Annotated in this window: 49 protein-coding genes (1 of these 49 only partly in view); 28 read left to right on the top strand and 21 right to left on the bottom strand. The window is 72.4% G+C overall.

Annotated features, from left to right (window positions below; genetic code table 11):
* From ACFHWT_RS02350 to ACFHWT_RS02340, 3 genes are all read right to left on the bottom strand, one after another.
* A protein-coding gene (locus ACFHWT_RS02350) for a hypothetical protein (RefSeq protein WP_416592939.1) crosses the window boundary here: on the bottom strand, positions 1 to 1,017 show its 5' portion. 597 nt of this gene lie to the left of the window's left edge; 1,017 of the gene's 1,614 nt are visible here — the first part of the coding sequence; its start codon is at positions 1,015 to 1,017; its stop codon lies off the left edge, out of view.
* A 69-nt stretch (positions 1,018 to 1,086) separates the two neighbouring features.
* A complete protein-coding gene (locus ACFHWT_RS02345) occupies positions 1,087 to 2,028 on the bottom strand; it encodes an LLM class F420-dependent oxidoreductase (protein ID WP_416592938.1) in 942 nt (313 codons plus the stop codon).
* 2 nt (positions 2,029 to 2,030) lie between these two features.
* Entirely contained in the window at positions 2,031 to 2,816 is a 786-nt protein-coding gene (locus ACFHWT_RS02340; protein ID WP_416592937.1) for an ABC transporter ATP-binding protein, read from the bottom strand.
* A gap of 303 nt (positions 2,817 to 3,119) precedes the next feature.
* Between ACFHWT_RS02340 and ACFHWT_RS02335 the strand changes: the two genes are divergently transcribed.
* Both ACFHWT_RS02335 and ACFHWT_RS02330 read left to right on the top strand, forming a co-directional pair.
* Positions 3,120 to 4,154 (top strand): ABC transporter substrate-binding protein, encoded by a 1,035-nt coding sequence (locus ACFHWT_RS02335; protein ID WP_416592936.1) that lies wholly within the window; start codon positions 3,120 to 3,122, stop codon positions 4,152 to 4,154.
* Positions 4,155 to 4,237: 83 nt separating this feature from the next.
* Complete coding sequence (locus tag ACFHWT_RS02330; protein WP_416592935.1) at positions 4,238 to 5,077, top strand: ABC transporter permease; 840 nt, start codon at positions 4,238 to 4,240, stop codon at positions 5,075 to 5,077.
* Between the two features lie 88 nt (positions 5,078 to 5,165).
* Here the strand turns inward: ACFHWT_RS02330 and ACFHWT_RS02325 are convergent, their stop codons facing one another.
* Positions 5,166 to 6,365 (bottom strand): ABC transporter substrate-binding protein, encoded by a 1,200-nt coding sequence (locus tag ACFHWT_RS02325; RefSeq protein ID WP_416592934.1) that lies wholly within the window; start codon positions 6,363 to 6,365, stop codon positions 5,166 to 5,168.
* A 465-nt stretch (positions 6,366 to 6,830) separates the two neighbouring features.
* Between ACFHWT_RS02325 and ACFHWT_RS02320 the strand changes: the two genes are divergently transcribed.
* The 4 genes from ACFHWT_RS02320 to ACFHWT_RS02305 all read left to right on the top strand — a co-directional run bounded on the left by ACFHWT_RS02320 (position 6,831) and on the right by ACFHWT_RS02305 (position 11,569).
* Positions 6,831 to 10,103 carry a nitrate- and nitrite sensing domain-containing protein gene (locus ACFHWT_RS02320; RefSeq protein WP_416592933.1) on the top strand — a complete coding sequence of 1,091 codons (3,273 nt, stop codon included), beginning with the start codon at positions 6,831 to 6,833 and terminating at the stop codon, positions 10,101 to 10,103.
* Positions 10,100 to 10,513 (top strand): roadblock/LC7 domain-containing protein, encoded by a 414-nt coding sequence (locus ACFHWT_RS02315; protein WP_123606103.1) that lies wholly within the window; start codon positions 10,100 to 10,102, stop codon positions 10,511 to 10,513. The genes ACFHWT_RS02320 and ACFHWT_RS02315 overlap by 4 nt, the downstream gene beginning before the upstream one ends.
* Positions 10,514 to 10,593: 80 nt before the next feature.
* Positions 10,594 to 10,965: a DUF742 domain-containing protein gene (locus ACFHWT_RS02310; protein ID WP_123606102.1), complete on the top strand. Its 372-nt coding sequence runs from the start codon at positions 10,594 to 10,596 to the stop codon at positions 10,963 to 10,965.
* A complete protein-coding gene (locus tag ACFHWT_RS02305; protein WP_416592932.1) occupies positions 10,946 to 11,569 on the top strand; it encodes a GTP-binding protein in 624 nt (207 codons plus the stop codon). The genes ACFHWT_RS02310 and ACFHWT_RS02305 overlap by 20 nt, the downstream gene beginning before the upstream one ends.
* Positions 11,570 to 11,662: 93 nt before the next feature.
* Here ACFHWT_RS02305 and ACFHWT_RS02300 read toward each other — a convergent pair whose 3' ends face one another.
* The 5 genes from ACFHWT_RS02300 to ACFHWT_RS02280 are packed head-to-tail and all read right to left on the bottom strand — an operon-like array spanning position 11,663 to position 19,320.
* Positions 11,663 to 12,751: a uroporphyrinogen-III synthase gene (locus ACFHWT_RS02300; RefSeq protein ID WP_416592931.1), complete on the bottom strand. Its 1,089-nt coding sequence runs from the start codon at positions 12,749 to 12,751 to the stop codon at positions 11,663 to 11,665.
* Positions 12,751 to 13,113: a nitrite reductase small subunit NirD gene (gene nirD / locus ACFHWT_RS02295; RefSeq protein WP_416592930.1), complete on the bottom strand. Its 363-nt coding sequence runs from the start codon at positions 13,111 to 13,113 to the stop codon at positions 12,751 to 12,753. Before nirD ends, ACFHWT_RS02300 begins: the two co-directional genes overlap by 1 nt.
* A complete protein-coding gene (gene nirB, locus ACFHWT_RS02290; protein WP_416592929.1) occupies positions 13,110 to 15,689 on the bottom strand; it encodes a nitrite reductase large subunit NirB in 2,580 nt (859 codons plus the stop codon). Before nirB ends, nirD begins: the two co-directional genes overlap by 4 nt.
* Positions 15,686 to 17,176, bottom strand: coding sequence for an FAD-dependent oxidoreductase (locus ACFHWT_RS02285; RefSeq protein WP_416592928.1), 1,491 nt, complete (start codon positions 17,174 to 17,176; stop codon positions 15,686 to 15,688). Before ACFHWT_RS02285 ends, nirB begins: the two co-directional genes overlap by 4 nt.
* Complete coding sequence (locus ACFHWT_RS02280; protein WP_416592927.1) at positions 17,173 to 19,320, bottom strand: molybdopterin oxidoreductase family protein; 2,148 nt, start codon at positions 19,318 to 19,320, stop codon at positions 17,173 to 17,175. Before ACFHWT_RS02280 ends, ACFHWT_RS02285 begins: the two co-directional genes overlap by 4 nt.
* 421 nt (positions 19,321 to 19,741) lie before the next feature.
* On the opposite strand from ACFHWT_RS02280, the gene rplM reads away from it, so the two are divergent.
* From rplM to glmM, 3 genes are all read left to right on the top strand, one after another.
* On the top strand, positions 19,742 to 20,185 hold the full coding sequence (gene rplM / locus ACFHWT_RS02275) for a 50S ribosomal protein L13 (RefSeq protein WP_123606095.1): 444 nt from the start codon (positions 19,742 to 19,744) through the stop codon (positions 20,183 to 20,185).
* A gap of 20 nt (positions 20,186 to 20,205) precedes the next feature.
* Positions 20,206 to 20,688: a 30S ribosomal protein S9 gene (rpsI, locus tag ACFHWT_RS02270; RefSeq protein ID WP_416592926.1), complete on the top strand. Its 483-nt coding sequence runs from the start codon at positions 20,206 to 20,208 to the stop codon at positions 20,686 to 20,688.
* A 209-nt stretch (positions 20,689 to 20,897) separates the two neighbouring features.
* Positions 20,898 to 22,262 carry a phosphoglucosamine mutase gene (gene glmM / locus ACFHWT_RS02265; protein ID WP_416593144.1) on the top strand — a complete coding sequence of 455 codons (1,365 nt, stop codon included), beginning with the start codon at positions 20,898 to 20,900 and terminating at the stop codon, positions 22,260 to 22,262.
* Positions 22,263 to 22,316: 54 nt separating this feature from the next.
* On the opposite strand, the gene ACFHWT_RS02260 is transcribed toward glmM, so the two are convergent.
* Positions 22,317 to 23,525, bottom strand: coding sequence for a pyridoxal phosphate-dependent aminotransferase (locus ACFHWT_RS02260; protein ID WP_416592925.1), 1,209 nt, complete (start codon positions 23,523 to 23,525; stop codon positions 22,317 to 22,319).
* Between the two features lie 150 nt (positions 23,526 to 23,675).
* Here ACFHWT_RS02260 and glmS point away from each other — a divergent pair, with 150 nt between their 5' ends.
* On the top strand, positions 23,676 to 25,616 hold the full coding sequence (glmS, locus tag ACFHWT_RS02255) for a glutamine--fructose-6-phosphate transaminase (isomerizing) (protein WP_416592924.1): 1,941 nt from the start codon (positions 23,676 to 23,678) through the stop codon (positions 25,614 to 25,616).
* Here glmS and ACFHWT_RS02250 read toward each other — a convergent pair.
* Positions 25,603 to 27,207, bottom strand: coding sequence for an alpha/beta hydrolase (locus tag ACFHWT_RS02250; RefSeq protein ID WP_416592923.1), 1,605 nt, complete (start codon positions 27,205 to 27,207; stop codon positions 25,603 to 25,605). The genes glmS and ACFHWT_RS02250 overlap by 14 nt on opposite strands.
* Positions 27,204 to 27,539, bottom strand: coding sequence for a hypothetical protein (locus tag ACFHWT_RS02245; protein WP_416592922.1), 336 nt, complete (start codon positions 27,537 to 27,539; stop codon positions 27,204 to 27,206). Before ACFHWT_RS02245 ends, ACFHWT_RS02250 begins: the two co-directional genes overlap by 4 nt.
* A gap of 170 nt (positions 27,540 to 27,709) precedes the next feature.
* Between ACFHWT_RS02245 and ACFHWT_RS02240 the strand changes: the two genes are divergently transcribed.
* The 5 genes from ACFHWT_RS02240 to ung all read left to right on the top strand — a co-directional run bounded on the left by ACFHWT_RS02240 (position 27,710) and on the right by ung (position 32,872).
* A complete protein-coding gene (locus ACFHWT_RS02240) occupies positions 27,710 to 29,266 on the top strand; it encodes an NAD(P)H-hydrate dehydratase (RefSeq protein ID WP_416593143.1) in 1,557 nt (518 codons plus the stop codon).
* 101 nt (positions 29,267 to 29,367) lie between these two features.
* The gene (gene alr / locus ACFHWT_RS02235; protein ID WP_416592921.1) at positions 29,368 to 30,486 is read left to right on the top strand and encodes an alanine racemase; all 1,119 of its coding nucleotides are present in this window, start codon (positions 29,368 to 29,370) and stop codon (positions 30,484 to 30,486) included.
* Entirely contained in the window at positions 30,483 to 31,571 is a 1,089-nt protein-coding gene (locus tag ACFHWT_RS02230) for an alpha/beta fold hydrolase (RefSeq protein WP_416592920.1), read from the top strand. The genes alr and ACFHWT_RS02230 overlap by 4 nt, the downstream gene beginning before the upstream one ends.
* Positions 31,568 to 32,074, top strand: coding sequence for a tRNA (adenosine(37)-N6)-threonylcarbamoyltransferase complex ATPase subunit type 1 TsaE (tsaE, locus tag ACFHWT_RS02225; protein ID WP_416592919.1), 507 nt, complete (start codon positions 31,568 to 31,570; stop codon positions 32,072 to 32,074). The genes ACFHWT_RS02230 and tsaE overlap by 4 nt, the downstream gene beginning before the upstream one ends.
* A gap of 93 nt (positions 32,075 to 32,167) precedes the next feature.
* Entirely contained in the window at positions 32,168 to 32,872 is a 705-nt protein-coding gene (gene ung / locus ACFHWT_RS02220; protein ID WP_416592918.1) for a uracil-DNA glycosylase, read from the top strand.
* Between the two features lie 4 nt (positions 32,873 to 32,876).
* On the opposite strand, the gene ACFHWT_RS02215 is transcribed toward ung, so the two are convergent.
* Entirely contained in the window at positions 32,877 to 33,599 is a 723-nt protein-coding gene (locus ACFHWT_RS02215) for a helix-turn-helix domain-containing protein (RefSeq protein WP_416592917.1), read from the bottom strand.
* A 296-nt stretch (positions 33,600 to 33,895) separates the two neighbouring features.
* Here ACFHWT_RS02215 and tsaB point away from each other — a divergent pair, with 296 nt between their 5' ends.
* The 6 genes from tsaB (at position 33,896) to ACFHWT_RS02185 (ending at position 39,982) form a co-directional block, all read left to right on the top strand.
* Complete coding sequence (gene tsaB / locus ACFHWT_RS02210) at positions 33,896 to 34,609, top strand: tRNA (adenosine(37)-N6)-threonylcarbamoyltransferase complex dimerization subunit type 1 TsaB (RefSeq protein WP_416592916.1); 714 nt, start codon at positions 33,896 to 33,898, stop codon at positions 34,607 to 34,609.
* A 17-nt stretch (positions 34,610 to 34,626) separates the two neighbouring features.
* The gene (rimI, locus tag ACFHWT_RS02205) at positions 34,627 to 35,079 is read left to right on the top strand and encodes a ribosomal protein S18-alanine N-acetyltransferase (protein WP_416593142.1); all 453 of its coding nucleotides are present in this window, start codon (positions 34,627 to 34,629) and stop codon (positions 35,077 to 35,079) included.
* On the top strand, positions 35,072 to 36,118 hold the full coding sequence (gene tsaD, locus ACFHWT_RS02200; RefSeq protein WP_282233568.1) for a tRNA (adenosine(37)-N6)-threonylcarbamoyltransferase complex transferase subunit TsaD: 1,047 nt from the start codon (positions 35,072 to 35,074) through the stop codon (positions 36,116 to 36,118). Before rimI ends, tsaD begins: the two co-directional genes overlap by 8 nt.
* 11 nt (positions 36,119 to 36,129) lie before the next feature.
* Positions 36,130 to 36,384 (top strand): hypothetical protein, encoded by a 255-nt coding sequence (locus ACFHWT_RS02195; protein WP_281555725.1) that lies wholly within the window; start codon positions 36,130 to 36,132, stop codon positions 36,382 to 36,384.
* Between the two features lie 77 nt (positions 36,385 to 36,461).
* On the top strand, positions 36,462 to 38,207 hold the full coding sequence (locus ACFHWT_RS02190) for an ABC transporter ATP-binding protein (RefSeq protein ID WP_416592915.1): 1,746 nt from the start codon (positions 36,462 to 36,464) through the stop codon (positions 38,205 to 38,207).
* Positions 38,204 to 39,982 carry an ABC transporter ATP-binding protein gene (locus ACFHWT_RS02185; RefSeq protein ID WP_416592914.1) on the top strand — a complete coding sequence of 593 codons (1,779 nt, stop codon included), beginning with the start codon at positions 38,204 to 38,206 and terminating at the stop codon, positions 39,980 to 39,982. Before ACFHWT_RS02190 ends, ACFHWT_RS02185 begins: the two co-directional genes overlap by 4 nt.
* A 6-nt stretch (positions 39,983 to 39,988) precedes the next feature.
* Here the strand turns inward: ACFHWT_RS02185 and ACFHWT_RS02180 are convergent, their stop codons facing one another.
* From ACFHWT_RS02180 to ACFHWT_RS02155, 6 genes are all read right to left on the bottom strand, one after another.
* The gene (locus ACFHWT_RS02180) at positions 39,989 to 41,179 is read right to left on the bottom strand and encodes an ROK family transcriptional regulator (RefSeq protein ID WP_282233571.1); all 1,191 of its coding nucleotides are present in this window, start codon (positions 41,177 to 41,179) and stop codon (positions 39,989 to 39,991) included.
* A gap of 22 nt (positions 41,180 to 41,201) precedes the next feature.
* Positions 41,202 to 42,455 (bottom strand): sugar ABC transporter permease, encoded by a 1,254-nt coding sequence (locus ACFHWT_RS02175; RefSeq protein WP_416592913.1) that lies wholly within the window; start codon positions 42,453 to 42,455, stop codon positions 41,202 to 41,204.
* Positions 42,452 to 43,258: an ATP-binding cassette domain-containing protein gene (locus ACFHWT_RS02170; RefSeq protein ID WP_282233573.1), complete on the bottom strand. Its 807-nt coding sequence runs from the start codon at positions 43,256 to 43,258 to the stop codon at positions 42,452 to 42,454. The genes ACFHWT_RS02175 and ACFHWT_RS02170 overlap by 4 nt, the downstream gene beginning before the upstream one ends.
* Before the next feature lie 122 nt (positions 43,259 to 43,380).
* Complete coding sequence (locus ACFHWT_RS02165) at positions 43,381 to 44,478, bottom strand: sugar ABC transporter substrate-binding protein (RefSeq protein WP_416592912.1); 1,098 nt, start codon at positions 44,476 to 44,478, stop codon at positions 43,381 to 43,383.
* A gap of 278 nt (positions 44,479 to 44,756) precedes the next feature.
* Complete coding sequence (ybaK, locus tag ACFHWT_RS02160; RefSeq protein ID WP_416592911.1) at positions 44,757 to 45,236, bottom strand: Cys-tRNA(Pro) deacylase; 480 nt, start codon at positions 45,234 to 45,236, stop codon at positions 44,757 to 44,759.
* Positions 45,237 to 45,281: 45 nt separating this feature from the next.
* Positions 45,282 to 46,517 carry a THUMP-like domain-containing protein gene (locus ACFHWT_RS02155; RefSeq protein WP_416592910.1) on the bottom strand — a complete coding sequence of 412 codons (1,236 nt, stop codon included), beginning with the start codon at positions 46,515 to 46,517 and terminating at the stop codon, positions 45,282 to 45,284.
* A gap of 210 nt (positions 46,518 to 46,727) precedes the next feature.
* On the opposite strand from ACFHWT_RS02155, the gene groES reads away from it, so the two are divergent.
* From groES to ACFHWT_RS02140, 3 genes are all read left to right on the top strand, one after another.
* Positions 46,728 to 47,042, top strand: coding sequence for a co-chaperone GroES (groES, locus tag ACFHWT_RS02150; RefSeq protein ID WP_123606067.1), 315 nt, complete (start codon positions 46,728 to 46,730; stop codon positions 47,040 to 47,042).
* Positions 47,043 to 47,158: 116 nt separating this feature from the next.
* The gene (gene groL / locus ACFHWT_RS02145) at positions 47,159 to 48,802 is read left to right on the top strand and encodes a chaperonin GroEL (RefSeq protein WP_416592909.1); all 1,644 of its coding nucleotides are present in this window, start codon (positions 47,159 to 47,161) and stop codon (positions 48,800 to 48,802) included.
* 259 nt (positions 48,803 to 49,061) lie between these two features.
* Positions 49,062 to 50,627, top strand: a complete 1,566-nt coding sequence (locus tag ACFHWT_RS02140) for a molybdopterin-dependent oxidoreductase (protein WP_416593141.1) — start codon at positions 49,062 to 49,064, stop codon at positions 50,625 to 50,627.
* Between the two features lie 77 nt (positions 50,628 to 50,704).
* Here ACFHWT_RS02140 and ACFHWT_RS02135 read toward each other — a convergent pair whose 3' ends face one another.
* Complete coding sequence (locus ACFHWT_RS02135) at positions 50,705 to 51,133, bottom strand: WhiB family transcriptional regulator (RefSeq protein ID WP_416592908.1); 429 nt, start codon at positions 51,131 to 51,133, stop codon at positions 50,705 to 50,707.
* Positions 51,134 to 51,413: 280 nt separating this feature from the next.
* Here ACFHWT_RS02135 and ACFHWT_RS02130 point away from each other — a divergent pair, with 280 nt between their 5' ends.
* Positions 51,414 to 52,439: a response regulator transcription factor gene (locus ACFHWT_RS02130; RefSeq protein ID WP_416592907.1), complete on the top strand. Its 1,026-nt coding sequence runs from the start codon at positions 51,414 to 51,416 to the stop codon at positions 52,437 to 52,439.
* Between the two features lie 31 nt (positions 52,440 to 52,470).
* Here the strand turns inward: ACFHWT_RS02130 and ACFHWT_RS02125 are convergent, their stop codons facing one another.
* On the bottom strand, positions 52,471 to 52,902 hold the full coding sequence (locus ACFHWT_RS02125) for a DUF5319 domain-containing protein (protein WP_416592906.1): 432 nt from the start codon (positions 52,900 to 52,902) through the stop codon (positions 52,471 to 52,473).
* Between the two features lie 231 nt (positions 52,903 to 53,133).
* Here ACFHWT_RS02125 and guaB point away from each other — a divergent pair, with 231 nt between their 5' ends.
* The 3 genes from guaB to ACFHWT_RS02110 all read left to right on the top strand — a co-directional run bounded on the left by guaB (position 53,134) and on the right by ACFHWT_RS02110 (position 57,392).
* The gene (gene guaB, locus ACFHWT_RS02120) at positions 53,134 to 54,723 is read left to right on the top strand and encodes an IMP dehydrogenase (RefSeq protein WP_416592905.1); all 1,590 of its coding nucleotides are present in this window, start codon (positions 53,134 to 53,136) and stop codon (positions 54,721 to 54,723) included.
* A gap of 72 nt (positions 54,724 to 54,795) precedes the next feature.
* A complete protein-coding gene (locus ACFHWT_RS02115; RefSeq protein ID WP_416592904.1) occupies positions 54,796 to 55,914 on the top strand; it encodes a GuaB3 family IMP dehydrogenase-related protein in 1,119 nt (372 codons plus the stop codon).
* 95 nt (positions 55,915 to 56,009) lie between these two features.
* The gene (locus tag ACFHWT_RS02110) at positions 56,010 to 57,392 is read left to right on the top strand and encodes a M1 family metallopeptidase (protein WP_416593140.1); all 1,383 of its coding nucleotides are present in this window, start codon (positions 56,010 to 56,012) and stop codon (positions 57,390 to 57,392) included.
* Positions 57,393 to 57,462: the final 70 nt, after the last annotated feature.

The following is a 57,462-nucleotide window of genomic DNA, read 5'->3' as shown; positions in this document are numbered from 1 at the left end:
CGAATCGGCGGACATCTTTTCAGATAGGGCAATTTCCGCTACCGATTCGCGGCTCTCGGACGAGCCATTGGTGGGTCCGGCGGTCGCTCCGACAGCGGGCGCGGGCGTTCCGCTTGCGGGCGCGGGCGTTCCGCTTGCGGTGCCGGCCCGTCGGCCGGGTCGGCGCACCGCAGCCACAGCGATCGAACCGACGGCTCCGGCGGCTACCGCCAGCAGCGCCGCCCAGTAGGGGTCGTCCTGATACGGCCCAGCGCGGCCGGCCCCGGCGACCAGGTACGCGGCGTCGAGGACCGCCGGTCCGACCATTCCGGACACCGCCGTGGCCACCGTCGGCGCCGCCCGCCACCGGGTCAGCCCGCTCACCGCCGCACCGAGCACCAGCGCCACCGCCGGCAACAGCACGAACAGTTGCCAACCGGGGTCACCCGTGTCGAGCACGACCGGTTCGAGTACCCCGGGTCGGATCTCGGCGACGGCGTCACCCGCCCACAGATCCGGGGTAGTCGACCCGACCGCCAGCAGCCAGAGCCCGCCGTTGAACACCAGCACATTCCAGCGCATCGCCGGATGGGCAAGCGCGGCCAGCGCCGCCGGCAGACCCACCACCGCCCCGATCCCGCCGATCAGGACGGTGACCGTCACCGGATCGTCGATCCCGGTCGACGCCTGCGCCGGCAGCACCGACAACCCGACCACGGCGAGCGCCGCACCGATCGCGGCGACCAGCGCCAGGACGAACCGGCGGACGGCCGTACGGACCGCCGACACCCGCCGGTGCCGGGCCGGACGCTGCTCGGCGACCCGTTGCGCCACGCACGCGCCGACGACGGCAGCGACGATCGCGAACCAGGCGAGCCAGGTCAGCTGGGTCGGCCAGAAGTCTGCGGTCGGCCCCACGAAGTCGCGGCGTAGGCGTACCAGTTGGAGACCGTAACCGGCACCGAGCTGGACGGCACCGGCGAACGCCGCCACACCGAATGCCGTGGTGATCGCTCTGAGCCAGGTCCGCAAGGCCATGCCGGGAGGTTACGGCCGGCCGCCCGCACTGTCGACCTGGACCGGGGCGACCGCCGCCGGTCCGGTGGGTCAGCCCAGCTGGGGCAGCACCTCGGCGGCGACCAGCTCCAGGTGGTCCAGGTCGGCGAGGTCGATGAATCGCAGGTGTACCCGGCTGGTGCCGATCGCCGCGAACTCCCCGATCCGGTCCACCAGTTGGGCCGGCGAACCGATCACCGGGTCCTCCGGCGGCAGGGCGCTCTTCTCGTGCAGCGGCGCGGCGCGCCGCTGCGCCTCGGCGTCGGTACGCCCGATCGCGATGACGATCCCGGCCGACATGGTCAGCGGCGGTCGGTCCTGCTCAGTGCGCCCGGTCCGGTGACAGGCCTCGGTCACCCGTTCGTAGGCCGCTGCGGTCTCGGCGACCGACTTGAACGGCATGTTGAACTCGTCGGCGAACTGGGCTGCCAGCTCCGGGGTCCGCTTCGGCCCCCGTCCGCCGATGATGATCGGCGGGCCGGCCGGCTGCGCCGGCTTCGGCAGCGCCGGAGCGTCGACCAGCTGGTAGTGGTCGCCGTGGAAGCTGAACTTGTCACCGACCGGGGTACGCCACAGCCCGGTGATCACCTCAAGCTGCTCTGCCAACCGGTCGAAGCGTTCCCCGACGGACGGGAACGGCAGCCCGTAGGCGGTGTGCTCCCGGGCGTACCAGCCGGCCCCGATGCCGAGGTCGACCCGGCCGCCGCTCATCTGGTCGACCTGGGCGATCATCACGGCGAGCGGCCCGGGCAGCCGGAAGGTCGCCGAGGTGACCAGTGTGCCGAGCCGGATCCGGGAGGTCTCCCGGGCCAGCGCGGCCAGGGTCAGCCAGGCGTCGGTCGGCCCCGGCAGCGCCAGATCCTCACCCATCGACTGGTAGTGGTCGGCCCGCAGGTAACCCTCGAACCCGGACTCCTCAGCGAGCCGGGCCAGCCGGAGCTGGTCGTCGTAGCTGGCGCCGCGGTGCGGCTCGGTAAACACGCTGACCCGCATGGTCAGTACCCTCCGATCCCGGCTGTCGCCGGTGCGTCGCGTTCCATCAGCACCTCGTGCAGTTCCGCACTGCACCGGGCGACGTCCTCGGTGTGCGCGTTGCGCCCCAGGCTGCGGGGGCGGGGAATGTCGATCGGCACGACCTTGCGGATCCGCCCTGGTCGAGGGCTCAGCACCACGACCCGGTCGGCGAGCAGGACGGCTTCGTCGATCGAGTGGGTGACGAAGACGATGGTCGCCGCGCGTTCCATGTGGATCCGTTGCAGTTCGACGGAGAGTTCCTCGCGGGTCAGCGCGTCGAGCGCCGAGAACGGCTCGTCCATCAGTAGCACCTGTGGTTCGGCCAGCAAGGATCGGCACAGCGACACCCGCTGCTGCATGCCGCCGGACAGCTCGTGCGGCAGCCGCTTGTCGAAACCGGCCAGCCCCACCATCTCCAGCAGTTCCATGGCTTTCGCCCGGTGCTGTCTGCGACGCAGCCCGAAAATCTCCGCCGGCAGCAGGACATTGTCCAGCACTGATCGCCAGGGCAGCAGGGCCGGACGTTGGAAGAGCATGGCGATGTCCCGGCGTGGTTTGACCACCTGCTCGCCACCGACGGTGACCTCGCCGGCCGTCGTCGGGAGCAGCCCGGCGATGAGCCTGAGCAGGGTGGACTTGCCGCAGCCGGATCGACCGACGACCGCGACGAACTCACCGGCGGTCACCGAGAGGTCGATGCCGCGCAGTGCCTCCACTGTGCCGGAGCGACCGGCGAACGTCCGTCCGACTCCGCTGAGCTGGATCATGGGGCCGGCAGCTCCCTCGTCCTGGGTCGATCAACAAGCGGGGACAGAGTATCCGGATCGTGCCGGCCACGCACCACCCGCGCGGTAAACACTTTTGATTGCGATCCAGGGTCCGCGATGCCCGGCTGTCGCATTGGTCAGGTTTCCCTCGTACTCTGTTGCCCGCGAAGTTTCCCAACGCGACCGCGGCACCGGTCCGGCCCCCACCGACCGGCTGCCGCGCCGGACCAACTACCCCCTCCGGTCGCCTCGACGACCTGCGGGTTCGTCGAGGGGCCGTCGGGTTGGAAAGGACACACGTTCATGACAAGGCTCACCCGTACGATCGCCGCCACGGCCCTCGCGGCGGCGCTCGCGGTCACTGCCGGCTGCAGCGCGGACGACGGTGACGAGGCGAATGCCGGTGGCACCGAGGAATTGAAGGAAGTGACGTACCTCACTTCCTTCGGAAACTTCGGTCGGGACTCCTACGCCTGGGTCGCCAAGGACAAGGGCTTCTTCGAGGAGGCCGGTTTCGACGTCGAGGTCAAGGCAGGTGCCGGCACCGGCGACAACATCAAGACCGTCGTCGGTGGACAGGCCCACTTCACGCCGATCGACCTGACCGGCGGACTGCTGCAGTACGGCAACGGCGAGGCAAAGGACTTCGTCGTGGTCGCCGGCATCCAGCAGCGGACCATGGCCGCGATCATCGCGCTGGACGGCAGCGGCATCACCACCCCCAAGGACCTGGAGGGCAAGACGCTCGCCGACGCCCCCGGCTCGGTGGTGCGCAACCTGTTCCCGACATACGCCTCGCTGGCCGGCATCGACGAGAGCAAGGTCGAGTGGGTCAACGGCGCTCCGCAGACCCTGATGGGCACCCTGGCCTCCGGGTCGGTGGACGGTATCGGGCAGTTCGTGGTCGGTAAGCCCACCGTTGAGACCGTCGCGCAGGGCAAGACCGCCGTGGTGCTGCCGTACAGCGACATCATGACCGACCTGTACGGCAACGTGCTGATCACCTCGACGGCGATCGCCGAGGAGGACCCGGAGATGGTGAAGCGCTTCAGCGCGGCACTGCTCAAGGGCCTGGAGTACAGCATCACCAACCCGGAGGAGGCCGGCGAGATCCTGGCCAAGAACGTGGAGGAGGCCAACCCGGCCGCCGCCGCCGCCGAACTGGAGCTGATGGCCGCCTTCGTGAAGTCGACCAGCTCCGGTGTGCCGGTCGGTGCACTGGACAGCCAGCGGATCGCCCGCAGCATCGCGATCCTGCAGGGCGCCGGGGCGATCCCGCCGGGCCTGGAGCCGGAGCAGGTCGTCAACTTCGACCTGGCCCCGAACGCCGAATCCTGACCGACCCGGATGCGGGCGGGTGGGTCACTGTCCGGTGACCCACCCGCCCGCACCCGGCGGCTCGGCGAGCCTGAGGAGTGTCGATGACCGTACTCAAACCGGCGCAGGCGCCACCGGTCCGCGCCGCGACCACCGCTCCGGTCCGCCGCCCCGCTGGCGGCCGGGTCGCCGCCGTTGGACTACCGCTGCTCGGCGTGGCGGTGACGGTGACCGCGTGGTGGCTCGCCACCAGCGTGTTCAACCTGGTGCACTCGGTGGTGCTGCCACCCCCACAGGACGTGTACGCGGCGTTCTCCCTGCGGATGCCACGGCTGCTGGAACACACCCTGGCGACCACCACCTCGACCGTCGTCGGGTTTGCGATCTCCACCGTCATCGGGGTGCTGATCGGACTGGCGCTGGCTGGTTCCCAGGTGGCCGAGCGGATGTTCGCTCCGCTGCTGGTGGCGCTGAACGCCGTACCGAAGATCGTGCTCGCCCCGCTGCTCGTGGTCACCCTCGGCTGGGGTCAGCAGTCGATCCTCACCATGGTCTTCCTGCTCTGCTTCTTCCCGATCGTGCTCTCCACGGTGACCGGTCTGACCTCGACCCCGGCCGACCTGGCCGAGCTGGCCCGGTCACTGGACGCGTCCCGCTGGCAGACCTTCCGCAAGATCCGGTTCCCGGCTGCGTTGCCGCAGATCTTCGTCGGCCTGAAGGTCGCGATGCCGCTGGCGGCGATCGGCGCGGTGATCGGCGAGTTCCAGGCCGGCGAGGAAGGGCTGGGCTACATGACCCTGCAGTTCAGCGGGATGGGCGAGAATTCCGCCGCCTGGGCGGCGATCGTGTTGATCGGGCTGATGAGCATCCTGCTCTACTTCGCGCTGGTCGGCTTCGAACGGCTGCTGCTGCCGTGGGTGCGGGAAACGACGTCGGCCCGCTGACGTCGCCATCATGTCGCGCCCGCCCCGGACGTCGTGTGCCCGCCAGGAAGTCCTGGCGGGCACACGAGGCCGGGCCGTACCGGGGCCGTCAGCTGGCCAGCCGCCAGCGGCCACCCCGGGAGACCAGCATGGTCAGTGCCTGAGGCATCAGGCCGGAGTGGTTGTCCGGGGTCATCCGGATCGGCCCGGACAGCCCGTCGAACTGGGTGGTCTCCAGCACCTCACGGACAGCCTCCCGGTTGACCGAGCCGTCGCCGGTCGACCGGGACACCGCGTCGGCGATCAACTGAACCGCGTCGGCCGCGAACGAGGAGAACCCGTAGTAGCTGCCGAACCTGGCCGTGTAGTCGCGGAACCACTGCTTGCGGGCCGCCTTCGCCGGGGTGTTGGCGATCACGTCGTCGATCACCATGGTCTGGGTGAAGACGAGGTTGACGCCTTCGGTGCCGGCGGCGGAACCACCGGTCAGGAACAGGTCACCGGCGGCGGCGGCGTCGAAGAACAGCGGACCCGGGTAGTCGGCCTGCGCGGCGCTGTCCGCTGCCAGCGCCGCCTGTTCGGCCGAGGTCCAGACCAGCAGCGCGCCCGGATTCTCGCCGGTCAACGGCTGCGCCAGGGTGGCGACGGCCTGGCTCACGTCGGTGTCGGTGGTACGCACCTGTTCGGTGCCGACCAGGTTGATGTCGAGCTTGTCCAGTTCGGCGGTGATCACCCGCAGACCGTCTCGGCCGTACTCGTCGTCGGTGTGCAGCAGGCTGGCCCGCTTGATATTGCGGCGGCGCAGCTCGTTGGCGACCGCGGCGGCGCTGTCCGCCGCGTTGGGGCCGAGTTTGAACAGGTAGCGACGCTCGGTGACCGGGGTGGCGACCGCGGTGGCCGGGGCCAGCGAGATGGTCGGCACCCGCTTGTCGTTGATCGTCCGGGCAGCGCCGACCGCACAGTCACTGCAACTGCCCATGATGATCGCGGTCACCGCGGAGTCGCCGGTGAAGTCGCCGATGTTGCGCAGCGACTCGCTCGGGTCGGAACGGTTGTCCCGGACGTCCAGCCGGATGGTCCGGTCGCCCAGCAGACCCGATTCGTTGATCTGCTCAACCTTCAGTTCGAGGGCTCGTTGGAAGCCCTTGCCGACGGTTGCGGCGGCACCGGACAGTTCCAGGTCGGCGGCGATGACGATCTCGCCGCCGTCCCCGCCGGCCGAGTCGCTGGCGAACTGGCAGCCGGTGAGCGAAGAGGCCAGCAATGTGGATACGAGCGCCGTGAGTAGGGCGGAACGGGTGGGCCTCAAGTCAGTCCTCCAGGTACGCGGCGGATGCGCACCCGGTCGGTGGGCGGCGGCGCGGCTGAGCACGTCCTCAGTAGAAGTCGCGCCGGCGGCATGCCGTACGGTGTGCGCGGAGCCTGCAAACTTGGGAAACCATGCCAATGGGCGGCGTTCTGGTCAAGCGCGCCGGTCGGGGCGTTTCCGGGACTGTCGTCCCACATGTTGGCAACGAGTACATGTTGCGAGCGTTGACTTTGGCGGGACAACTGACGGTGGAAGTTCTATCCGCGCTGATCAGGGCGGTGTGATGAAGATACTCTCCGGTAGCCCTAGGGTGATTACGGGTCGTCCGACCGATTCCTGCCCCACTGAGGCTTCCCAAGCGGGTCCACTTCTGATGAAATCGCGGCCGTGCCGCATGCGGCGCTCACCGCTGCAGCAGGCATCGGTCGGCAGTCCGCGTGTGGAGATAGCGACGGAGGCGATGTCGTGAGGACCGGACCGACGACCCTGCCCGACAACGGCCCGCGGAAACGCCGCGCGCCATTGCGTTGGGTGCCGCGACTGAGGGATGCGCGGATCAGGTCCAAACTGGCCCTGATCCTGGTCGTTCCGCTGGCTGCGGTCGCCGCTCTGGCCACGGTACGGCTGGTCGATGTGGGACAGGGCGCGATCGACGCGCGGATGGTGCGGTCGATGGCCGAACTCTCCGTTGACGTCTCGGCACTGGCTCAGGACGTCCACAAGGAGCGGATGGCCGCGGTTACCTTCCTCGCCGCCCGCGAGGCCGACGCCGAGGCCTACAACATCCGGGTACGCAGCACCGACGAGCGGATCGCGGCGTACGCCGCGGAACGCGACCGGGTCGGTAACGTGCCGGAGGCGGTCGAGCGGCAGCTGGTCGCCATCGACGACCATCTGGACACTTTGAACGCCACCCGCCAAGAGGTGCTCGACCGGCGGCAGATGCCGGTGCCGGAGGCGGTGCTGCGGTACGGCGTCATCCTGTCCGACCTGGCCTCCTACGGCGAGGTGCTCGGCCAGGTCTCCGGTGACGGCGAGGTGCCGGACAGTCTGCGTGCCGTCTCCGCCTTCGCCCGGGCCAAGCTGGCCACGGCCGAGGAGGAGGCGATCATCTTCGCGGCGCTGTCCACCGGCCGGCTGGACGAGGAGCAGTTCTCGTCGTACCTGGCCACGCTGACCAGCCAGCAGGAGGCGCTGCTGTCGTTCTCGCTGGCCGCGTCGCCGTGGGAGCAGGAGCTGGTCGACAGCAGCGTTACCGGTGACGCCGTCTTCCTTGCCGACCGGGTCGCCACCGAGATCACCCGTTCGGTGGGCCAGCGGGCTCCGATGAGCGCCGCCGAGGCGTCCCGGGCCGTGGGGGCGGTCAACGACCTGATGCGGTGGGCCGAGATCCAGCTGGAGTCCCGGCTGCTCGACCGGGCCACCGAGGTGAGCACCAACGTCACCCGGCAGGCGATCATCGAGTCGATCGCGGTGCTGATCGTCCTGGTGCTGGCGATCGCCCTCGCGGTGGTCTTGGCCCGCTCATTGAACGACTCGCTGCGCCGGCTGCGTGAAGGCGCCATGTCGGTGGCCAGCAAAGACCTTCCGGAGGCGGTGGCCAAGCTCCGCGACGTCAACGACCTCAACGACCGGGGTCCGGAGGAGATCGTTCGCAACCTCCGTGATCCGATCCGGCTGCCCAACCGCGACGAGGTCGGCCAGGTCGGCCAGGCGTTCAACGTGGTGCACCGGGAAGCGGTCCGGATCGCGGCCGAGCAGGCGGCGCTGCGGGCGAGCGTGTCGGCGATGTTCCTCTCCCTGGCCCGCCGGAGCCAGACGCTGGTCGACCGGATGATCGGCGAGCTCGACGCGATCGAGCGGGGCGAGGAGGACCCGAAGCGGCTCGCTCAGCTGTTCCAGCTCGACCACCTCGCCACTCGGATGCGCCGCAACGACGAGAACCTGCTGGTCCTGGCCGGTGCCGACTCGACGGCGCCGCGCCGGGAGGACGCGCTGCTGGTCGACGCGCTGCGGGCCGCGCAGTCCGAGGTCGAGCTCTACAACCGGATCGAGTTCGGCACCGTCGACACCGACATCCTGATCTCCGCGCACGCGGTCAACGATGTGGTACGTCTCGTCGCCGAGCTGCTCGACAACGCCACCCGGTTCTCGCCGCCGACCACCACGGTCGTCGCCGACGCCCGGCGGCTGCGCGACTACGTACTGGTCCAGGTGGAGGACCGCGGCCTGGGACTGTCCGAGGAGCAGTTCGACAATCTCAACCGGAGGCTCGCCGAGCCGTCCACCGTCGACGTCTCGGCGTTCCGGCTGATGGGTCTCGCCGTGGTCAGCCGGTTGGCCGGCCGGTACGGCATCCGGGTCGAGCTGCGGCCCAACCCCGAGGGCGGCACCATCGCCCAGGCCACGCTGCCGAGCAGCATCCTGGTACTGCCACAGCGCACCCGGGAGCCGGTGATGACGCGGGGACGCCCGGCCATGGCGGCCGAGCCGATCTCCGCCGCGCCCACGTCGGGCGGGACCTGGTCGCCGATCTCGAGTCCGCCGGCGGCACCCGGCCGTACGGCGACCCTCACCGACCAGTGGCAGAACGCCCGGTCGTCACAGTGGAACGCGGTGTCCGGCGCCCCTACCGCCGCCTTCCCGGTGACTACCGGGGGGCAGTCGACGCCGGTCTCCGCCGCCCCGATCTCCGCGTCGCCGATGTCCGGCTCCCCGATGTCCGGGCCGCCGATGTCGGGCCCGCCGATGTCCGGGCCGCCGGCGGCCCCGGCCGCTGGCCCGGCCGCGCCGACGTACCACCCCGGGCTGCCGGCGTACCGTCCGGCGGCATCCGCCGCCCCGCCTGCTGCGGCACCGCCGGTGGCCAACGTCGGTACGCCGACCGTGGCCTACCCGACGCTGCGACCGACGGGTGCCGGCGGCTACCCGGACCAGTCGGTCATCCCGGCCACCATGCACCCGCTGGCCCCGGCGGTACGCACCGACGGCCAGCTGCCGCACGGCCCGATGGCCGGCGGCTCCGCCGGCGGCGCTGCGCCCGCCAACCCGGCTGCGCCCGCCAACCCGGCTGCGCCCGCCAACCCGGCTGCGCCCGCCAACCCCGCTGGGCGGCCCGAGGACGCCGCCGAGATGCCCATCTTCCGGGAGATGGAGGCGGTCTGGTTCCGGTCGCACGGCTCGGCCGAGACCACCGTCCTGCCGCTGCCGACCGCCGGTCGCCCGCCAGCTGCCGGCGCGCCCGCGGCGCCGTACTCGCCAGCACCCGCTCCGACCAGGACACCGCTGCCGGCCCGCAACCCGGGACAGTCGACTCCACAGCCGGCGGCGTACTCTGCTCCGGTGCAGCCGAACGCCGCACCACCACCGGCCGCGCCGCCGGCGCCCGCACCGTCCACTCCGGCCGGCGCGGCGACGTCGGCGCTGGGTGCCATCCCCCGGCAACGGACCGGCGACTCCGGCAGTTGGCGTACCGCCGCTGACGAGGGCTGGGCCCGGGCCAGTAAGGCAGCTGAGCCGGCGAACGCCGGCACCACCCGCTCTGGTCTGCCGAAGCGCCAGCCCCAGGCACAGTTGGTGCCGGGTGGCGTGGAGGCCAAGCAGAGCCGCGAGCCGACCCGGCGGACCCCGGACGAGGTCCGTGGCCTGTTGTCGGCATATCACCGTGGCGTGCAACGCGGCCGGACCGTCGGCGGCGAGCAGTACCGCGCCACCTCAACCAAGGAGACCAGCGAATGAACAGGCCAGCAGCTATTCAGGACATGGGTTGGCTGCTCAGCAACTTTGCCGACAGCGTGGCGGGGATCGCCCACGTCGTGGCTGTCTCGGCAGACGGACTGCTGCTCGCCTCCTCGCGTGACCTGCCGGCGGACCGGGCCGACCAGTTGGCGGCGATCACCTCGGGTGTGGTCAGCCTCACCGACGGGGCGTCGCGGATGTTCAGCGCGGGTGGCGTGCTGCAGACGGTGATCGAAATGGACAGCGGGTACCTGTTCCTGATGTCCATCAGCGATGGATCGTCGATGGCGGTGCTCGCCGCCCGTAGTTGCGACGTCGGTCAGGTCGGGTACGAGATGGCATTGCTGGTCGAGCGGGTCGGTGCCGCGCTGGTTCCGGCACCACGGGAGGCCGTGGGCGGCCGACCCTGATCCGAGGCTGAAGTTCCGCAGCGACACAAGGGACCGTCACCGATGACGTGCCAGCAGACCCACGAGGAGGTGACCGCTCAATGGGCCAACCACGACAGGACCCGCGCGGAGCGCTTGTCCGCCCCTACGCGGTCACCCGCGGGCGTACCGAGCCACGGCAGCACATCGCACTGGAGGCGGTGCTGGTGGCCTCGGCGGCAGCGGTCACCGAGTCTCGTTTCGCCGGGCACGACAAGCATCGAATCGCCACGATCTGCGACAACCGTGCCCAGTCACTGGCGGAGATCGCCGCGTACACCCGGCTCCCGCTGGGCGTCGCACGGGTCCTCGTCGCCGACATGGTCGCCGACGGCCTGCTGGCGTTGCACAGCACCGCTCCGACTGAGACAGAGGGCTACGAGGAGCGGATGGAACTTCTTGAGAGGGTGCTAAGTGGACTTCGCAGGCTATGACCGTCCTGGCGTCCGCCAGGACAAGGGAATCACCTCGGCGAAGATCGTCATCGCCGGTGGATTCGGGGTGGGTAAGACCACCATGGTCGGCGCGGTCTCCGAGATCACGCCGCTGACCACCGAGGCGCTGATGACCTCGGCCGGCGTCGGCATCGACGATCCGTCAAAGGTCCCCGGCAAGGAGACCACCACGGTGGCGATGGACTTCGGCCGGATCACCATGGCCGACGACCTGATTCTCTATCTGTTCGGCACACCCGGACAGACCCGGTTCTGGTTCATGTGGGACGAGATCATCCGCGGTGCGGTCGGTGCCGCGGTGCTGGTGGACACCCGCCGGATCACCGACGCATTCGCCCCGTTGGACTATTTCGAGAACCGGCAGCTGCCGTACCTCGTGGCGTTGAACTGCTTCGACGGCGCGCCACAGTACGAGCCGGAAGAGGTGCGGGAGGCGCTGGCCATCGCGCCGCACGTGCCGCTGGTGATGTGCGACGCCCGCAGCCGGGACTCGACGAAGGGTGTGCTGGTCACCGTGGTCGAACACGCGATGGCGACGCTGCGCGCCGAGCACGGCCGGGGTTATCCGACCCCGGTCGGCTGACCGTACGGCACCGGCCGGCGGCGCACTGCGCCGCCGGCCGGCGTGGGCTCTATCGGCCGGTGCGGCCTGCCTCAACCGGCAGCGCGACCTGCCTCAGTCGATCGGCAGACGGTAGCCGCGTTTGACCACGGTCTGGATCACCCCGGGCGTGCCCAGCCCGGCCCGGAGCCGGGCCACCGCCATCTCGACGGCGTGCTCGTCGGCACCCCGGGGCAGGGTGCGCAGCAGCGCGGCCCGGGACAGCACCCGTCCCGGGGTCTGCGCCAGGGCGCGCAGCACCGCCATCGGTGCCGGTGCCAACGGGCGCAGCTCACCGTCGATCACTGCGGCGTGTCCGCGCAGGGTGAGCAGGTGTCCACCGACCTTCAGGTTGACCGCCCGGCGGGGCAGTTCGTCGACGATGGTCCGGACCAGCGCCCCGAGCCGGGCGCGGGCCGGTGCGGTCACCGGCACACCGTGCCGGCGCAGCGGCGCCGCGGTGACCGGCCCGACGCAGGCGGCCAGTACGTCGGTCCGCATCGCCTCGAGCACCGCGTCGGCGTTGGGCCCGGCGGCGCGCAGCAGTGCTCCGACCGCTGGCGCGGAGGTGAAGGTGACCGCGTCGACGAGCCGGCCGGCGACCAGGTCGACCAGCCGGTGCAGCGGTGCCGGATCGGTCGGTGGCGCCCACCGGTACACCGGCACCTCGATCACGGTGGCACCGGCCGCCTCGAGCGCCGCCGAGCACTCCGGTTGCCGTTCCCCGTGCAACTGCATCGCGATCACCTGGCCGGCCACGCCGCGGGCCCGCAGATGGTCGGTGACCTCGTCGCAGCTCTCCGACGCGGGTGACCACTGATCGTGCAGGCCGGCGGCGCGGATCGCGCCCCGGGCCTTCGGCCCACGAGCCACGATGTAGGCGCCGCCGAGCACCGCCCGCAGCGGCTCGGCCAGGCCCCACCCCTCCGCGGCCTCCAGCCAGCCACGCATGCCGATGCCGGTGTTGGCGATCAGCACGTCCGGCGGATTGTCCAGGCAGGCCCGGGTCGACGCGCGCAGTTCGGTGTCGTCGGCCAGCGGCACGATCCGCAGCGCCGGAGCGAGCACCACCCGGGCACCCCGCCGCTCCAGCAGCGCGGCCAGTTCGTCGCGCCGCCGGTCCGCGGTGACCCCGATGGTGAATCCGGACAGCTCGTCGGACATCACTGGTCCTGCCGCCGACCGAGCACCTCGATCAGCCCGTCCCGACAGCGCACCTGGTAGGTCGGCACGGCGACGCCCGGCAGATCCAGACATTCGCCGGTACGCAGGTCATAGACCTGCTTGTGCAGTGGTGACGCCACGGTCGGGACGTCCCCCCGGGTTCCGACGATGCCCCGGGACATGACGTGGGCGCCGGCCACCGGATCCTGGTTGCCGATCGCGTACAACGTCCCGTCGTAGGTCCGGAAGACCGCCACCTGCTCGCCGTCGACCAGTGCGGCCACGCCTCGCTCCGGCTCCACCCGGGAGTACGGGCACACCGGTGTCCACCGGGCGGTGACGTTGACTGTCTGCACACTCATCGGCGTACCTCCAGAGTTGTCGGGAGACCGAGCGCGACGGGCCGGCGCTCGCCCAGGGCCGGCACCGGCTGGCCCCGCTCGACCTCGAAGGTGATCGACGGGTCCGGGGTGTCGGGTGCGTTGACGAAGGAGGCGAAGCGGCGCAGCCGCTCCGGGTCGTCGATCGTGTCCCGCCACTCGTCCGAGTAGGACTCGACGTGCCGGGCCATCGCCTCGTCGAGCTCGGCCGCCAGCCCGAGCGAGTCGTCGACGATCACCGATCGCAGGTGGTCCAGGCCGCCGTCCATGGCCTCGATCCAGGCCGCGGTGCGTTGCAGCCGGTCGGCAGTGCGGATGTAGAACATCAGGAACCGGTCGATGGTACGGACGAGCTCCTCGGTGGACAGGTCGCTGGCGAACAGGTCGGCGTGCCGGGGCCGGAAGCCGCCATTGCCGCCGACGTAGAGGTTCCAGCCGATGTCGGTGGCGATGATGCCGAAGTCCTTGCTGCGCGCCTCGGCGCACTCCCGGGCGCAGCCGGAGACCGCAGACTTGATCTTGTGCGGGGCGCGCAGCCCCCGGTAGCGCAGCTCCAGGGCGACCGCGAGTCCGACCGAGTCCTGCACCCCGTACCGGCACCACGTGGAGCCGACGCAGGACTTCACCGTCCGCAGCGCCTTGCCGTAGGCGTGACCGGACTCGAAGCCGGCGTCGACCAGCCGCCGCCAGATTCCCGGCAGCTGCTCGACGCGGGCGCCGAACAGGTCGATCCGCTGCCCGCCGGTGATCTTCGTGTAGAGGTTGAAGTCCCGGGCCACCTCGCCGATCACGATCAGCTTCTCCGGGGTGATCTCCCCGCCGGGGATCCGCGGCACCACCGAGTAGGTGCCGTCGCGCTGCATGTTGGCCAGGAAGTGGTCGTTGGTGTCCTGCAGGGTGGCCTGCTCGCCGTCAAGCACGTAGCCGTTGCCGAGCGAGGCGAGGATCGAGGCGACCACCGGCTTGCAGATGTCGCAGCCCCGGCCCCGACCGTGCTCGGCGACCAGCTGGGAGAAGGTCCGGATACCGCGTACCCGGACTATGTCGAACAGCTCCTGGCGGCTGTGGTCGAAGTGTTCGCACAGCGCGGTCGACTGGGCCACCCCGGCGACGGACAGCAACTGCTTGAGCATCGGTACGCAGGACCCACAGCTGGTCCCGGCCCGGGTGCACGCCTTGATCCCGGCGACGTCGGTGCAGCCTTCGCCGATCGCGCCGAGGATCTGGTCCTTGGTGACCGCGTTGCAGGAGCAGACCTGGGCGCTGCCGGGCAGCGCGTCGATGCCGGCCCCGCCAGCGGCCCCGTCGGATCCGGCCGGGGCGAGCAGCGCCAGCGGCGGGCCGGGCAGCGGCCCGCCGACGCTGGCCCGCAGCGTCGGGTACGCCGTCGCGTCGCCGACCAGCACCCCGCCGAGCAGGGTGCGCGCGTCGTCGGAGAGCACCAGCTTGGCGTAGACCCGGGTGGCCGGGTCGGTGAAGGTGACGTCCAGACAGTCGGTGGTGGCGCCGTGCGCGTCGCCGAACGACGCCACGTCCACCCCGAGCAGTTTGAGCTTGGTGGAGGTGTCCGCGCCGGGGAAGGCGGCGGTGCCGTCGAGCAGCCGGTCGGCGACCACCTCGGCCATCGCGTAGCCGGGGGCGACCAGCCCGTAGCAGCGGCCCGGCTCGCCGTCGACGCTGACCGCGGCGCACTCGCCGACCGCCCAGATGTGCGGGTCGCTGGTCCGGCAGGTGGCGTCGACGGTCACCCCGCCGCGCTCGCCGACGGCCAGCCCGGCGGCGCGGGCCAGGTCGTCGCGGGGCCGGATGCCGGCGGCGACCACCACCAGGTCGGTCTCCAGTTCGGTGCCGTCGGTGAGGGCGACCCCGTGCGGGGTGCCGTCCGGCCCGGTGCGGATCGCCGACGTCGCGGTCCCCAGGTGCACGTCGACGCCGAGGTCCTCGACGTAGCGGCGCAGCATCGCCCCGCCGGCCTCGTCGACCTGGACCGGCATCAGCCGGGGTGCGAACTCCACCACGTGGGTACGCAGGCCGAGCAGCCGCAGCGCGTTGGCGGCCTCCAGGCCGAGCAGGCCGCCGCCGATCACCGTACCGATCCGCCGACCGGCGGCCGGATCGGTGGCGAAGTCGCGGATGGCGACCAGATCGTCCAACGTCCGGTAGACGAACACCCCGTCGCGCAGGCCGCCGCCGCTGGCACCGTCGGTGAGTCGGTGTGCGCCGTCGATCGGCGGGACGAACGGGTACGAGCCGGTGGCCAGCACCAGCGCGTCGTAGCCGTACTCGCCGTGGTCGGTGACCACCACCCGACGGTCCCGGTCGATGCGCCGGGCGGGCTCGGCCAGCCGCAGGTCCACCCCGTCGTCCGGGGTGTGCACGCTCAACTCGTCCGGCCGGACACCGTCGAAGAAGGCCGACAACCGGACCCGGTCGTACGCCGGCCGCGACTCCTCGGCGAGCACCGTGATCTGCCATCCGCCGCCGGTGTCGCGGGAGCGGACCGCTTCGACCAGGCGTTGCCCGACCATGCCGTTGCCGATGACGATCAATCGGTTCACGCCGGTACCTCCACGTCGGAATCCACAGATGAGAGCCAGTCGACGATGCCGGTGACCGCGTCGGTGCAGCTGCCGCAGCCGGTGGTGGCCCGGGTGGCGGCGACCACCTCGGCGACCGACCGGGCACCGGCGCGCCAGCAGCGCACCAGCGCGCCCTTGCTGACCGTGTTGCACTGGCAGACGGTCGCCGCGTCCGGCATCAGCGCCGGACTGGTCGCCGGTGCCGCGACGGTGCCGCCGACCGCGCGGCCGAGCAGCAGCGCCCGCCGGTCGGTCGGCACCGGACCGCCCCGGTCGAACAACTGGATGACGGTGCCGACGGCCGGGTTGTCGCCGAGCATGATCGCCCCGGTCAGCCGGTCGTCGCGGATCAGCAGCCGGGCGTACGTGCCACGGGCCGGGTCGGCGAAGCTGAGCTCCTCGGTCTGTCCGTCGACGCCCGGCCGGGTGTCGCCCATCGCCGCGAGGTCGATGCCGGCGGCCTTGAGCCGGGTCACCGTAGGCAGCGGCCGGTAGCGGGTGCCCGGGTCGTCGCCGGCCAGCACCCGGGCCAGCACCCGGGCCTGTTCCCAGGCGGGGGCCACCAGCCCGGTGACGACGCCGCCGTGTTCGGCGCAGTCCCCGATCGCCCAGATCCGCGGGTCGCTGGTGGCCATCCGGTCGTCGACCATGACGCCGCGTCCGACCCGTAGCCCGGCCTGGCGGGCCAGGTCGGTGTCCGGCCGGACACCGCAGGCCAGCACCAGCAGGTCGGCGTCGAGTTCCCGGCCGTCGCCGAGGCGCAGCCGTACCCCGTCGGTGGTGGCGGTGACCGACTCGGCGGCGGCGGCCAGCTCGGTGCCGACGCCGAGGTCGGCGAGGGTACGGGCGAGCACCGCGCTGGCGGTGGCGTCGAGTTGGCGCTCCATCAGCTGGCCGACCTTGTGCACCACCCGCACGTCCAGCCCGCGTGCGGCCAGCCCACGGGCGGCTTCCAGCCCGAGCAGGCCGCCGCCGAGCACCAGCGCGGTGCGGGCACCGGCCGCGGCGGCGAGGATCCGCCGGCAGTCGTCCAGGGTCCGGAACACCGCGACCCGGTCGGGCAGCGCGGCTGGCTCCTCGCCCGCCGATCCGGCCCGGCCGACCGAGCCGTCGGCACCGGTCAGGCCGGGCAGGTCGGGGACCACGGCCCGGCTGCCGGTGGCGAGCACCAGGTGGTCGTACTCGGTGGCGGTGCCGTCGGCGGTGCGCACCGTCCGGATGGCCGGCTCGATCGCGGTCACCGCCAACCCGGCCCGCACGTCGATGCCGTGCCCGGCGGTCTCGGTGAGCGTAACGTCCAGCTCGTCGGCCCGGCCGGCGAGCAGGTTCGACAGCATGATCCGGTTGTACGCCCGGTGCCGCTCCGCCCCGTACACGGTGATCTTGTAGTCGCCGCGCCGGGCGCGCAGCTCGGCGGCGAGCCGGGCACCGGCCATGCCGTGGCCGACGATGACGATACGGTTCACGCTCGCTCCACCCTGACCGCGCAGATCTTGAATTCGGGCATCCGGGACGTCGGGTCCAACGCGTCGTTGGTGACCGAGTTGATCCGGGCCGCGCCGCCCCAGTGGAACGGGGCGAACACGGTGTCCGGGCGGATCGACTCGGTCAGTCGGGCCGGTGCGCGCATCTCGCCGCGCCGGCTGGTGACCGTGACCGGGTCGCCGTCGACGACGCCGAGCCGGGCGGCCAGGTCCGGGTGCAGCTCCACGAAGGCTTCCGGCGCGGCGCCGCGCAGCGGCGCGATCCGGCGGGTCTGCGCACCGGACTGGTACTGGGCCAGCACCCGGCCGGTGGTCAGGTAGAGCGGGTAGTCGGCGCAGACCTCCTCGGCGGCGGCCCGGTGCTCCACCGGCACGAACCGGGCCCGCCCGTCCGGGGTGGCGAATCGTTCGGTGAACATCCGTGGGGTGTCCGGCCGGTCCGGGTCCGGGCAGGGCCAGAAGACCCCGTCGGCGGCGTCGATCCGCTCCCAGGTGACCCCGGCGTAGTCGGCGACGCCGCCGGCCGAGGCCCGGCGCAGCTCGGCGAAGACCTCGGCGGGGTCGGCCGGGAACTGCTCGGCCGGGCAGCCGAGCCGCTGCGCGAGGTCGGCCAGGACGGCCAGGTCGGTGCGGACACCGGGCGGCGGCGGCCGCAGCGCGTGCCGGCGCAGCACCCGTCCCTCCAGGTTGGTCATCGTGCCGTCCTCCTCGGCCCACTGGGCGGTGGGCAGCACCACGTCCGCCATCGCCGCCGTCTCGGACAGCACGAAGTCGGCGACGACCAGCAGGTCCAGATCGGCCAGTCGGCGCTGGACCCGGCCGGCGCGGGGAGCGGAGACCACCGGGTTGGAGCCGAAGACCAGCAACGCCTTCGGCCCGGCCGGGGTGCCGAGCGCGTCCAGCAGTTCGTACGCGGAAACCCCCGGCCCGGGCAGGTCGGCCGGGTCGACGCCCCACACCCCGGCCACGTGTGCCCGCGCCGCCGGGTCGTCGATGCGCCGGTAGCCGGGCAGCTGGTCGGCCTTCTGGCCGTGCTCCCGGCCGCCCTGACCGTTGCCCTGGCCGGTGAGGCAGCCGTAGCCGGAGCCGGGCCGGCCGGGTAGCCCGAGGGCGAGCGCCAGGTTGACGTACGCGCTGACCGTGTCGACGCCCTTGGCGTGTTGTTCGGCCCCGCGCGCGGTGAGGATGACGACCTTGGCGGGCGCGGCGTCGGTCGCGCGGCGGTCGCCGCCGGCCAGGGCGCGCGCCGCCGCCTCCAGATCGGCGATCGGTACGCCGGTGAGCCGTTCCACCCGGGCCGGCCAGTAGCCGGCGACGGTGGCCCGGACGGTGTCGAAGCCGGTGGTCCGCTCGGCGACGTAGGTCTGGTCCACCCAGCCCTCCCGCACCGCGACGTGCAGCAGCGCGTTGGCCACCGCGAGGTCGGTGCCGGGGGTGGGTTGCAGGTGCAGGTCGGCCAGCCGGGCGGTGGCGGTGCGGCGGGGGTCGATCACGATCAACGTGCCGCCGCGCTGTTTCATCTCGGTCAGGTAGCGGGCGAACGGCGGCATCGTCTCGGCCACGTTCGCGCCGATCAGCAGCAGGGTGTCGGCGGTGCCGACGTCGGCCATCGGGAACGGCAGGCCGCGGTCGACGCCGAAGGCCCGGATCCCGGCGGCGGCCGCCGAGGACATGCAGAACCGGCCGTTGTAGTCGATGTTGCGGGTGCGCAGCGCGACCCGGGCGAACTTGCCCAGCGCGTACGCCTTCTCGTTGGTGAGCCCACCGCCGCCGAACATCGCGACCGCGTCGCGGCCGTGCGCGTGCTGGATGCCGGTGACACCGTCGACGATTTGGGCCAGGGCCTCGTCCCAGCTGGCCGGCCGCAGTTCGGCTCCCGGTCGGTCGCGGACCAGCGGGGTGGTCAGCCGCTGCGGGTGGTCGAGCAGTTCCGCGGCGGTCCAGCCCTTCTGGCAGAGCCCGCCCTGGTTGGTGGGAAACTGCCGGGGCAGCACCTGAACGCCGCCGTCGGCGCTCGCGCGCAGCCGCATCCCGCACTGCAGGGCGCAGTACGGGCAGTGGGTGGCCACGGTCCGGTCGACGGATTCGCCGGTCGGCCCGATGGTCACCTGCACACTGCCTGGCATGTGCGAAGCGTGCCGGGGGGCGATTTCGCCGCGACGTCCCGATTGTTTCCAGCCTGCTAAGAGCAGCTCACACGGGCTGTTGTCAGAGGGTTAGTTGGCCCATCTGGTGGGACCTCCGGCGTACCGGTGCCGACCAGCCGTTTTGACCGGCGTGCCGGGCAGCGGGTATCGTCGCCTGCTGTTGTGCGACAACCGAGGGGCGTCCCTCGCCAGACCCGTCACCGTCTCAGGTCACCGTCCGTGGATGCAGCTCACCGTCTGCGGGAGGCCCTGTCCGATGGTGCCAGGTCAGCCGGGGTATGCTTGTCGTTCGCGCGCGCGTTCTCTGCCAGGTCGCCCGGTTCCGGGTCGCCCCGACGGCCCGCGCGTTACCTGACGACCGACGCGCGACCCCAGACCGACGACGAGACAAGGTAGACCTGTGCGTACGTACAGCCCGAAGCCGGGTGAGATCGAGCGTCAGTGGCATGTGATCGACGCCTCTGACGTCGTGCTGGGCCGCCTGGCCACCCACGCCGCCACGCTGCTGCGCGGCAAGCACAAGCCGACTTTCGCGCCGCATGTCGACACCGGTGACTTCGTCATCGTCGTCAACGCCGGCAAGGTGGCGTTGACCGGCAACAAGCGGCACACCAAGGTGGCCTACCGGCACTCCGGTTACCCCGGCGGGCTGAAGCAGGTCGGCTACGACGAGCTGCTGGCCAAGCGGCCCGAGCGGGCGATCGAGCTGGCCGTCAAGGGCATGCTGCCGCACAACAAGCTCGGTGCCAAGCTGATCCGCAAGCTCAAGGTCTACGCCGGCGCCGAGCACCCGCACGGCGCGCAGCAGCCGGTGCCGTTCGAGATCAAGCAGATCGCGCAGTGAGCGCGGGCGAAGGAACCAGCATGACCGACACCACCGTGGCCAGCCCGGTCGCCGTTGCCGAGACCGAGCCGGCCCCCGCCGTGACGCCCGCGCCAGTGGTGCGCGCGCCGCGCGGCGAGCGCCCGATCCAGACCGTCGGGCGGCGCAAGGAAGCCATCGTCCGGGTGCGCATCGTCCCCGGCTCCGGCAAGATCACCTGCAACGGTCGCGAGCTCGAGGAGTACTTCCCGAGCAAGGTGCACCAGCAGCTGATCCGGGAGCCGCTGGTGACGGCCGAGAAGGCCGAGGCGTTCGACGTGATCGCCAACCTGCGCGGCGGCGGCATCACCGGCCAGGCGGGTGCGCTGCGGCTGGGTATCGCCCGGGCGCTGTGCGCCAACGACGGCGACGACCGCCCGGCGCTGAAGAAGGCGGGTTTCCTCACCCGCGACGACCGGGTCAAGGAAAGCAAGAAGTACGGCCTGAAGAAGGCCCGTAAGGCTCCGCAGTACTCGAAGCGCTAGTCCGACACGGCTGAACGGGCGGCTGGGACACCTCCTTCGTGGGGTTTCTCGGCCGTCCGTGCTTTTTTGTCTAGTTGATGCGGATTCTTCCGTTCATCGGCAGTATCTTCATCGGTTGCCGGCCCGCTCGCCATCGCAGCGGGCGGATCCCTACCCCGGACGGGGCGGCGGAGCGGCACCGTTAGCGGGACCATCGGAGGATGACAGGTATGGCGCGGCTGTTCGGCACCGATGGCGTACGCGGGCGGGCCAACGCCGATCTAACCCCGGAGTTGGCGCTGGCGGTCGCGGTCGCCGCCGCGCACACCCTGGCCGAGCGGGATCCGAGCCGTCAGCCGCTGGCCGTGGTCGGCCGCGATCCGCGGGCCAGCGGCGAGATGCTGGAGGCCGCCGTGGTGGCCGGGCTGACCAGCGCCGGCGCGAACGTGCTACGGGTCGGCGTGCTGCCGACCCCTGGCGTCGCGTTCCTGGTCGGGGAGACCAAGGCCGACTTCGGGGTGATGCTCTCCGCGTCGCACAACCCGATGCCGGACAACGGCATCAAGCTGTTCGCCGCCGGCGGGCACAAACTGCCGGACGATCTCGAAATGAAGATCGAAGCCGCGATTGGCGCGGCGATCGAGGGCGACGGGTCCACCGGCCGACGGCGGCCCACCGGGGCCGGTATCGGCCGGGTGAGCGACCTGCTGGACGGGGCCGAGCACTACGTCGGGCACCTGGTCGGCACGGTCGACCACCGGCTCGACGGGCTGCGGGTGGTGGTCGACTGCGCGAACGGCGCGGCGGCCGAGGTCGGCCCGGTCGCCTACCGGGAGGCCGGCGCGGAGGTCATCGCGATCAACGCCGAGCCGAACGGGCTCAACATCAACGACGGTTGTGGGTCTACCCACCTCGACGTGGTCCGCGCCGCCGTCCTCGAACACGGCGCCGATCTAGGGCTGGCCCACGACGGCGACGCCGACCGGTGCCTGGCGGTGACCGCCGACGGCACCGAGGTGGACGGCGACGAGATCATGGCGATCCTGGCGCTGGCCATGCGCGACGCCGCAACGTTGACCGCCGACACCTTGGTGGCCACCGTGATGAGCAACCTCGGTCTGCGGCTGGCCATGTCCCGGGAGGGCATCAAGCTGGTCGAGACCAAGGTCGGCGACCGGTACGTGCTGGAGGAGCTGCGGGCCAGCGGGCTGGCGCTGGGCGGCGAGCAGAGCGGGCACATCGTGATGCCCAGCTACGCCACCACCGGCGACGGAGTTCTCACCGGGCTGCAGCTGATGTCCCGGATGGCGGCCACCGGATCCTCGCTGGCCGGGCTGGCGGCCACGGTCACCAAGTTGCCTCAGGTGCTGATCAACGTGCCGGTCGGCGACCGGATCGCCGGTGCCGGCGACCCGGCGGTGCGGGCCGCCGCCGAGCGGGCCGAGGCCGAGCTGGGCGGCACTGGACGAGTGCTGTTGCGCCCGTCCGGCACCGAGCCGCTGGTTCGGGTGATGGTCGAGGCGGCGACGGTGGAGACCGCCCGGTCGGTCGCCGAGCGGATCGCCGCTGCCGTCCGCGCGGCCAGCCCGGCCTGATCAGCTGGCCCGGCAAGCCTGACCGGCCGGCCTGAACCCGTCCGGCCCGCTCGGTCAGTCGGCCGGTCGCAGGCCGGCCAGCCGCCGACTGGCTTCGGCGAGGACCTCAGGACGTTTGCAGAAGGCGAACCTCACCAGCAGTCGCCCGGCGTCCGGCTCGTCGTAGAACACCTGGGTCGGTACCGCGACCACGCCGCAGCGCTCCGGCAGGGACAGGCAGAATTCGATCCCGTCGGAGCCGCCCAGCGCGCTGATGTCGGCCGTGGCGAAGTAGGTGCCCTCCGGCACCAGCACCCGGAATCCGGCCTCGGACAGCCCGGCCACCAGTTGGTCGCGCTGCGCCTGCATGCTCTGCCGCAGCCCGGTGTAGTAGCTGTCCGGCAGGTCCAGCGCCACCGCGACGGCCGGCTGCAGCGGCCCGCCGTTGACGTAGGTGAGGAACTGCTTGACTCGGGCGGTGGCGGTGACCAACGCGGCAGGCCCACTGGCCCAGCCGATCTTCCAGCCCGTACAGGAGAAGGTCTTGCCCGCCGACGAGATGCGCAGCGTCCGGTCTCGCATCCCGGGCAGGGTGGCGAGCGGGACGTGCGGGGTGTCGGCGTCGGTGAAGACGAGGTGCTCGTACACCTCGTCGGTGACCGCCCAGATGTCGTGCTCCTGGCAGATCGCGGCGATCGCGGTGAGCTCGGCGACGGTGAAGACCTTGCCGGTCGGGTTGTGCGGGGAGTTGAGCAGCACCAGGCGGGTACGCGGCCCGACCGCGGCGCGCAGCGCGGCGGGGTCGAAGGCGTACCGGCCGTCCCCGTCGGGACGTAGGGTGACCGGCCGGCGGACCGCCCCGGCGAGCGCGATCGCGGCCGCGTACGAGTCGTAGTAGGGCTCGAAGCAGACGACTTCGTCGCCCGGCTCGCACAGCGCGAGGATGGCGGCGGTGATTGCCTCGGTCGCGCCGGCGGTGATCAGGACCTCGGTCTCCGGGTCGTAGTCGAGACCCCAGAAGCGCTGCTGGTTGCGGGCGACGGCGGTGCGCAGCGCCGGGATGCCGGGACCGGGTGGGTACTGGTTGTGGCCGCTGCGCAGCGCCTCGGTGGCGGCGGTCAGCATCACGGTGGGCCCGTCGGTGTCCGGGAAGCCCTGGCCGAGGTTGACCGCGCCGGTGCGGACGGCAAGAGCGGACATTTCGGCGAAAATCGTCGTGCCGAACGGGCGCATGCGGCGGACCAGGGGGTCGATGTCGGCGGGGGCGCCGGGGGAGGTGACCACCTCGCCACTTTATGCGGTCCATCGAAACAGATGACGGCACCCGTACTTTGCCCTATAAGGCGGGTTTGGTTGGTTACTGCTCAGCGTGCTTGATTGATTGCTGGGGTTATGCGCACCGCTGGTGAGCGATCGTGAGTTAGGCTACGACCCATGTGTGGAATCGTGGGGTACGTCGGCGCACGGCCGGCGCTGGGCATCGTGCTGGACGGGCTCCGACGGCTCGAATACCGGGGCTACGACTCGGCCGGCGTGGCGATCGTCTGTGACGACGAGCTGCGCACCGAGAAGCGGGCCGGCAAACTCGCCAACCTGGAGAAGGCGCTCGGCGACGAGCGGTTCGGCACCGCCACGGCCGGTGACACCCCCACGGTCGACGGCACCGGCTGCCCGGCCCCGGTCGGCATCGGCGACGGTACCGCCGGCATCGGCCACACCCGGTGGGCCACCCACGGCGGACCGACCGACCGCAACGCCCACCCGCACGTGTCCCGGGACGGCCGGATCGCGGTGATCCACAACGGGATCATCGAGAACTTCGCCAAGCTGGTCGCCGAGCTCGAAGCCGACGGGATCGAGTTCGTCAGCGACACCGACACCGAATGCGCCGCCCACCTGCTCGCCGCCGCGCTGGCCGACCTGCGGGCCGCCGGTGAGCCGGAGGGGCCGCGGCTGCTGGCCGCCGCGATGCGTCGGGTGTGTCAACGCCTCGAAGGCGCGTTCACCCTGCTCGCGGTGGACGCCCGCATCCCGGACGCGGTGGTCGGGGCGCGGCGTAACTCCCCGCTGGTGGTCGGTCGCGGCCCGGGCGAGCACTACCTGGCCAGCGACGTCTCCGCGTTCATCGAGCACACCCGCGACGCCGTCGAGCTCGGTCAGGACCAGGTCGTCCTGATCACCCCGGACAGCATCGAGATCACCGACTTCTCCGGCGCGCCGGCGCTCGGCCGCGACTTCCACATCGACTGGGACGCCTCAGCCGCCGAGAAGGGCGGCTACGACTACTTCATGCTCAAGGAAATCGCCGAGCAGCCGCAGGCGGTCGCCGACACGCTGCTCGGCCGGCTCACCGAGACCGGCGAGATCATGCTGGACGAGGTCCGCCTCACCGACCAGGACCTGCGCGACGCCGACAAGATCTTCATCGTCGCCTGTGGTACGGCGTACCACTCCGGGATGGTCGCCAAGTACGCCATCGAACACTGGACCCGGATCCCGTGCGAAGTGGAACTGGCCAGCGAGTTCCGCTACCGGGACCCGGTGCTGGACCGGTCCACCCTGGTGGTGGCGATCTCCCAGTCCGGCGAGACGATGGACACCCTGATGGCGCTGCGGCACGCCAAGGAGCAAAAGGCCCGGGTGCTGGCGATCTGCAACACCAACGGTTCCACCATTCCGCGCGAGTCCGACGCGGTGCTGTACACCCACGGCGGCCCGGAGATCGCGGTCGCCTCCACCAAGGCGTTCCTCACCCAGTTGGTGGCCTGCTACCTGATCGGCCTGCACCTGGCCCAGGTTCGCGGCATCAAGTACGCCGACGAGGTGGCCGCCGTGGTCAGCCAGCTGCAGGAGATGCCGGACAAGCTGCGGCAGGTGCTGGACTCGATGGAACCGGTCCGCCAGCTCGCCCGGGACCTCGCCACCGCCAACCAGGTGCTGTTCATCGGCCGGCACGTCGGTTACCCGGTCGCCCTCGAAGGCGCGCTCAAGCTCAAGGAGCTCGCCTACATGCACGCCGAGGGCTTCGCCGCGGGCGAGCTCAAGCACGGTCCGATCGCGCTGATCGACCAGGGCACCCCGGTGGTCTGCGTGGTGCCCTCACCGGCCGGCCGGGGCATGCTGCACGACAAGGTCGTGTCAAACATCCAGGAGGTACGGGCCCGGGGCGCCCGGACCGTGGTGATCGCCGAGGAGGGCGACACCGCCGTGGCGCCGTACGCCGACGATCTGCTCTACGTGCCGCGCACCCCGACGCTGCTGGCCCCGCTGCTGACCACGGTGCCGCTGCAGGTGCTCGCCTGCGAGATCGCCGCCGCCCGGGGGCACGACGTCGACCAGCCCCGAAACCTGGCCAAGTCGGTCACCGTGGAGTGATCGCCGCGCCCGTGCCGGGGCGGCTGCCAGCCGGGTGGTCGGCACCGAGCACGATCCGGGCCATCGAGTCCAACGCCGGATTGTCCCCGGCCCAGTAGCCCAGATGCCCGGACGCGTCACCGGCGAAGACCCGGGCGCCGAAGTTCTCGCCGCTCGGGTCCTCGCCGTGCCACAGCCGGTCGCCCGGCCACAGCTGCGGCCAGGTCGCCCGGCGGATGACATCGTTGTCGGCGGTGGTGGCCCACACCCCGTCGGCCGGCACCGCCAACTCGTCCACCCGATCCACCCCCACCCCGGGCGAACCGACGAAGATCAGGTTGTCGGCGGCCAGGCCGGGTGCCTGCGCCGCCGTACCCACCACCAGCGAGCCGTAGCTGTGCCCGAGCACCGTCAACCCGCCCGGGTCGCCGTCGCGGTTGACGCCCAGACCATCCTGGAACCGGCGCAGATCGGCGGCACCGGCCCGTGCCGGGGCGGCGCTGGCCGCCTCATCGACGAACGCCGGCGCCGCGTAGTCCAGCCACAACACGGCGGCGGTCGACTCCTGTGGCGCCAACTGCTGGCAACGTCGCAGCACCTGCTCGGTGCGGATCAACTCGCCGCCGACCCGGTCGAGACCGCTGCCCATCCCCGGCACGTGGGTCAGCACGCGTCGGGCCTGATCGGGATCGCCCAGCGCGAGAATCACCCGGCCGGTCGAGGCGGGAGTCGACAGATCACCCGACCGGCCGGCGCCGCCGTCCAGCGCCAGCAGATAGGCCCGAGGGCCAGCCGGGGACGCGAGCCGGTCGTCGACCGTGGCCAACCCGGCGATCAGCCGATCCAGCCGGCGCAACCGCGGCACTACCGTCGGATCCGTGCTGCCGAGCAGCGCCGCCCGCTCGGCCAGCAGCGCTGCCCGCTGCCGACCCAGCAGCAGCCGGTTCGCCCGGTCCCGCACGGCCGCCGGCAGACCGTCCCACCGACCGACCCGGGCCGGCTCGTGCCGGATCAACCAGCGTCGCCGCGTGTCGTCCAGCCCGGCCCACCAGGCCCGCACCGTCGCCGGCGCGGCCGACGGCGGCGGGCGCGTCGCCGGCGGCCGTGCCGGCCAGCCCTGGCTGGCGGCGGTGGCGGCCGCGTCGAGCCGGCGGGCCGCGTCGACGTCCGCCTCGGTGGCCAGGGCAAGCGCGTCGGCGACGCCGGCGGCCACCCGGCGGGCACCGGCCAGGGTCGGCTCGTCCGGGCGGGTGAGCGCCGGGTCAACGCCGACCCGGCCGTCCCGGTCGATCGACAGACCGAGCACCCCCGCCGTGGCGACCCAGTCGGCGAGCACCGCCTTGGCCCGGGCCAGCTGTTCGGCGTACCGGCTGAGGATCTGGTCGACGACGCACAGCGCCGGGCCGACGGCGTCGAGCCGGTCACCCAGGCCGACCAACCGGGTGTCGGCGGCGGACGCCGCCGGGCCGGACCAGCCGGCGCGCAGCGCCCCGGCCGCCCCGGCCACCTCGGCGGCCCGCCGCTCGACCGCTGATTGCCGCCGCCGCCAGCCGTACGCGGCCCGCTGCCAGGCCGCCGGGTCGGCCCGCCACAGCTGCCGGTACGTGATCACCTGGCCAGCCGGTGGACCGCCCGCCAGTCGGCGGCGTCGTACTCGACGGCGGCTCTGGTCAGCGCCTGCCCGGTGGCGGCCGCGTCCGCGCCGGCCCGGCTCACCTGCCGGTGCACCGCGGCCTCCACCGTGACCAGCAGGTCGGCCGCCGCCCAGCCCGGTGCGGCGACGGTCAGCTCCGGCTGGCCGGCCAGCCCGTGCCCCAGCCGGTAGGCCAGCCCGGTCAACCGGTCGGCGGCGTCGTGCAGTACGGCCGGACGCACCCGCAGCGGCCCGCCGCCGGCCGGGCCCACGTCGTTGCCGGGCAGCTCACCCATGTCGTCTCCGTTCACCCATGTCGCCTCCGTCGGCATGCGTCGATGGGCAGACGCTATCTGGAACCGGCGGCGTGGCGGGGACCCTGTGGACAATCGGCGCAGCGGTTACCGTCCTGCCGGCCACCACCGCCGGTAGGGTGACCGTGGTGGTGAGCGACGTAGGCGGCGCGGCGGAGGTGCGGCGAATGATCCAGGTGTGGCGGGTGTCCGACGTCCGCAGCGCCGAGCAGGCGCTGATGGCGACCGTTCCACCGGGGACACTGATGCACCGGGCCGCCGCCGGCCTGGCCCGCCGGTGCGCCACCCTGCTCACCGAGCGCGGCGGGGTCTACGGTGCCGAGGTGCTGCTGCTGGTCGGCTCGGGCGACAACGGCGGTGACACGCTGTACGCCGGGGCCCGGCTGGCCCGCCGGGGCGCCCGGGTCACCGCCTGGCTGCTGCGACCGGACCGGGCCCACCCCGGCGGGCTCGCCGCGCTACGGGCCGCCGGCGGCCGTACCATCGACGGCCGGACCGGCGATGGCGCCGGCCGGCACGCGGACCTGATCCTGGACGGGATCGTCGGCATCGGCGGCACCGGTGGGCTGCGGGAGCCGGCCGCCGGTGCGCTCGCCCGCGCCGGGGAGCTCACCTCGGCACGCGGCGGTCGGCCGGTGCTGGTCGCGGTGGACGTGCCCAGCGGCGTGGCGGTCGACACCGGCGGGGTGCCCGACGGCGCTGCGGTGCCGTCGACCGGAGCCGGCCTGGCCGGAGCCGGAACCGGACCCGCCGGAGCCGGAGCCGCCGCAGCCGGGACGGACACCGTATGGGCCGACGTCACCGTCGCCTTCGGTTGCCTGAAGCCGGCCCTGATGGTCGGTCCGGCCGCCGTCCGCGCCGGCCACGTGGAGCTGGTCGACATCGGCCTGCGACCGTGGTTGCGCGGTACACCCGCGTTCGAGGTGCCCGGTCGCGACGACGTGTCGGCCTGGTGGCCGGCGCTGGCCCCGGCCGCCGAGAAGTACACCCGGGGAGTCGTCGGGGTGGCGACCGGATCGGCGACCTATCCGGGCGCGGCGGTGCTCTCCGTCGGCGGGGCGGTCGCCGGGCCGACCGGCCTGGTCCGGTACGCCGGCAGCGCCGCCGGCCAGGTGCTGGACCGGTACCCCTCGGTGATCGCCACCGGTCGGGTCGCCGACGCCGGCCGGGTACAGGCCTGGGTCTGCGGCTCCGGGCTGGGCGGCGGCGAACACGCCGTCACCGAGCTGCGGTCGGTGCTGGCCGCGCCGGTGCCGGTGGTGCTGGACGCCGACGCGTTGACCATGCTGGTCGACGGCAGCTGGGCCGAGCAGTTGCGCGGCCGGCAGGCACCCACCGTGATCACCCCACACGACCGGGAGTTCGCCCGGCTCGCCGGCCAGCCACCCGGCGACGACCGGGTCGGGGCCGCGCTGCGGCTGGCCGCCTGGATGCGGGCGACCGTCCTGCTCAAAGGCGACCGTACGGTGGTCGCCGGACCGGACGGACGGGCGTACGTGAACGCCACCGGCACCCCGGCGCTGGCCACCGGCGGCACCGGCGACGTACTGGCCGGCCTGCTCGGCTCGCTGCTCGCCGCCGGGCTGGATCCGCCGCGGGCGGCGCTGGCCGCCGCGTACGTGCACGGCCTGGCCGGCCGGGCCGCCGCCCGGAGCGGGCCGGTCACCGCGGTCGAGGTGGCCGCCGCGCTACGCCCGGTGGTGGCCGACCTGACCGGCGGGTGACAGCGGTCTGTCGGTGGGTGACGATGATCTGACCCGGCCGGCCGCCGACCTGACCGGCCGGGAACCTGCCCGATCAGGTGACCGGTCAGTAGGCTGGCCTCATGTGGCAGGCAGAGGTGCGGGTCGACCTGGACGCGATCCGGGAGAACGTGGCCCGGCTGCGGGCCGGCACCAGCGCCGAGCTGATGGCGGTGGTGAAGGGCGACGGGTACGGCCACGGCATGGTGCCGGCGGCCCGGGCCGCACTCGACGCCGGAGCGGACTGGCTGGGCGTCTGCACCCTCGGTGAGGCGCTGGAGCTGCGCGGTGCCGGACTGACCGGGCCGGTGCTGGCCTGGCTGCTCAGCCCCGGACTGCCCCTGCACGAGGCGGTCGCCGCCGACGTCGACCTCGGCGTCGGCAGCCGCGCCCTGCTGTCCGAGGCCGTCGCCGCGGCCCGACTCGCCGGCCGGCCGGCCCGGCTGCACCTCAAGATCGACACCGGGTTGTCCCGGGGTGGGGCCACCGGCGACGACTGGCCCGAACTGGTCGAGACGGCCGCCAAAGCGCAGTCCGACGGCACCGTCGAGGTGGTCGGGGTGTGGAGCCACTTCGTCTTCGCCGACGCGCCCGGGCACGCCACCATCGACCGGCAGCTGGCGGCGTACCACGACGGGCTCGCCGTGGCCAGCCGGTACGGGCTGCGCCCCCGCTACCGGCACCTGGCCAACTCGGCGGCCACGCTGACCCGGCCGGACACCCACTTCGACCTGGTCCGGCCCGGTATCGCCTGCTACGGGCTGTCCCCGGTGCCGGGAGCCAATTTCGGCCTGCGGCCGGCGATGACCGTCCGTGCCCGGGTGATGCTGGTCAAGCGGGTCCCCGCCGGGCAGGGCGTCTCCTACGGGCACACCTACCACACCGAACGGGAGAGCACCCTGGCCGTGGTGCCGCTCGGCTACGCCGACGGGGTGCCCCGGCACGCGTCCAACACCGGGCCGGTGCGGCTGGCCGGCCGGGTGCGCCGGATCGCCGGCCGGGTGTGCATGGACCAGATCGTGCTCGACTGCGGCGACGACGAGATCACCCCCGGGGAGGTGGCGACATTGTTCGGTGACGGACGCGACGGCGGCCCGACCGCCGACGACTGGGCCGACGCGGTCGGCACCATCAACTACGAGATCGTCACCCGGTTCGGTAGTCCCCGGGTGCCCCGGACCTACCAGGACAGCCGGCCATGAACGGGCAGCGGGCCGGTGCGCAGAAGGTGGCCCGGACCGCCGGCCTCGTCGGCGCGGCCCTCGGCGTCGCGGCGGCCGGGGTGACCGCGACGGTCGCCGCCGAACGCGCCCTGGTACGTCGGCTCAAGCGGGAGGTGGCGGACCGGTACGCCGACGAACCCTTCGGCGAGCTGCCCTACGACGAGACCCGGGTGGTCACCGCAGCCGACGGCACCGACGTCTACGTGGAGATCGTCGAACCGGACGACGGGGCACCGGCCCGGCCGACCATCGTCTTCGTGCACGGCTACTGCCTGGACATGGGGACCTTCCACTTCCAACGCCGGGAGCTGACCCGGCGGGGAGAGTACCGGATGGTCTGCTACGACCAGCCCGGCCACGGCCGCTCCGGCCGGCTGGAGTCCGGCGACTACGAGATCGACGCGCTCGGCGAGACACTGCGCGCGGTCATCGAGCAGGCCGCCGGCCACGGCCCGTTGATCCTAGTCGGACACTCGATGGGCGGCATGACCATCATGGCCCTGGCGCAACGGCATCCGGAGCTGTTCCGCGACCGGGTGGTCGGCACCGTACTGATGGCGACCTCGGGCAGTCTGGTCGACGAGGCCCGGCTCGGTCTGCCGGCGATCCTCAGCCGGGCCGGCTCGCCGCTGCTGATGCTGGTCAACAACGCCACCCGGCTGACCGGTCCGGTGATCGACCGGCTGCGGGTGGCCACCGCCGACCTCGCCTGGCTGCTGACCCGCCAGTACGGCTTCGGCACCGACCGGCCCAGCCCGGCGCTGGTCAGCTACGTGGAACGGATGAACTCGCGGACCTCGGCGGAGACCGTCACCCGGTACGTGCGGACCCTGCTGACCCACTCCCGGTACCCGGCGCTCGCGGTCCTGGAGAGCAGCCCCACGCTGGTCATCGTCGGCGACAAGGACATGATCACCCCGGTGACCCACTCGGAGGAGATCCTGCGCCGGCTGCCCGACGCCGACTACGTGCGGATTCCCGATGGCGGGCACGTGGTGATGCTGGAACACGCCGACCGGGTCAACGCGGCGCTGTTCGCGTTCCTTGCGAAACTTGCCCGATGACTGTCCGGATCCCGCTGCCCGAACTGGCCGACACCCACGACCTCGGCCGCCGTCTCGGCCGGCTGCTGCGCCAGGGTGACCTGGTGGTGCTGACCGGTCCGCTCGGCGCCGGCAAGACCGCCCTGGTGCAGGGAATCGGCGACGGTCTCGGGGTGCGCGGCGACGTCACCTCGCCGACCTTCGTCATCGCCCGGGTCCACCAGCCGGATCCGGCCCGGGGCGGCACGCTCACCCTGGTGCACGCCGACGCGTACCGGCTCGGCGACGCGCCCGACCCACGGGCCGAGATCGACGACCTCGACCTGGACGCCGACATGGACCGGGCGGTCACCGTCGTCGAGTGGGGCGAGGGGATGGTCGAGCAGCTCGCCGAGGCGCACCTGCTGGTCCGCATGCACCGGGCCGAGGACGACTCCCGGACCGCAGAGGTGACCGGGCGGGGCCCCGGCTGGTCGGGCCGGCTCGCCGCGCTGGACCAGCCGGCCGGCCATGCTGGACGGTGATGTCGTAGGCCACCCGTAGAGTGCCGTCCGGCGCGCAGCCCTCCGGGTCGGAGGGCGACGGCCACCACCGAGGCGTGACGAAAGGCTCCCGAGATGCTCGACCTGCTGGCCATGTTGCCTCCTTCCTGGGCCACCGCGCTCACCCCGCACCTGGATTCGGCTGGCACCGCCGCGCTCGGCCGGTACGTCGCCGACGAGTACGCCGACCAGACGGTGTACCCGCCGGTGGAGGACCTGTTCACCGCGTACCGGCTGTGCCCGCCGGAACAGTGCCGGGTGCTGATCCTCGGCCAGGACCCGTACCACCGGGCCGGGCAGGCCCACGGGCTGAGCTTCAGCGTCCGTGACGGGGTGCCGGTGCCGCCGTCGCTGCGCAACGTCTTCAAGGAGCTGGGCACCGACGTCGGGGTGCCGATGCCGCGCAGTGGTGACCTGACCGGCTGGGCGGCCCAGGGGGTGCTGCTGCTCAACGCGGTGCTCACCGTGCGGCAGGGCCGGCCCGGCTCGCACGCCGGCAAGGGCTGGGAGGAGTTCACCGACGCCACGATCGCCGCGCTCGACGCCCGGGACCAGCGGGTCGTCTTCCTGCTGTGGGGCGGCTACGCGCGTAAGAAGCGCGGGTTGATCACCAACCCGTGGCACGTCGTGCTGGAGGCCGGCCACCCCAGCCCGATGAACCCGCGGGGCTTTCTCGGCAGCCGGCCGTTCAGCGCCACCGACAAGGCGCTGGCCGATGCCGGCCTGCCCGGCATCGACTGGAGCCGGACCGGCGGTGCCGGTCAGCCGGTGGCCGGCTGACCGGTCAGCCGCTGCGGCCCGGTGCCGGCTGACCGCTGCGGCTCACCCGGTGCCGGTCCAGCAGCCGGGCGACGCCCGGATCGGCGATCGCCAGCTCGGCCAGCGGCACCACCGGGTAGTGCCGCTCGCCGTGCCGTACGTCGATCGACTCGGGGAGTTCGTCGCACATCCGGGCGTGGATCTCACCGGCTATCGTCTGCCACCGGTGTGGATACGGCTCGCGCGGATCGACCGGAATGTGCCGGTACTCCTGCCAACGGTCCATCCACCGGCTCGCGTACCGGCCGGTCAGCCATTCGGTGATGGGGTCCGCCTCGGACCAGAGCAGGGCCACGTGCACTCCGGGTGCCGGCCCCGGCGCGCCCTGCAGCAGTGCGGCGGTCGGACCGTCGAACACGTAGCTGATTCCGTCGACGTGGCGGCGGAACCGCTCGACGCCGGTGTCCAGGAGCCGGTCATCGATCCTGCGGTCGGCGAGTTGCGCGATCTGCCGGTCCACGTCCTCGCCGAGGTCTTCGACTCCGACCACGAGCTGCCGGCCCAGCGCCGCGAACAACCGCTCGACCAGTGGTAGCGCCGCGCCACGGTGACCGGACTCGACCCGGGCCACGGTGGTCTGCGCGATTCCGGTGGCAATGGCCAGATCCCGCTGGGTCAGCCAACGGAGTTCGCGCTCCTGCCGCAGCAGCCGGCCGACCTCCCCGCCGAGCCGGGTCGACGATTCCATTCGCTGATGGTCCCTGTCCGGTACCGATGATGTCCATCCTCGACGGATGTCCGGTTCCCGACCGGCCGGGCTCAGGCCGGGCCAGGTTCGGCGCGGGGGACATGGTCTCTCTCCAGGCTTGATGCACCTGTGGCATCAAGATGCACGTGTGGCATCAGGTCCGGAGAGTATGAGTGGCGGGCGACACGCGCGACACGCGCGACACGCGGGGGTCGCGGGGGGTGTGGGGTGACCCGGCCACGGGCGCGCCGAGGGCAGCCAGGAGCCGGCCGCGGTGTCCGGTTAGGGTGCATACCGTGCTGGTACTGGTGCTGGATTCGTCGACTCCCGCGGTGACCGCCGCGTTGGCCGAGATCACCGACGACGTACGTCTGCTGGCCAGTCGACGTACGGTCGACGCGCGGGCGCACGGCGAACTGCTCTCCCCGCAGATCGCCGCCTGCCTGGCCGAGTTCGGTGCGACGGCGGCGGACCTGACCGCAGTGGTGGCCGGGCTCGGACCTGGTCCGTTCACCGGACTGCGGGTCGGTCTGGTCACCGCCGCCAGCATGGCGCATGCCCTCGACATCCCGACGTACGGCGTCAACTCCCTCGACGCGCTCGGCCGCGCCGCCGGCACCGACCTCGCCGGCAGCGACGCCGCCGGCAGCGACGCCGCGACCGGCCGGGTGCTGGCTGCTACCGACGCGCGGCGCCGGGAGATCTACTGGGCGGTGTACGCCGCCGACGGTCGGCGGCTCACCGACCCGGCGGTCGGCGCGCCGGCCGCCGTCGCCGGGGCCCTGGCGGGTCTCGGCGTCACCACGGCGGTCGGCGACGGCGCCCTGCGGTACGCCGAACCGCTCGGCGTACCGGTGCGACCCGAGCCCCGCTACCCGGACCCGCTTCCGCTGGCACGGTTGGCAGCCGACCGGGTCCGCGCCGCCGCGCCCACCGAGCCGTTGACCCCGTGCTACCTGCGCCGGCCCGACGCCGTCGCGGCGGCCGGACGCAAACCGGTGCTCCAGTGACCCAGGCCGACGGGCAGCTGCGGATCGTCCGGTTCCGCTGGTGGCACATTGAACAGGCGGTGCCGATCGAAGCCGACCTGTTCGGCGCCGAACAGTGGTCGGCCGAGATGTTCTGGAACGAGCTGGCGAACGGGCACCACTACCTGGCCGCCGTCGACGGGACCGACCGGCTGGCCGGGTACGCCGGGCTGGCGCTGGCCGGCGACCCGGCGACACCCGACGAGGCGTGGGTGCAGAACGTCGCGGTACGCCGGGACCGCCAACGGCGCGGCGTGGGCCGGACCCTGCTGGCCGGGCTGCTCGACGAAGCCACCCGGCGCGGGGCCGGCCGGACCTTCCTGGAAGTCGCGGTGGACAACGCACCCGCGCAGCGGCTGTACGCGGCGTACGGTTTCGAACCGGTCGGCGTACGCCGTGGCTACTACCAACCCAGCAACACCGACGCTCTGGTGATGATGCGAGATGGCTGACGAACCTCTGGTCCTCGGGATCGAGACCTCCTGCGACGAGACCGGAGTCGGCGTCGTCCGTGGGCACACGCTGCTCGCCGACGCGCTGGCCTCCAGCGTGGCCGAACACGCCCGGTTCGGCGGCGTGGTGCCGGAGGTGGCCAGCCGGGCCCACCTGGAGGCGATCGTGCCGACGATGCGCCGGGCCCTCGACGACGCCGGCGTCACCCTGGCCGACATCGACGCGATCGCGGTGACCGCCGGCCCCGGTCTGGCCGGTGCCCTGCTGGTTGGTGTCGCGGCGGCCAAGGGCTACGCGATCGCCACCGACAAGCCGGTGTACGGCGTCAACCACCTCGCCGCCCACGTGGCCGTGGACACCCTGGAGCACGGTCCGCTGCCGGAACCGGCGATCGCCCTGCTGGTCTCCGGCGGGCACTCGTCGCTGCTGCTGGTCGACGACCTGACCGCCGGAGTCACCCCGCTCGGCGCCACCATCGACGACGCGGCCGGTGAGGCGTTCGACAAGGTGGCCCGGCTGCTCGGCCTGCCGTTCCCCGGCGGGCCGCCGATCGACCGGTCGGCCCGCGACGGTGACGCCGCGGCGATCGCATTCCCCCGTGGACTCACCGCGCCGAAGGACCTCGCCGCGCACCGGTTCGACTTCTCCTTCTCCGGACTGAAGACTGCGGTGGCCCGCTGGGTCGAAGCCCGGGAACGGGCCGGTGAGCCGGTGCCGGTGGCGGACGTCGCCGCGTCGTTCCAGGAGGCGGTCTGCGACGTGCTGACCGCCAAGGCGGTCGACGCCTGCCGGGACCGGGGCGTCGAGACCCTGGTCATCGGTGGCGGGGTGGCGGCCAACTCGCGGCTGCGGGCGATGGCCGAGCAACGCTGCGAGCGGTACGGGATCCGGGTCCGGGTGCCCCGGCCGAAACTGTGCACCGACAACGGCGCGATGGTCGCGGCGCTCGGTTCGCATCTGGTCGCCGCCGGGGTACCGGCCAGCCGGCTGGACCTGCCGGCCGACTCCGCGCTGCCGTTGACCACGGTGAGCGTGTAATGTCCGGCGACGTGATCGTGCGGATGTGGGAGGCGAAGGCCGAGCCGTCCCGCCTGACCGAGTTGCTCACCTGGGTCTGTGACACCGCGCTGCCGGAGATCGAACACAGCCCGCTGCACCTGGCCAGTGAGGTCTTCTCGTCGACCGATGACCGGCTGGTGGTCATCTCGAAGTGGCGCAGCAGCCCGTTGTCGTTGCCGGAACCACCGCTGCGGCTGGTCACCCGTGCACCGCACAGCTGGGACTTCACCCAGGTCGACCGCTGAAGCCGCCGCCGACCGACCGGCGGAAATGGGAAACTCGGTGGATCGGCCACGCAAAGTAGCCGTACCGTCGCGATGTCATGTGGTCCCTGCCCGTCGCCGATCCCGGCGTAGCCGATCACCGGTCAGCCCTGCGTCTGCTGCGCTGGCTGGCCGGACGTGCCGGGGCGTCCGTGGCCTGGGGATCGGTGCTCAGCGTGGTCTGGATGGGCAGCCAGGCGTTGATGCCGGCGGTTGTCGGACATGCCATCGACGTCGGCCTCACCGCCCGCGATCCGCAGGCGCTGCTCGGCTGGTCGGTGGTGCTACTGGGGCTGGGGCTGGTCCAGGCGACGGCCAGCATCAGCCAGCACTGGTTCGGCGTGTTCAACTGGCTGTCCACCGCGTACCGCACGGTCCAGCTCACCGTACGGCAGGCCAACCGGCTCGGCGCCACCCTGCCGAAACGGCTGGCCACCGGCGAGGTGGTGAGCATCGGGACCGCCGACATGGGCAGTCTCGGCGGCGCGGTGGAGGTCGTCGCCCGGGCGGTCGGTGCGGTGGTGGCGATCGTCGTGGTCGCCGCGATCCTGCTCGGCACCTCCGTTCCGCTCGGGCTGGTGATCGTGATCGGGGTGCCGGTGCTGATGACGGCCGTCGGGCTCGGCCTGCGGCCGCTGCACCGCCGCCAGCAGACGTACCGGGACCAGCAGGCCACCCTGGCGACCCTGGCCGGCGACATCGTGACCGGCCTGCGGATTCTGCGCGGCGTCGGCGGTGAACCGGCCTTCGCCGACCGCTACCGGGACCAGTCGCAGGAGCTGCGGCGGCGTGGCGACCGACTGGCCCGGGTCGAGTCCGTCCTGGAGGCCGGCCAGCTGCTGCTGCCCGGGATGTTCCTGGTGCTGGTGACCTGGCTCGGGGCGCGGCTCACGCTCTCCGGCGAGCTGACCGTCGGGCAGCTGGTCGCCGCCTACGCGTACACCGCGTTCCTGACCGGTCCGATCCGGACGCTGACCGAGTTCCTGCACACCATGACCCGTGGCCACGTCGCCGCCCGCCGGGTCGCGGGCCTGCTCGCCATCACCGGCGAGTTCACCGACCCGGCGCGGCCGCGCCGACTGCCGGACCGCGCCGGCGACCTGGTCGATTCCACATCCGGCCTGCGGGTGGCCCCGTACCAGTTGACCGCCGTCGCGGCCACCGCGCCCGACGACGTCGTCGGGCTCGCCGACCGGCTGGGGCGCTACCGCGACGCCGAGGTCGCCCTGGCCGGCGTACCACTGCGGGAGCTGGACCTGGCCACGGTCCGGCAGCGGATCCTGGTGACCGACAACGACGACCGGCTGTTCACCGGCCGGCTGCGCGACGAACTTGACGGCACCGGGCAGGCCAGCGACGAGGCGATCCGGGCGGCGCTGGTCGCGGCCAGCGCCACCGACATCGTCGACGCGCTACCGGACGGTCTCGACGCCGAGGTCGCCGAACGCGGCCGGGAGTTCTCCGGCGGCCAGCAACAGCGGCTCCGGCTGGCCCGGGCGCTGCTCGCCGACCCGCCGATCCTGGTGCTGGTCGAGCCGACCAGCGCCGTCGACGCGCACACCGAGGTGCGGATCGCCGCCCGGCTGCCGGCCGCCCGGACCGGCCGGACCACCGTCGTCTGCACCACCAGCCCGCTGCTGCTGGAACACGCCGACCGGGTGGTGTTCGTCGACGCCGGCCGGGTGGTGGCCGACGGCAGTCACGCCGATCTGCTGCGCACCGCGCCCGGGTACGCCGCCCTGGTGACCCGCGCCGAGCCGGCGGCGTCGACCGAGTCGGTGGCGTTGAGTGAGGTGGCGTCGTGACGGCGTTGCCGGTCGCGGACCGGGCCGAGGTCCGCCGGTACGCCCGTGTCCTGGTCCGCCGGCACCCACGGATGCTGGCCGGTGCTCTCGCGCTGCACGTGGGCGCCGCAGTCGCCGGGCTCGCCGCGCCCCGGCTGCTCGGCGGCCTGGTCGAGACGCTCACCACGGCCACGGCGGCGATCGCCGCCGTCGACCGGACCGCCCTGGCGATCGCCGGGTTCCTGGTCTTACAGGCGGTGCTGGCCCGCTACGCGCACGTGGCATCGGCCCGGCTCGGTGAGCGGGTGCTGGCCGCGTTGCGCGAAGAGTTCATCGGCCGGGTGCTGTCCATTCCGCTGTCGACCGTGGAGAAGGCCGGCACCGGTGACCTGCTCACCCGGACCTCGCACGACGTCGCCGTGCTGTCCAAGTCGGTGCGGTTCGCGGTGCCCGAGACGCTGATCGCGATCAGCACCGCGACCTTCATCTTCGGGGCGTTGCTGCTGGTCGGCCCGGTGCTGGCGGTGCCCTGCCTGATAGTGGTGCCGCTGCTGTGGGCAGGCACCCGCTGGTATCTGCGCCGGGCGCCGGACGGCTACCTGGCCGAGAGCGCCGCGTACTCGCGGATCACCGACGGGCTCAGCGAGACCCTCGACGGTGCCCGGACCGTCGAGGCGCTGCGCCGGCAGGAGCACCGGCGGCGGCGTACCGACACCGACATCGCCCGGCAGTACGCGGCCGAGCGTTACACGCTGTGGCTGCGTACCGTCTGGTTCCCGCTGATCGAGATCAGCTACGTGGTGCCGGTCGCGGCGACCCTGGCCATCGGCGGCTGGTGCTACCTGCGTGGTTGGGTGACGCTCGGCCAGGTCACGGCGGCGGTGCTCTACGTGCAGATGCTGACCGACCCGCTGGACCGGCTGCTGAACTGGCTGGACGAGCTGCAGCTCGGGGCCGCGTCGCTGGCCCGGCTGCTCGGCGTCGCCCAGCCGGACCGGTCCGCGACCGCGGTGCCCCGCACGCCGGCACCCGACGGCGTGCGCGCCGCCGACCCGGTCGCGGCGGTCGACGTCCACTTCAGCTACGTCGACGGGCGGGAGGTGCTGCGCGGGGTCACCCTGGTGCCGCGACCGGGGGAGCGGATCGCCATCGTCGGGCCGTCCGGGGCCGGCAAGTCCACCCTGGGCCGGTTGCTGGCCGGGGTGCTGCGGCCGACCGCCGGCTCGGTCACCGCCGGCGGCGTACCGCTGACCGACCTCACGCCGGACCAGCTGCGCGGCCGGGTCGCCCTGGTCACCCAGGAGCATCACGTCTTCATCGGTACGGTGCGCGACAACATCGCGCTGGTCCGACCGGACGCCAGCGACGCCGAGGTACGCGACGCGCTGGCCGCCGTCGACGCGCTGCACTGGGTGTCCGCCCTGCCGGACAGGGAGGCCACAGTGGTCGGTGCCGGCGGCCACCCGGTCGGTCCGGACCAGGCTCAGCAGCTCGCCCTGGCCCGGCTGGTGCTGGCCGATCCGCAGACCCTGGTGCTGGATGAGGCGACGTCGCTGATCGACCCGCGTACCGCCCGGCGAACGGAGCGGTCGCTCGCCGCGGTGCTGCACGGGCGTACGGTGATCGCGATCGCCCACCGGCTGTACTCGGCGCACGACGCCGACCGGATCGCCGTGGTCGAGGACGGGCTGATCACCGAGTTCGGCTCGCACGACGAGCTGGTCGCCGCCGACGGCCCGTATGCCGAGCTGTGGCGCACCTGGCAGGGTCTCGGGTCGGCGCATCCGGTCGGCTGACCGGGGTCAGCCGGCCACCGCGTCGAGCGGGTCGGCGAGCAGCTGCTCGAAGGCGAGTTCGGCGGCGCCGATCAGCGGCGCGTCGTCGCCGAGTTTCGGGGTACGCAGCCGGACGTGTTCCCGGCAGGCCGGTAGCCCGTTGGAGTTGAGCCGGCTGCGCACGTGCGCAGCCGCCGCCAGGTAGACGTCCCGCAGCGTACCGCCGAAGATCACCGTCTCCGGGTTGAAGATGTTGACCAGGTTGGCCACGCCGAAGCCGAGCCAGTTGCCGACCTGGCGGACCGCGGCCTGGGCCTGGCCGTCGCCCCGGTCGGCCGCGTCCACCACGGCGAGCACCGCCTCCCGGCCGACGACTTCCCCGCTGCGGCCGGCTGCCTGGATCAGCGCGTGTTCGCCGATCTCGGTTTCCCAGCAGCCCCGGGATCCGCACAGGCAGGGCCGGCCACCGGGGTGCACCACCATGTGGCCGACCTCGCCGCCGTACCCGCCGTGCCCGGTGACCCGCCGGCCACCGGCGATGATCCCGGCGCCGACGCCGACGTCGCCGTACAGGTAGACGACGTGGTCGCAGCCGACCGCCGCGCCCCGGGTGTGTTCGGCCAGCGCGCACACGTCGGAGACGTTGCCGACCAGGACGCCCCGGTCGTCGCCGAGCGCCTCGGCCAGGGCCGCGCCGAGCGGCTCGTCGACCCAGCCCATGGTGGGGCCGAGGCGGACCATGCCGTCGTCGCGGCGGACCATGCCGCAGACCGCGACGCCGCTGCCGACGCAGACCGCTCCGGCCGGCACCGCCTGGTGCAGCTCCTTGACGAAGCCGGTGAGTGGGCCGACCGCCTCGGCGGCGAGGGTGCCCCGGGGTCGGTCGCCGGTGCGCGTGTCGAGGATCCGGCCACCGAGTCCGACCCGGGCGGCCCGTAACCGGTCGACCTCGATGCTGAGCGCGTACGCGTACACCCGCTCGGACGCGGGCCGGACGACCAGCGACGGTCGTCCGGCCCGGCCGGTTTCCCGGGCACCGCCCTCGCTGACCAGGCCGGCGGCGGCCAGGTCGGCGGTGAGCGCGCCGATGGTGCTGCGGTTGAGCCCCAGCGTGGTGGTCAGTTCGGCCCGTGAGGTGGCGCCGTGCACGTGTACGTGCCGCAGCAGCGCGCCGAGGTTGTGCCGGCGGATCTCCTCCTGGCTGGGTCCTGCCCGCATCGGTTCGTCGTCTCCGCAGTCATCAGGACCCGGCGGCGGCGCGACGGCGGGACAGCGCGTCGACGCTGGCGGCCAGCAGCAGCACCAGCCCGGTGAAGACGAACTTCACCCCGGAGCTGACATTCAGCAGTCCCATGCCGTTCTCGATGACCGCGACCACGGCGCCGCCGAGGACCGCGTCGAGGACCCGGCCCTTGCCGCCGAAGAGGCTGGTGCCGCCGATCACCGCCGCGCCGACGGCGAACAGCAGTACGTTGCTGCCGCCGGTGTTGGCGTCGACCGAGTTGGCGCGGCTGGCGGCCACGATGCCGCCGACGGCGGCCATCGAGGAGCAGATCATGAAGGCGGAGATCCGGATCCGGTCGACGTTGATGCCGGCCCGGCGGGCGGCTTCCCGGTTGCCGCCGACCGCGTAGATGTGCCGGCCGTACGCGGTGCGCCGCAGCACGAAGGTCCAGAAGATCAGCAGTACCACGATGACCGGCACCACGATCGGCACCCCGCGCAGCGAGGTGATCAGCGGGTTGATGCTGCGCTCCTGGTTGAGGATGTAGACGGCGGCACCGGCGATCGCGACCAGCACGCCGATGCGGGCCAGCACCACCACGATCGGGTCGGTGACCAGGCCCTTCGCGGACCGGGTGCGGTAGCGCAGCAGCTGGATCAGCGCGAACCCGGCCACCCCGACGCCGAAGATCGCCCAGCCGACGACCGGCGGGACGTTGCGGTTGACGATCGCGATCAGCACGTCGTCGCGCAGCGAGACGTTCTTGCCGCCTTCGATCAGCAGCAGCACCGTGCCCTGGAAGGCGAGGAAGGCGGCCAGGGTGACCACGAACGACGGGATGCCGACCTTGGCGACCAGGAATCCGAGGACGGTGCCGATCAGGGTCCCGGTGGCCACGGCTGCCAGCACCGCCACGTACCAGGGCAGTCCCATCTCGGTGGAGACGACCGCCAGGATCGCGGCGCAGACGCCGCTGGCGAAGCCGGCGGACAGGTCGATCTCACCGAGCAGCAGGACGAAGATCAGCCCCATCGCGATCAGGGTGACCGCGCCGCCCTGGATGAACAGGTTGGCGAAGTTGCCGGCGGTGAAGAAGTTGGGCCGCACGATCGAGAAGACCGTGCAGAGCACGACGAGGCCGAGGATCGCGGGCAGCGCGCCGAGGTCGCCGCCGCGGATCCGGGAGAAGTAATTGCGCAGGTGTTCGCCGACGCCGGGCGATTCGGCCGGGGCGGTGGGCCGCTGGACTGTGGAGGTGGCGGTGCTCATCGGTCGGCTCCCGGTCCGTTGGTGGCGGCGTACTCGGTGCCGTTGTCGGCCGGCAGGCCGAGGTCACCGCTGCGGCCGGCGGTGATCAGCTCCACGATCTGCGCGTGGGTGATCTCCGTGCTCCGTACCTGGGCGACCATCTGGCCGAGGTACAGCGCGGCGATCCGGTCCGACACCGCGAAGACGTCGTTCATGTTGTGCGAGATCAGTACGACGGCGAGGCCGTTGTCGGCGAGCCGGCGGACCAGTTCGAGCACCTGGGCGGTCTGGGCGACGCCGAGCGCCGCGGTGGGTTCGTCGAGGATGACGACCTTGCTGTTCCACAGCACAGCCTTGGCGATGGCGACGGTCTGGCGCTGGCCGCCGGAGAGGCTGGCGACGAGCTGCCGCAGCGACTTGACGGTCCGGACGGAGAGCCCGGCGAGGGTGTCCGCGGCCATCTGCTCCATGGTGGTCTCGTCCAGGACGATCCCGGAGCGCTTCTCCCGCCCGAGGAACATGTTCTGCACGATGTCGAGGTTGTCGCAGAGCGCGAGGTCCTGGTAGACGACCTCGATGCCGTGCGAGGCGGCGTCGCGCGGGTTGTGGATGTGCACCCGGCGGCCGTCGACGACGACCTCGCCGCGGTCGATCGGGTGGATGCCGCTGATGCACTTGACCAGGGTGGACTTGCCGGCGCCGTTGTCGCCGACGAGCGCGGTCACCTCGCCGGCGTGGACGGCGAAGTCGACGTTGCGCAGCACCTGGACGGGGCCGAAGTTCTTGTCGATCCCGCGCAGTTGCAGCAGGGGGGTCGCGGACACGGGTGGTCTCCTTCGTGAGGGTGCCCGGCCGGCGCCGGTTCCGCCGCCGCGGGTGTCACCCGGCGATGGTGCTGCCGGGTGACACCCGCGGCGGGGCTACCGGTCGGTCGCCGGTACGCCGGTCAGCTGATGCCGGCCTCGGCGCAGAGCTCGGCGAACTCGTCGGTGCAGAGCTCCTCGGCGGTGACGTAGCCGTCGTTGACCACGTCGGCGACGTTCTCCTTGTAGATGGCCTGCGGGGTGAGCAGCACCGACGGCACCTCCCGGTTGGTCTCCGGGTCGGTGACGGTCTGCGCGACCTCCTTGCGCTCACCGTTGGCCAGCGCGACCGCCAGGTCGGCGGCGGCCTGCGCCTCGGCCTTGATCGCCTTGTAGACGGTCATGCACTGGTCGCCGGCGAGGATGTTCTGCAGGCCCTGCGGGGTGGCGTCCTGCCCGGTGACCGGGACCTTGCCGTTGAGCTGGTTGCGCTTGAGCACCGAGATGGCGGCGTTGCCGAGGCCGTCGTTGGCGGCCAGTACACCGTCGATCTCGCCGCCGGTCTGGGTCAGCATCTGCTCGAACAGCGTCGCGGCCTGGGTGTTGTCCCAGTCCGGCACCCACTGGTCCGGGCCCTTGACGTATTCGCCGGACTCGTACAGCGGGTCGAGCACGCCGTCGTAGCCGGCCTTGAACAGGGTGGCGTTGTTGTCGGTCTGCGAGCCGTTGAGGGTGGCGATGGTCGGCTCCTCCACCCCGGCGTCGGTCAGGCACTTGACCAGACCCTCACCCTGCAGTTGGCCGACGGCCTCGTTGTCGAAGCTGACGTAGTACTCGGCGGAGCCGCCCAGGGTGAGCCGGTCGTAGTCGATGGTGGCGACGCCCTGCTGCTTGGCCTTGTCCAGCACGGCCTTGCCGGTGCCGGAGTCCAGGTTGACGATCATCAGGACGGTGGCCCCGTCGGTGATCATCTGGTCGGCGAGAGTCTGGAACTGGGCCTTGTCGCCCTGGGCGTTCTGGATGGTGGCCTGCACGCCAGCGGCGTCGAACGCCTCTTCCAGGAAGCGCCGGTCGGCGGTCTCCCAGCGGTCGGAGGAGGCGCTGTCCGGCAGGATCACGCCGATCTTCGGGGTCGGCGTGTCGCCGCTGCCGGTGTCGGTGCCGGTGTCGCTGCCACAGGCGGTGAGGCCGCCGGCGAGCAGGACACCGGCGGCGGCGGTGCTGAGGATCCCTTTGCGCATCGCTCGGGTCCTTTCGAAGGGTGATGTTTCGCGTACAAGGGGTTGTGCTGGTGCGTGTCGTGCGGTCTCGGGCGTGGGCTCGCGGGGCGCTGGTGAGCTCCGGAGGCCCGGCCGGCGACGGCAACGGCCTGGGGCTGAGCTGGGCCATCGCGGTTTTTGTTGTGTCCGGCAACGTATTAGGAGTGTGGCGCCGGGCACAAGACGGTGACGTCACCAGTTTTGTTGCTCGCGATAACAATTCAGCAACGCGGCGGACACCTGTCCGTCGCCTGACCGGATCAGTGAGCAGCGATTGGGGCGAATCGGGCGCCAGTCACCGCTGCGAGGTCACCCGGAGTGATACTCAACTGCAACCCGCGGCGGCCGGCCGAGACGTACATTTCGGCGTACCGCTGCGCCGAGGCGTCCAGCGCCGTCGGCAGACGTTTACGCTGCCCGATCGGGCTGATGCCGCCCCGGACGTACCCGGTGGTCCGTTCGGCGAGCACCCGCTCGGCGAGCACCGCGCGCTTACCACCGAGCGCCACCGCCAGAGCCTTCAGGTCCAGCTCCCCGGTGACCGGCACGACGCCGACGGCGAGTGCCCCGTCGACCTGGGCCACCAGCGTCTTGAACACCTGCTCGGCGGCGACGCCGAGGGCGGCCGCGACCGCCGCGCCGTAGTCCGGGGTGTCCGGCGAGACCCGGTACGGGTGCAGTTGGAAGGTGATCCGCCGCTTGGTCAGCAGCGTCGTCGCCGGAGTCGCGGTACCTGTCATGCCGCGCGACGTTACCGGCCCCGCGCGTTCATCGGGCTGGCGCGCTCACCGGCCCGGCGCCGGCACCGGGTGGGCGAGCAGCGCCGTCGGGGCGCCGGCCACCCGGGTCAGTACCAGACTCGCCGCCACGCCGGTCCCGACGGCGGTACGCAGCCGCAGGTCGCGGCGCAACTGGGCGGGGTCGAGCGGGGATCCGCGTTTGAGGATCTCCAGCCGCGTGACACCGCGTTCGCGCAGCAGCGCCCGCAGCCGCTTCAGCGAGAACGGCAGCACGTCGGTGATCTCCAGACATCGGCCGTACGGCGTGTCGGTCGGCGTGTCGGCGTAGACGTAGGCGATCGACTCGTCGGCGAGGGTGCCGTCGACGGTCGCGGCGAACGCGGCGACCAGGTGCGAGCGGACCACCGCCCCGTCCGGGTCGTACAGGTAGCGCCGGACCGGGCCGACGGTGACCGGCTCGCCGCCGTCGCCGGTCAGCTCCGTGGCCGGCTGGCCGGTACGCAGCAGGGTGGCCCGGCGCGGGGTGCCGGCCAGCGGGCCGCACCAGAACGCCGCCTCGACCACCTCCCGGTCGACGCTGACCCACTCGGCCTCGGCCCCCGGCGGGATCAGCGCGTGGTCGATGCCCGGTGCCACCTTCAGCACGGCCCGTGGCACCCGGGCGACCAGGGACCGGACGAAGTCCCAGGACGGGGAGTAGCTGTCCGGGTCGAAGGTGCGCCGACCGCCGCCGGACCGGCGGGCCGGGTCGCAGAAGACCGCGTCGTAACCGGAGACATCGACTCCGGTGGCGTCGGCGCAGACCACGTCGACGAGGTTGGCCAGCCCGGTCGCCTCGGCGTTGGCGGCGGCGATCGCGGCGGTGCCCGGGTCGGCCTCCACCGCGTACACCCGGATGCCGGCCCGGGCGGCGGCGAGGGTGTCCGCGCCGAGACCGCAACCCAGGTCGGCGAGGTGGCGTACCCCGGCGGCGCGCAGCCGGGCGGCGCGCCGGTCGGCGACCACCGACCGGGTGGCCTGCTCCAGGCCGGCGCGGGTGAAGAACATCCGGTCGGCGGCCGGGCCGAACTTGCCGGTCGCGCGGGCGCGCAGCGCGGCCTGGGTGAGCGCTGCGGTCGCCAGCGGTGCCGGCACCCCGGCGGTACGTAGCGCGGTCGCCGCCGCGAGTGGATCCGCCCCGCCCGGCGCGGCCAGCACCTCGGCCGCGGCGACCAGGGCGGCCGCGCCTTCCGGGGCACGCAGGGTGGCCAGTTCGTCCGGGTGCACCGCGACATTGTCCATGCTCGGCCATCGGGCTAGCACTCCGCACAGGCGACTGCTAATCTGCGGTTAGCACTCTCGGGTCGAGGGTGCCAGCCCGCCGGCTCCCGCCGGTGAGCGAAACGCCAGGCGGTCCGGCACCCGCGACGACGGATCCGCCCGGTGGACATGAGGCAGATTGACGCCGGTTACCCACGTGGCCGGCACCAAAACCAGATACCCCAGGAGGGTATGCCCGTGACTACCGCGACCAAGGTTGCGATCAAGCCGCTCGAGGACCGGATCCTGGTCCAGGCGAACGAGGCTGAGACCACCACGGCGTCGGGCATCGTGATCCCCGACACCGCCAAGGAGAAGCCGCAGGAGGGCACCGTCCTCGCTGTCGGCCCCGGCCGCGTCGACGACAAGGGCAACCGGATCCCGGTTGACGTCAACGTCGGCGACACGGTCATCTACTCGAAGTACGGCGGCACCGAGGTCAAGTACGCCGGCGAGGAGTACCTGGTGCTCTCCGCCCGCGACGTCCTCGCGGTCATCGAGAAGTGACCTACTGCCAGTGCTGAACGCCCCGAAGCCCCACCCGGGGCTTCGGGGCGTCGCCCGTTGGCCGGTGCCCGGCAGCCGCCGGTCGGCCGACGGCTAGTGCCTGTGAAGGGAATGTCATGGCGAAGATCCTGAGTTTCTCGGACGACGCCCGGCACCTCTTGGAGCACGGCGTCAACACGCTCGCGGACACGGTCAAGGTCACCCTCGGCCCGCGCGGGCGCAACGTCGTGCTGGACAAGAAGTTCGGCGCTCCGACGATCACCAACGATGGCGTGACCATCGCCAAGGAGATCGAGCTCACCAACCCGTACGAGAACCTCGGTGCGCAGCTGGTCAAGGAGGTGGCGACGAAGACCAACGACGTCGCCGGCGACGGGACCACCACCGCCACCGTGCTCGCCCAGGCGATGGTTCGTGAAGGTCTGCGCAACGTCGCCGCCGGGGCCAACCCGGCCGGCCTCAAGCGCGGCATCGACGCGGCCGCGCAGAAGGTCTCCGAATCGCTGCTGGCCAAGGCGGCGGAGGTGGCCGACAAGGGCTCGATCGCGCAGGTCGCGACGATCTCGGCCCAGGACGCCACGATCGGCGAGCTGATCGCCGAGGCGATGGAGCGGGTCGGCCGCGACGGTGTGATCACCGTCGAGGAAGGCTCCACGCTGGCCACCGAGCTGGACGTCACCGAGGGCCTGCAGTTCGACAAGGGCTTCATCTCCCCGCACTTCGTCACCGACGCCGAAGCGCAGGAGGCGGTCCTCGAGGACGCGTACATCCTGATCACCACCCAGAAGATCTCCTCGATCGAGGAGCTGCTGCCGCTGCTGGAGAAGATCGTCCAGGACAGCAAGCCGCTGCTGATCGTCGCCGAGGACGTCGACGGGCAGGCGCTGTCCACCCTGGTGGTCAACGCCGTGCGCAAGACCGTGAAGATCTGCGCGGTCAAGGCTCCGGGCTTCGGTGACCGGCGCAAGGCGATGCTGCAGGACATGGCGATCCTGACCGGCGCCGAGCTGATCGCCCCGGAGCTGGGCTACAAGCTCGACGCGGTCGGGCTGGAGTCGCTGGGCCGGGCCCGGCGGATCGTGGTCGACAAGGACACCACCACGGTGGTCGACGGTGCCGGCAACGACTCCGAGGTCGCCGACCGGGTCACCCAGATCCGCAAGGAGATCGACGCGTCCGACTCGGACTGGGACCGGGAGAAGCTCGCCGAGCGGCTGGCCAAGCTCTCCGGTGGCATCGCGGTGATCAAGGCCGGGGCCGCCACCGAGGTGGAGATGAAGGAGCGCAAGCACCGCATCGAGGACGCCATCGCCGCGACCAAGGCCGCGGTCGAGGAGGGCACCATCCCCGGTGGCGGCGCGGCGCTGAGCCAGGTCGCCGCCGTGCTCGACGATGACCTCGGCTTCGACGCCGACGAGAAGGTCGGCGTGTCGGTGGTCCGCAAGGCGCTGCACGAGCCGCTGCGGTGGATCGCCCAGAACGCCGGCTACGACGGGTACGTGGTGGTCGGCAAGGTGCTCGAAGGCGACTGGGGCCACGGGCTCAACGCCGCCACCGGGGAGTACGTCGATCTCGCCCGGGCCGGCATCATCGACCCGGTGAAGGTGACCCGCAACGCGGTCAGCAACGCCGCGTCGATCGCCGGGCTGCTGCTCACCACCGAGAGCCTGGTGGTGGAGAAGCCGGAGAAGGCCGAGCCGGCCGCCGGCGGTCACGGTCACGACCACGGGCACGGCCACCAGCACGGTCCCGGTTTCTGACCGGAAGCTTTACCTACTCGAAGCTCCACCTGTTTCACCTGCGCCACCTGGATCCGCGTGATCAGTACGGCCGAGGGTGCACTCCGCCCGAGGTTTCTGATCACGCGGATTCTGCGTATCGTCGGCGGTACCTTAGCGCCGTCGACCCGTACGGTGCCGGACAGATGGGCTGGACGCGATGAGGGCGGAGCCGACGGTGCCGGACGCGACAGGGCCGGAGCCGACCGGGCCAGCTGGGCGGACCGAACCGCCGGGCCGCCTGCCCGGGCCGCTCGCGGCGCTCGCCGGCGTGGCCGCGGCCGCGCTCGCCCTGGGCCTGGCCGAGCTGGTCGCCGTCGCCACCGGTGCCCGCTCGGCACCGCTGGTCGCGGTCGGCGGGGTGGTCGTCGACACCGTCCCGGAGCCGCTGAAACAGTTCGCCATCGACGTGTTCGGCGTACACGACAAGACCGCGCTGCTGATCGGCACCGGCGTACTGCTCGCCGGGTTCGCGGCCGTGATCGGGGTGTTGGCCGCCCGCCGGCTCGCCGTCGGCTTCGCCGGCGTCGCGATCTTCGGCGTGGTCGGCGCGGCGGCCGCGCTCACCCGGCCCGGTGTCGGGCCGGCCGCCGCACTACCGGCGGTGATCGGCGCGTCCGCCGCCGCGCTGCTGCTCTGGGCGCTGCTCGCCGGCCCGCTGCGGCCGTCCGCCGCCGCGTTGCCTGTCGCCGCGTTGCCTGCCGATGCCGAACCGGTACCGATTCGGCCCGGTGCCGGCACCGCCGACCGGCGACGTTTCCTGTCCAGCGTCGGCGTGTCGGTCGGCGCCGCCCTGGTCACCGGTGCCGGCGGTCGCTGGTTGGCGCAACGCCGGGGGGTGGCCACCGCCCGGTCCGCCGTGACACTGCCCGCCCCGGTCGACGCCGCGCCGCCGCTGCCGTCCGGCGTGGACCCGGCGGCACCGGGGCTGAGCCGGTACGTCACCACCAACCGTGACTTCTACCGGATCGACACCGCGCTGGTCGTGCCCCAGGTCGACCCGGACGAATGGCAGCTACGGATCCACGGCCGGGTGACCAATCCGATCACCCTGAGCTACGCCGACCTGCTCGGGATGGAGCTGGTGGAGCGGTACGTCACGCTGGCCTGCGTCTCGAACGAGGTGGGCGGGAACCTCATCGGCAACGCCCGCTGGCTCGGCGTACCGGTGCGGGACCTGCTGGTCGAGGCGGGCCCGCTGCCCGGAGCCGACCAGGTCGTCGGCCGGTCCGTCGACGGCTGGACCTGCGGCACCCCGACCGAGGCGCTGCTGGACGGGCGGGACGCGCTGCTCGCGGTCGGGATGAACGGACAACCACTGCCGGTCGAGCACGGTTTCCCGGTCCGCATGGTGGTGCCCGGCCTCTACGGGTACGTCTCCGCCTGCAAGTGGGTCACCGAGCTGGAGTTGACCAGCTTCGCCGACTTCGACGCGTACTGGGTGCCGCGCGGTTGGGCGGCGCAGGGCCCGATCAAGACCCAGTCCCGGATCGACACCCCCCGGGTCCGCACCGAGTTGTCGGCCGGCACCGTACCGGTGGCCGGGGTGGCGTGGGCCCCGCACCGGGGCATCAGCGGCGTCGAGGTACGGGTGGACGACGGCCCCTGGCAGTCGGCCGAGCTGGCCCCGGCGGTCTCGGCGGACACCTGGGTGCAGTGGGTCTGGCAGTGGCCGGCGACCTCGGGTGAGCACCTGCTGCAGGTCCGGGCCACCGACGGGACCGGCGCCACCCAGCCCGAACTGCGCCAACCTGTCGCCCCGGACGGGGCGACCGGCTGGCACTCGGTCCGCGTGACGGTCCAGTAGGGACCCCGGCGGCCCCGGGCCGAGGTCGTGGCCGAGGCAGTAGCCGCGCGGCCGTGGTCAGGCGGCAGTCGCCGTGGTCAGGCGGCGGTGGCCGAGTCCGCCGGCTGCGGCCTGACGGCGGTCGATTCCGGCCGGCGCTGGGCCGGCACGGTCGACTTGTGCGGCCGGCCCAGCCGGGCCTCCAGCCGTTGCACGTCGACCCGACCGCCGCGGCGGTCGGCGAGATCCTCCCAGCCGAGGGCGAGCAGCCGGAGCCGTTCCGACTCGCTGAAGCCGCCCCACACCCCGTACGGCTCGCGCACCGACAGGGCGTGTGCGGCGCACTCCGCGCGGACCGGGCAGGTCCGGCAGACCGCCTTGGCTCCCGATTCCCGGCGGTTGCGTGACGACCCCCGCTCACCGTCGGGGTGGAAGAACTGGGCGCTGTCCCGGCCACGGCAGGCACCGAGGATCTGCCACTCCCACAGGTCGACGATCGGTCCGGGCAGTCGGCGTACATCCGACATCTGCACCCCTCCTTCCGCGCGGCTCCCGCAGACACTTCGTGGTAGGACCGGGCGGCCGGCCGCGCAAGCGCTCCGGTCCTTCGTGTCACCGGGGTACCCGGGAGTCCCACTGCTCAATCACCCGTGTCGGAACGTGCGGGAACACCCGGGTCGGAACCTGCGCGCGATAGCCGGTCGGCGACGTGGCCACCGGTCCTGAACTTTCATCTTTTTTCGTGGCAAAGCGCATGAGCGAGCGTGCCTCGCGTGATCTGCTGCTGGCGGGAGAGGGGAGTCACAAGTGCGCAAGGTGCTCGTGTGTGTACGAACAGTAGTTGCAGCTCAGAACGTCACCGCCGCCGCCGCCCGGCTCGGTCTCTCCGCCGCAGTACGCACAGCGGTCTCTGAACCGGAGGTGATGTTGCGGCTCGCCGAACGCCCAGCGGAGATCGTACTCGCCGACACCGCCCTGGCCCGTCCGGACAGCGCCAGCTTCACCCGCCGGGTGCTGGCCCGCTCGCCAGGCAGCGTGATCGTGCTGTTCGGCGGGGAGGACCCGCAGGTGGCGTCCGCCGCGCTGGCCGCCGGTGCCCGCGGGCTGCTGCGCGGCACCGACGACCTGGTCACCGCCGTGGCGAAGACCCTGCTGCTGCTCGCCGCGCCGGGCCGCCGTACGCCAGCGTTGCTGACCGAGCAGTCAGCGGCCGCACCAGCCCCGGCGGTGAGCGCCACCATCGGTGTCGCTGGCGCGGCGTCTCACCACCCTGGGGCTGCCGCCGCTGGTACCGACCCCGCCGGACGAGCGGTCACCGGCACCGCCGCCGAGCCAGCGGCTGCGGCCGCGGCCGGTGCGGACCCGGCCACCGGACCGACCGTGGTGCCGAACCAGCGCGACGATGCGACGGCACCGGCCGCCGACACCGCCGACGCACCGGCACCCGTCCCGCACCCCGACGGCACGGTGACTCGGGGGACGGACTCCGACACCGCCCCGGCGGATGGCACTGTGTCGAACGGCAGCGCACCCAATGGCGGTGCGCCGACCCGCAGCGCACCGGATGGCAGCGCGTCGCGCGGTGCCGGGCCGGACGCCGCCCAGCCGTCGGACGGTCGAGTCACCGCACTACGCCGGATCGGGCTCACCGAACGCGAACTCCAGGTGCTGCGCGGGATGGCGGAAGGCAAGAGCAACGGCGAGATCGGCCGTGACCTGTTCGTCTCGGAGGACACCGTCAAGACCCACGCGCGGCGGCTGTTCCGCAAGCTCGGCGCACGGGACCGGGCACACGCGGTGGCCACCGGATTCCGTACCGGACTGGTCGCCTGACCGGCCTCAGCACGGTCGGCCCAGACCGGCCTCAGCCCGGTCGGCCCAGGCCGTCAGCTGGCCGGTCCTGGTCGTCGTCCGCCTCGTCCCGCAGGGTGTCGTGCACGCCGTCGGCGTACCCCCGGGCGTACTCCCAGCTCACGTAGTGGTCCGGGTCGGGGTTGAAGGCCGGCTCGTGCACCCTCGGCCGGCCGGAGTCGAGCAGGTGGCGCAGATTGCCGCGCAGCAGGTCCCAGTCGAAGTAGTGCGGTTCCCGGCAGTCCTCGCAGTCGATCACCAGCCCGCGGATCCCGACCGCGCCGAGCAGCGCCCGGTAGACCTCCAGGTCGGCGAGGTCCTCCAACACGTCCTGCCGTTCGGCGGGCGTCAACGAATCCGGCTCGCCGGCCTCGGTGGGATCCTCCAGCCCGGCTGCCGGATCGGCGGGGTCGCCGCTGAACGGATCGATCGGCTCTTCGTGCACCCCTCCACCGTAGTCCCACCCGTACCGGCTGCGCGGGCCCCACCCGGTCCGGCCCGCCGCGCAGGTGGCGCGCCCGGCCGGCCTGGCGGTGGGTACGATGAACCATCGCACCGCAAGACGGGGCGAGCCGGTCAACCGCCACCCACACCGGGCCGCCTGCCGACCCGGCGCCCGGGCATCAGCCGCCGCCGGCCTCAGGCGAACCGTCCGACCAGCTCAGGGGAAGAAGTCGTGGAAAACTCGCCCACCCAGCAGCCCGTCGTCGACAGCACCGCCAACGGCGGTCACGTGCCCCCGGTCCCCGCCGCGTTCGGCGGCCACGTGCCGGAGATGCCCGCCGGGTCGGCCCGGGCGGTGCCGCTCGGGCTGACCTTCGACGACGTGCTGCTGCAGCCAGCCGAGTCGGACGTCATCCCGAGCCGGGTCAACACGGTGACGTCGATGACCCGCAACGTGCGACTGTCCGTACCGCTGCTGTCCAGCGCGATGGACACGGTGACCGAGGCGCGGATGGCGATCGCGATGGCCCGGCAGGGCGGCATCGGCGTACTGCACCGCAACCTCTCCGCCGACGACCAGGCGATCCAGGTCGACCTGGTGAAGCGCTCCGAGGCCGGCATGATCACCAATCCGGTGACCTGCGGCCCGGACGACACGCTGCGGCACGTCGACACGCTGTGTGGCCGGTACCGCATCTCCGGTGTCCCGGTCGTCGACGAGCAGGGCGCCCTGGTCGGCATCATCACCAACCGCGACATGCGGTTCGAGACCGACCAGAGCCGCCCGGTACGCGACCTGATGACCTCGATGCCGCTGGTCACCGCCCCGGTCGGGGTGGCCAAGGCGGACGCGCTGGCCCTGCTGCGCCAGCACAAGGTGGAGAAGCTGCCCCTGGTCGACGACGCCGGCCGACTGCGCGGGCTGATCACCGTGAAGGACTTCACCAAGAGCGAGCAGTACCCGGACGCGACCAAGGACGACGCCGGCCGGCTGCGGGTGGCCGCCGCCATCGGCGTCGGCGACGACTCGTACAAGCGGGCCCGGACCCTGGTCGACGCGGGCGTCGACGTACTGATCGTGGACACCGCCCACGGCCACCAGCGCGGGGTGCTGGACATGGTGCGCGCCCTGAAACGGGACACCGAGGTCGACGTGGTCGGCGGCAACGTCGCCACCTACGCCGGTGCCCGCGCGCTGGTCGAAGCGGGCGTGGACGCGGTCAAGGTCGGGGTCGGCCCGGGCGCGATCTGCACCACCCGGGTGGTCGCCGGGGTCGGCGTGCCGCAGGTCACCGCGATCATGGAGGCGGTCCGGGCCTGCCACCCGGCCGGCGTTCCGGTGATCGCCGACGGCGGCATCCAGTACTCGGGCGACATCGCCAAGGCGTTGGTCGCGGGTGCGCACACGGTGATGCTGGGCAGCCTGCTCGCCGGCTGCGAGGAGAGCCCCGGTGAGCTGCTGTTCATCAACGGCAAGCAGTTCAAGTCGTACCGGGGGATGGGGTCGCTGGGCGCGATGCAGTCCCGTGGCCAGGCCCGCTCCTACTCCAAGGACCGCTACTTCCAGCACGACGTGCTCAGCGACGAGAAGCTGGTCCCGGAGGGTGTCGAGGGGCAGGTGCCGTACCGTGGACCGCTGGCCACCGTCGTGCACCAGCTGATCGGCGGGGTCCGGCTGGCCATGGGGTACGTCGGCGCCGAAGGCATCGACGACCTGCACCAGCGCGGCCAGCTGATCAGGATCACCGCCGCCGGTCTGAAGGAGAGCCACCCGCACGACATCCAGATGACCGTCGAGGCCCCCAACTACCACACCCGCTGACCTACGCCGTCGACCTGCCCGCGCGGTGGCCGAGCCGCCGGGCGGTCGACCTGTCCATGACGGAGATATGCCATGCGTGACGTGGTCGAGATCGGGCTGGGCAAGACCGCGCAGCGCGGCTACCACCTGGACGACATCGCCATCGTGCCGAGCCGGCGGACCCGGGACGTCGACGACGTCTCCACCGCGTGGCAGCTCGACGCGTACCAGTTCAAGATTCCGTGCGTGGCGCACCCGTCGGACGCCACGATGAGCCCGGCCAGCGCCGCCAAGCTGAGCGAGCTGGGTGGGCTCGGCGTACTCAACGTCGAAGGGCTGTGGACCCGCTACGAGGATCCGAGCAAGGTGCTCGGCGAGCTGGCCGCGCTGGACGACGACGACCCGTCGACCCGGCGGCTGCAGGAGGCGTACGCCGAACCGATCCGCCCCGAGCTGATCGCCGAACGGGTCCGGCAGATGCGGGCCGGTGGCGGTACGGTCGCCGCCCGGGTGTCGCCGCAGCACACTCTGGCGCTGGCTCCGGTTGTGCTGGACGCCGGGGTGGACATCCTGGTGATCCAGGGCACCCTGGTGTCGGCCGAGCACGTCTCCACCACCGACGAGCCGCTGAACCTCAAGGAGTTCATCGCCGACCTGGACCTGCCGGTGGTGGTCGGCGGCTGCACCGACTACAAGACGGCGCTGCACCTGATGCGTACCGGTGCGGCCGGGGTGATCGTCGGGATCGGCGCGGACGAGTGGTCGACCACCGACTCGGTGCTCGGTATCCGGGTGCCGATGGCCACGGCGATCGCCGACGCGGCCGCCGCCCGCCGCGACTACCTGGACGAGACCGGCGGCCGGTACGTGCACCTGATCGCCGACGGAGACCTGCAGACCTCCGGTGACATCGCCAAGGCGCTGGGCTGCGGTGCCGACGCGGTGATGCTCGGTGAGCCGCTGTCGCTGTGCGCCGAGGCCCCGGCTGCCGGGGCGTGGTGGCACTCGGTGGCCAGCCACCCGAAGCTGCCGCGCGGCGCGTTCGGGGTGGCCGACGAGCCGCTGGGCACCATGGAGCAGATCCTGTTCGGCCCGGCCGACTCCCCGGACGGCCAGCAGAACCTGTTCGGCGGGCTGCGCCGGGCGATGGCCAAGTGCGGCTACCGCGACCTGAAGGAGTTCCAGCGGGTCGGTCTGGTCCTCGACCGGTGACCAGCCGCCGTCCGTCGTTCGCGCCGGGCCGCCGTCGTCGGTGGTCCGGGTCGCGGCGGCGTACGGTGGGCGTCGCCGCGTTGCTCGCGGCGGTGCTGGCCGCCGGTGCCGGCGGCTGCGGCGTCCTGCCGGAGCTGGTCGACCGGGGTGACGACAGCCCGGCGGGTGGTTTCCAACCGGGTGCGGCCGGCATCGGCGACCCCTACTTCCCGACGTACGGCAACGGCGGCTACGACGTGGCCGGCTACCAGTTGACGTTGCGCTACGACCCGGACGGCGAGCGGCTCGACGGCACCGCCACGATCACCGCCACCGCCACCACGGACCTGTCCCGGTTCAACCTCGACCTGGCCGGGCTGGTCGTCGACGAGGTCACCGTCGACGACGCCTCGGCCGAACACAGCCGCGACGGCAATGAACTGGTCGTCACCCCGGCCACCGGCCTGACCGACGGTACGCAGTTCACCGTGGTCGTCGACTACGGTGGCCGGCCGGAGCCGCTGACCAGCCCGGACCTCGGCGCGGGCGGCTTCCACGTGACCGATGACGGGGCGATCGCGCTCGGTCAGCCCGAGTCGGCCAGCACCTGGTTCCCGGTCAACGACCACCCGCTGGACAAGGCGACCTTCGACATCGACATCACCGTCCCGGACGGGCTGGCCGCGTTGAGCGTCGGCGTACCCGGGCCGACCAGCAGCGACGACGGCTGGACCACCTGGACCTGGTCGGAATCCACTCCGCTGGCCAGCTACCTGACCACTCTGGTGATCGGCGACTACCGGGTGGAGCGTGGCACCCATGCCGGCCGGCCGATGGTGACCGCCGTCTCCGCCGACTTGCCGGAAGGTGGCCCGGCCGAGCAGGCGATGGCCCGCACCGGCGAGATCGCCGACTACCTGGAGACGGTGTTCGGCCCGTACCCGGTCGACGCGTACGGCGGCGTGGTGGTGAACGACGACCGGATCCGCTACGCCCTGGAAACCCAGTCGCGGCCGGTGTACGGCGACGTCTTCTTCGACTCTGGACCGGTCACCTGGGTGGTCGCCCACGAGCTGGCCCACCAGTGGTTCGGCAACAGCGTGTCGATCCGGCACTGGCGGGACATGTGGCTCAACGAGGGTTTCGCGACATACGCGGAATGGCTGTGGTCCGAGCACGACGGTGCGGCCACCGTCGACGAGATGTTCGACCGCGAGTACGACCGGATCGACTGGGCGAGCCCGGCCGGTGACCCCGGCCCGGCGGGGATCTTCAGCCAGTCGGTGTACAAGCGGGGCGGGCTGACCGTGCACGCGTTGCGGCTGACCATCGGCGACGACGCGTTCTTCCGCCTGCTCCGCACCTGGACGGCCGAGCGCCGCAACGGCAACGCCAGCACCGAGGAGTTCGTCACGGTCGCCGAGCGGGTCTCCGGCCAGCCGCTGCGGGAATTCTTCGATGCCTGGCTGTATGGCGACACCGCCCCGGCCAAGCCCTGACTGTTGGTGCGTGGCGGGCCCGGCGTGGATGCCGGGCCCGCCGTCTTGTCATGTGTGGTGTGGTTGTGGG

It is taken from the genome of Micromonospora sp. LOL_021 (assembly GCF_048060215.1).
Lineage (GTDB): Bacteria > Actinomycetota > Actinomycetes > Mycobacteriales > Micromonosporaceae > Micromonospora_E.
The sequence above is the reverse complement of the archived record's forward strand: the minus strand, read 5'-3'. Positions and strand labels throughout refer to the sequence as shown.

Coding starts and splice junctions, on each gene's coding strand:
- ACFHWT_RS02345 (WP_416592938.1), bottom strand. CDS start 2,028: ATGCGGGTCAGCGTGTTTACCGAGCCGCACCGCGGCGCCAGCTACGAC.
- ACFHWT_RS02340 (WP_416592937.1), bottom strand. CDS start 2,816: ATGATCCAGCTCAGCGGAGTCGGACGGACGTTCGCCGGTCGCTCCGGC.
- ACFHWT_RS02335 (WP_416592936.1), top strand. CDS start 3,120: ATGACAAGGCTCACCCGTACGATCGCCGCCACGGCCCTCGCGGCGGCG.
- ACFHWT_RS02330 (WP_416592935.1), top strand. CDS start 4,238: ATGACCGTACTCAAACCGGCGCAGGCGCCACCGGTCCGCGCCGCGACC.
- ACFHWT_RS02315 (WP_123606103.1), top strand. CDS start 10,100: ATGAACAGGCCAGCAGCTATTCAGGACATGGGTTGGCTGCTCAGCAAC.
- ACFHWT_RS02310 (WP_123606102.1), top strand. CDS start 10,594: ATGGGCCAACCACGACAGGACCCGCGCGGAGCGCTTGTCCGCCCCTAC.
- ACFHWT_RS02300 (WP_416592931.1), bottom strand. CDS start 12,751: ATGTCCGACGAGCTGTCCGGATTCACCATCGGGGTCACCGCGGACCGG.
- nirD (WP_416592930.1), bottom strand. CDS start 13,113: ATGAGTGTGCAGACAGTCAACGTCACCGCCCGGTGGACACCGGTGTGC.
- ACFHWT_RS02280 (WP_416592927.1), bottom strand. CDS start 19,320: ATGCCAGGCAGTGTGCAGGTGACCATCGGGCCGACCGGCGAATCCGTC.
- rpsI (WP_416592926.1), top strand. CDS start 20,206: ATGACCGACACCACCGTGGCCAGCCCGGTCGCCGTTGCCGAGACCGAG.
- glmM (WP_416593144.1), top strand. CDS start 20,898: ATGGCGCGGCTGTTCGGCACCGATGGCGTACGCGGGCGGGCCAACGCC.
- glmS (WP_416592924.1), top strand. CDS start 23,676: ATGTGTGGAATCGTGGGGTACGTCGGCGCACGGCCGGCGCTGGGCATC.
- ACFHWT_RS02240 (WP_416593143.1), top strand. CDS start 27,710: ATGATCCAGGTGTGGCGGGTGTCCGACGTCCGCAGCGCCGAGCAGGCG.
- alr (WP_416592921.1), top strand. CDS start 29,368: ATGTGGCAGGCAGAGGTGCGGGTCGACCTGGACGCGATCCGGGAGAAC.
- ACFHWT_RS02230 (WP_416592920.1), top strand. CDS start 30,483: ATGAACGGGCAGCGGGCCGGTGCGCAGAAGGTGGCCCGGACCGCCGGC.
- tsaE (WP_416592919.1), top strand. CDS start 31,568: ATGACTGTCCGGATCCCGCTGCCCGAACTGGCCGACACCCACGACCTC.
- ung (WP_416592918.1), top strand. CDS start 32,168: ATGCTCGACCTGCTGGCCATGTTGCCTCCTTCCTGGGCCACCGCGCTC.
- ACFHWT_RS02215 (WP_416592917.1), bottom strand. CDS start 33,599: ATGGAATCGTCGACCCGGCTCGGCGGGGAGGTCGGCCGGCTGCTGCGG.
- tsaD (WP_282233568.1), top strand. CDS start 35,072: ATGGCTGACGAACCTCTGGTCCTCGGGATCGAGACCTCCTGCGACGAG.
- ACFHWT_RS02190 (WP_416592915.1), top strand. CDS start 36,462: ATGTGGTCCCTGCCCGTCGCCGATCCCGGCGTAGCCGATCACCGGTCA.
- ACFHWT_RS02180 (WP_282233571.1), bottom strand. CDS start 41,179: ATGCGGGCAGGACCCAGCCAGGAGGAGATCCGCCGGCACAACCTCGGC.
- ACFHWT_RS02175 (WP_416592913.1), bottom strand. CDS start 42,455: ATGAGCACCGCCACCTCCACAGTCCAGCGGCCCACCGCCCCGGCCGAA.
- ACFHWT_RS02165 (WP_416592912.1), bottom strand. CDS start 44,478: ATGCGCAAAGGGATCCTCAGCACCGCCGCCGCCGGTGTCCTGCTCGCC.
- ybaK (WP_416592911.1), bottom strand. CDS start 45,236: ATGACAGGTACCGCGACTCCGGCGACGACGCTGCTGACCAAGCGGCGG.
- ACFHWT_RS02155 (WP_416592910.1), bottom strand. CDS start 46,517: ATGGACAATGTCGCGGTGCACCCGGACGAACTGGCCACCCTGCGTGCC.
- groES (WP_123606067.1), top strand. CDS start 46,728: ATGCCCGTGACTACCGCGACCAAGGTTGCGATCAAGCCGCTCGAGGAC.
- groL (WP_416592909.1), top strand. CDS start 47,159: ATGGCGAAGATCCTGAGTTTCTCGGACGACGCCCGGCACCTCTTGGAG.
- ACFHWT_RS02135 (WP_416592908.1), bottom strand. CDS start 51,133: ATGTCGGATGTACGCCGACTGCCCGGACCGATCGTCGACCTGTGGGAG.
- ACFHWT_RS02115 (WP_416592904.1), top strand. CDS start 54,796: ATGCGTGACGTGGTCGAGATCGGGCTGGGCAAGACCGCGCAGCGCGGC.